This is a genomic window from Salinicoccus jeotgali, assembly GCF_055379195.1.
The window spans coordinates 173014-227172 of the sequence record NZ_AP043830.1; the positions used below are offsets into that span (position 1 = coordinate 173014).

Consider the following 54159-nt stretch of genomic DNA (forward strand, 5'->3'; position numbering starts at 1 on the left):
GCTAGGTTCCGAGCGACCTGATTATTCCAAAGTACTGGCATTTCTACAAAAAGAAGGGTTCAAAAAAGAAACTATCTTTGATGCTTTGCAGGAATATGCAAAAGAACATTTGGGTGTTGAAGACGTGTCGGCATTTGGTATGTCCGGGTCTATTTGGAGAACAGGCCAATATAAATACCAAGAGTGGTATTTGGGGAGCAGGGACGTCAAAACTTCAACTGGAATTGAAGCGGAGGAAATGGATAAAACTGGATTTATTCATGATGAAGAATGGATTGTACCACCGGAAGACCTTCGGGGTATGCTGAACAGGCTCCTGGAGGCGGGTGTTGAGATTGGAGTGGCTACAGGAAGGCCACGTCAGGAGACACTGATCCCTTTCAATCAGGAGCGCTTGATGGATATTTTCAGAAGCAACAAAATTTCTACAGCATCTGAGGTTTTGGCAGCAGAGACAGTTGAAGGTGTAGGGATATCCTTGGCAAAACCGCATCCATACAGTTACTTATGGACACTGTATGGTCATGATGAAAATCATTTTTTTGATGCAGTGAACAAAAAGAATAATGTCGATGATACCGTGATTATTGTGGGAGATTCTGTTGCGGACTATTATTGCGCCGAAGCAATTGGAGCTGAATTCATTGCGACTTTAACAGGTCTGACGGGGCGTGAAGTGATTCCGACTTTTGAGGCCTTGAATGTAGATGAGGCCCAAATGGCCGAGACAGTGCTTGATGTTGAAGAAATCATTTTAAAAAGGGGCTGGGACATAAAGGCCCCTGAACACTAAGAAAAATGGCGATCCATCCCGATAAAGCGGATGGATCGCCATTTTTTGTGTCTGCTTCCAAAGCAGTGCGCATCATTCGGTTGAACTTCCCGAGGTTCCCGGCCAATAATGCGAGGCCGATTTCGATTTTCACTTTGCGTCTCCCGCGGAGTGAAAATCGCCTGAACGCCAAATTGGCCTTCAAATTGCCGAAAACCGTCTCAACATCCACCTTGCGCTGCTGATAGATGTTGCGGTGCCCTTCAACTGAAAGCTGCTTTTTCACCTGGGCTCTGAAGTAGTCCAGGTTCATATTCTTTTGGATGCGCTTGGTGGTCTGCTTGTCGCTTTTGATGCATATGTCATGGAGGGGACATCCGGTACAGTCTGCTGATGCATACATTTTAAACGCCCGGGTGTAGCCATATTTGTCGGTCCGATCGGCATAGCGTTCAAACTGGAGGGGCCGTCCGTCCGGGCAGATGTACATATCATTCTCATCATCATACACCCAGTTGTCCGGATGCATTTCATCGGGTTGGTGCCTCTGCTTCTGTTCCTTATGGTATGTATTATAGGGGATGAGCGCGGTGCGGCCGTAGTCGTCCATGATTATCTCATAATTGGATTCACTGCCATAGCCGGCATCGGCCACAATCTTTTCAGGCAGATGCTGGAAATGTTCCAGCATCGTATGGAGAAATGGCGGCAGGGTCCGGGTATCTGTCGGGTTGGGATAGAGGTCAAAGCCTAAAACGAATTGATTGTTGGTCGCAATCTGCAGGTTGTAGCCGGCTTTCAGCTGACCATTCTGCATATGGTCCTCCTTCATGCGCATGAATGTCGCATCGGGGTCGGTCTTCGAGTAGCTGTTGCGGGCACCGAGGATCTCCAATTGTTGGGTATATTTCAATTCCCGGTCCCGCAGGTCTGCACATTTCTTTTTAGTCTTTCGGATGACGGACCGTTCAGACCGGCGGGCTTTTCTTTTTTCCACGGTTTCCGTCGCCTCGATGGTCTCCGTCAAATCCGTTTCCACCGTCTCTAGCGCCTGGTGCATCGTGTGCAGGTGATCGGCCGTCACGATGGCTTCCGATTCTTCAAGGAGGGCCGTCACGATCTGCTCTTCATACAGCGTTTCATACATCAGCTTCGATTGGGCGCGGAGTTTCTCCTGGTGTTTCTCGACACTTCTCCGGAAGACGAATGTATATTTGTTGGCATTGGCCTCGAGCTTCGTACCATCGATGAAAATCGCATCCGTATCAATCAGCGCCTGGGCTTCCAGCTGCATCCTGAACTGGATGAACGCTTCCTGGATCAGCGCATCCATGTGGGGATGCACCCGGAACCGGTTGATGGTCCGGTAGGAGGGCGTCTGGTTTTGAGCCAGCCACATCATCCGGACGCTGTCTGTCAACAGCGCTTCAATTTTGCGCCCGGACGTCACCGATTGTGTGTAGCTGCAGAGGATGATCTTCATCATCATTCTTGGATGGTACGACGTCGCACCGAAGGCATGGTCAAAGGGCGCAAATTCAGTCTCTGGGATGCTTTCCACCAATGCATTGACGGCAAGGGCGATGTCATCTTCGGGTATGATGACTGCCAAATCGAGTGGCAGTGTCAGCTGGTTCATGGTATAATCTTTATACATAAGGCACCTCTTTTTCTGTTTGTGTGGTTACTTACATTATAAAGGGTGCCTTTTGTTTTGTCTTTCATTTATATACATAGGAATCCCCCGGGTTAAAATTTTCATTTTAACCCGGGGGATTCTGCTTGGATCGGGACTTATGTCCCAGCCCCTTTCTCTTGCTATGACAAATCCACTTGCTTCAGGTTATGGAACCCTTCAATCTGCCTGAGTTCATCCATAGCCTCTTGATTGACACTCTGGTCAAGTGAAAGGGAGAGGAGTGCAGACCCTCCGGCATCAGTCCGGCCAAGTTGCATTGAGGCGATATTTACGCTGTATCTGCCTAAAGTGATCCCCATTTCACCAATGATTCCCGGACGATCCAGATGGTTTATGAATAGGAGATGATTAGTGGGTTTTATATCAACTTGGAAATCATTTATTTTGACGATGCGCTCACCATAACCGTTGAGCACGCTGGCCCCAAGGATGAGCGACTCTTCTCCATTAAGGAGTTCTACTTCAAGGTAATTACTGTACCCATGTGCCTTGCCCCGCTTCTCGACCTTGTAGGTGACGTCTTGTTCTTGAAGGAGGTAGAGTGCATTGATGATGTTGACGGTCTCCCCCAAATGAGGTTTTAACATGTTCGCGACAAATGAACGCGTCAAGAGGCTGGTGTCATCCAATGCCAATTCCCCATGGTACTTCAGCTTCACTTCTGATGGAGGGCGGTTCATCAGTTGAATGGCAACGCCGCCCATATGGGTGGCAATATTGATGTAAGGTTTAAGCTCATCATTGATGGTATCTCCCATCCTCGGTGCGTTCACAGCATGAATGACTGTATTGTTCTCTAGAATATCAATTATTTCCCGGGAAACGCTTATTGCGACTTTTTCTTGGGCTTCTATAGTCGACGCACCCAAATGAGGGGTGACTACGATGCGTGGATGTCCAAGAAGTTTTTTATTAGAGGGTGGTTCTTCTTCGAAGACATCGAGAGCCGCCCCTTCGATTTTACCCTCATCCAAGGCAGCCATCAATGCCGTTTCATCGATGATGCCTCCACGTGCCACGTTTACGATTTTAAGACCTGGTTTTGCACGGGCAAAAAAAGATTCCCCAACTATACCGGTTGTTTGAGGAGTAAGGGGGGTGTGTACAGTCAAAAAGTCGGCGTTTGAAGCGATTTCTTCAACTTCCATTTTCTCTATCTCCGCTTCTTGCGCCTTCTCATCAGAAAGGTAAGGATCGAATGCAATGACCCGCATGCCAAAGCTCTGCGCTCTTTTAGCGACACCGAAACCAATTTTCCCTACGCCGATTATTCCGAGCACTTTACCATACATTTCGGTGCCCTTGTACTTCTTACGGTCCCACTTGCCTTCAGAAAGCGCTTTGTGCGCAGCTGGAATCTGGCGTGTCAGCGCAAGCATCATGGCCATCGTATGCTCTGTCGCAGATATCGTATTGCCATCAGGGGCGTTGATGACGATGACCCCATGTTTTGTGGCGGCATCGACATCAATATTATCAACGCCAGCCCCGGCACGGGCAATCACTTTCAGATTGCGTGCGTATTGAATGATTTTTTCAGTAACCTGCGTCTGGCTGCGGACAATCAGGGCTTGGTAATCGTGGATGATATTCAAAATTTCTTTTTCATCGAGACCAATCTGGATATCGACTTCATAGTTGGGGTGGTCGACGAGTTCTTTGATACCTTCTTCATTTACCGGGTCTAGTACAAGCACTTTAAATTTATTCATGGTAGGCCTCCTGTGCGGCAGTCAATGCTGTGCCGTAGTAGTTCTTATTGTGGTATCGACTCAATATAGATTCAAGGGCTGCAAGGACGGCGAGCATATCTTTAGGGAACATATAACCCATATGGCCGATTCTGAGGATTTTCCCTTTTAATTGCTTCTGGCCACCAGCTATAGTGATGCCAAATTCTTTTTGAAGGGTGTCCTTTATATGGGACAATTCTGCTTCTTCTCCTTTAAATGCTGTAACAGTTGGAGAAGCATATGCTTCTTCGACCAGAAGTTCGAGCCCAAGGGCTGTAAGTCCGGCGCGAATCATGTTCTTCATTTTCATATGACGGTCGAAGATATTATCGATGCCTTCTTCTTTATAGATGGACAGTACCTTGTCCAGCCCCTGTATAAGAGATACAGCCGGCGTGAAGGGGGTGGAGTGCTTTTCCAAGGCAGAGAAGTATTGATTGATATCCAGATAAAATTTTGGCAGCCTGTTTTGTGACGCTCGTACTCTCGCTGCTTCGTTCATGGTGACGAAGGCGATGCCCGGCGGAAGCATCAAAGCTTTCTGGCTGCCGGTCACTAGGCAGTCTATGGATTGTGCCTCGATATCGAAGGGTGTGCCGCCTACAGCGCTCACACCATCCACTATAAAGAGGGTGGATGGATCATAATTTTTAACTGCTCTGCCAATTTCCTTGACCGGATGCAGAACTGCAGTCGAAGTTTCACATGCCTGGCTGAACACGGCTCTTATATCAGACTTATCATTTAGAAAAGCTTCAAATTCTTGAACGTTGACACCCTCCCCCCAAGGCACTTCATAGACATATACGTGGAATGGGTGGGCTTTTGCGATATTTTTGAAGCGATCACCGAATGCACCGCTGGCTATAATAATAATCGATTCATCTTTTCCGACAAGGTTGATCATGGCAGTTTCAAGCGCACTGGTTCCGCTGGAAGTAAGTACTGCGACTGGATATTTGGAACCGAAGACTTCTCCAATATTGGATTGTACATGTTGCATAAGCTCTGTAAAATCCGAAGAGCGGTGTCCGATCATTCCTTGCGACATGGCTTGTGATACTTCAGGTGGAATAGGTGTAGGTCCAGGTGTGAGAAGCAGTTTTGGTTCCATGCATTATCAGCCTCCATGGCATATAGTGAATCTATAGTATCAAATTTTTCAGTATATTACATAAACTATGAAGATATTCTTGGTTCAAATAGGTTTTATCACTAAAAGATAATGTCTTCTCAATTATCTTTACCGTCCTGCAGTAATCCATCTACGAGAGAGTGTGCTTTTTGGTATTTATCCCTGTAGGAATCGCCATCCAAAACATGAGTGATTGAAGAGAGCTCATTTTCGTTGATTTCATCCCACAGCATTGAGTGAATGCGGTTTTTAGTCGTATCGTTTGGATCTTCTGGCGGCAACAACAAGATGAGCGACCAATGTTGGAGATGGATATAATAGTCGAACACGGATTTCAATCGATTGAATTCCTCGCCGTCGGCATGCATCTTCATATTCACTTTAGTGTACATTACATCGGTATCAGCAAAGAACACTTTTCTCGTTCCCGTTGAGTGAATATGCTGTTTATTGTTTTCAAATTGGCCGATGCCGATTGAATGAAAATCTTTAACATCGAGTTCATCTTTCTGAAGGCGTTGCTCCATCAGGTAACTTTTAGCATATTCCGTTGAATGGCTGGTGGAGTATCTGCGCGCCAGATCTTGGACGAGTGAGGTTTTGCCTGTGCCCGGTGCACCAAGTATCAATACATTCTGGACAAAGAACTTTCTGAAAGGCCGTGTCACATAATCCCAATTCAAAATAGGTTCCTCGCGTATACTGGTGCCGCTGATACCTAATATTTTACGGTCTACCATAGTGATATGGATGGCTGAGTTCGGGCGTTCGGCTTCAAAAAATGATTTCAATGGTTCAAGATACTCCTGTTCACCTGCGTAAAAGGTTAAACTATCGACTTTAAATGGAAGGGTGGCCTCTTCCTGAGTGATGATATCGGACAACCGATCGAGCCAAGAGCGCCATCCGTGGGGATATCTTGGTATGTCCGTCTCATCAAGCTTAAGGATGGTTACATTATCATCCGGAGTAAGGAGTTGACGCATTGCTTTAACACGATTGTCGAGCGTCATTTCATGTTCTTGGCCCCGATCCCCTTCATATCCGCTGACGATTACAAACGCATGCCTGTTTTCACGTTTTGCACGTATGACCTGTTCGAAGTGGCCAACGTGACACGGGGCGAAAGTACCAAAATAGATGCCTAAATCTCTCATTGCACAAGCTCCTAACTGTTTCAGTGTTAAAACAGTTATATCAGTATAAAATTTGTTTATCAAATCATCAGCCGGCCGTAATCCCATTTATGTAGAATATTTATGCTACAATCAGTATGTCAAAATGAAAAGGTAGAGGGATAATGAAATGATAAGATGGATGAATATATTTAAAGGTTTCCTGATGGGTACTTGTGAGCTCATACCCGGTGTCAGCAGTGGCACCATGGCCTTGCTCCTCGGCATATATGACCAGTTTCTAGGAGCCATCTCAAGGATAGTATCAAAGGACTATAAAAAAGCAATCTTGTTTCTGGTTCCGCTTGTGATCGGCATGGGTATAGCCATTGTAACGCTGTCTTCGCTAATTGATTACTTATTAAAAGAACATACTGTACCTACCCACTGGTTTTTCATCGGTCTAGTATTGGGTGTGGTGCCGATGCTGCTGAGGATTTCAAACTATAAAGTTGAATTCCGTGCGGTTCATTATCTCATCTTCCTAGCTGCGGTTGCAGTGCTGTTCATAACGGGTATGGCTAGGGGAGAGGGTGCTCATGTTACGGAAATTGTCATCACAGGCCCCTTGCTCCTGAAAATGTTCGCAAGCGGTATACTCGCGTCCACCACTATGTTGCTGCCTGGAATTTCAGGTTCATTAGTGTTATTGATACTCGGATCTTATTCGATCGTCATATTTTCAATCAGTGAACTTCTGGACCTGAACTTCAGCGTACTGCCGGTCGTCATTGCTGTGGGTATCGGCATCGTATTGGGTCTGCTTGCAGCAAGCAGGATCATACAGTATATGCTCAGACATTATACCTATCTGACTTATGCAATGATTTTAGGACTTGTAACGGGTTCTGTATTTGCAATATATCCAGGACTGCCTGACACTATTGGAACATGGATTGTAACGATCATAACAGCATTTATCGGATTCATCATCAGCCTGTACATGGGATCAAAAAATGAAGATGGCGTTTAGGAGGTGAATAGGCGTGGAGAAAGAACATCCTTTGCTGCAGTCCTATCATGAATATATCAAAAGCACTTTAGACTATCGTATTGCGATAATTGGCCAGGTTGATGCTGGAAAAAGCGCACTCGTCAATCGCCTGACAGGAATGGATTCAGCCGTCTCTACACAGACTGATGCCACACGTGAGGTAAGTGCCTACCCCTTTGGGGAAAAAGGTGAGATATTGGACTTTCCTGGTGTCGGTACTAGAGAGTATTCCCCAAAACAGTACAAAAAACTAATTTCGAAAACAGGGATAAAACATGTACTGTATGTCTTCTCCTCCAAGATAAGGGAGGCGGATGAAGCGGTAATCCGGTACTTGGCGAAAAAAGGAGTGCGCATCACCTTCGTCTACAATAAAAGCGACACCTTGATTGATGTAAGCGGCGAGCGGCTTCAAAAAACACTGATGAATGATAAAGATACCGAGCTGCATGTCACTTTCAAGAAGCATCTCGACCAGCCGCTTCATTACCAATTTGTCAGTGTTAAGGACGATGTCGGCATTGGTGAACTGGAACAGACGATTTCCTCCGTGTTCGAAGAGAAGGATGCACTTTTTGATAAGAGGGCTAAAAGTGCAGGGTATCTGGAGAAGTTTCTGACCCGTAAGATGAATACACTGGCGAAGAAACTCCTTTCGCCAAGCTTCAAAGACATCATACTGAACCGGTCATATAAGTCGATTGAAGAGATGACCGAAGATCATTATCAAATCAGCAAGGGTGATGCAGAAGTGATTGGCCACGAAATGCCAAGAGCTGTCGATTACATCAACCGCGCAAAAGCCGAAGACACTGAAAAGAAGAGCCCAGCAGACTACATCACTCACCTTACGTCATTATTCAGCGCAGTATTCAAAATGCGTAAATTAAACGTGGTGACGTTCATTGTATCTTCATTGGGTGAAATGGGGATCAAAAATATCTATCCGGTTCTAAAAGGGACTTTCGGATACGCGGGGGACATGAATGATTTTGCGCGTGAAGTCATAAAATACCACCGCTAGATACACCGGCAAATGCCGGTGTATTTTTTGTTACGACAATCGTTTGCATAGAAACTTGGTTACACCTCCATAAAAACTATCTGTGAACGCATAATTTTAATGCAATCGTTTGCAAAAAGTGTTGACTTATCACATGAAAGCGCTTTAATATTAAATTATGAAAAGATTTACATATTAGGAGGAGGATTATGATGAAGAGCAACAAATGGTTTCTACTGATGATGTTTGCGTTGGTGCTAGTGCTGACTGCCTGTGGGCCGGACAGGCCAGAGAGTGGGGAAAAGTCTAGTGGAGAAGGGTCTACCGGTTCAAGTGAAGAAGGATCTGAACCAGAAAAACCTGAAGTGTTGAATGTTTGGCTTGATGGAGAAAATCAGGTAGAAGTATACGGTGAAATTTTTGAAAAGTATGAAGAAGAAACAGGTATTGCTGTTGAATTCACTGAAGTAGGCATGACTGACCAATTGGAACAATTATCATTAGATGCTCCGGCAGGACAAGGTCCAGATCTCTATCAACAGCCACATGACATGATTGGGAGTGCTTATCTCCAAGGCCTTGGGATGGAACTCGACCAATCTGAATTCGAGTTGGATGCATTTAACGAAAATGCACTTGAAGCATTCACTTATGAAGGGTCGCTGATGGGAGTGCCGTTTGCTGTTGAAGCAGCTGCTCTTTATTATAATAAGGATCTTATTGATGAAGCCCCTCAAACAGTTGAAGAACTCGAATCAATCATGGAGGAGTATACAGATGAAAGTAATAATGAATATGGATTACTGATGGAAGCCACAAACTTCTATTTCTCATATCCATTGTTGTTCTCTGGAGATGAGCAGATATTTGGCCAAGAAGAGGATGGAAGTTACAATTCTGAAGACCTCCGAGTCGCTACAGATGGTGTAATTGATCAAGCAACGCGTATGCAAGAGTGGTTCCAGGCCGGATACCTTAGTGAGAACGTAACAGGCGACGTGCTTGATGGATTGTTTACAGATGGAAAGGCACCAATTGCAATGACAGGTCCATGGAAGCTCTCGGATTATTCAGAGGCACTTGGAGATTCGCTGGGTACAGCAACACTGCCCAAACTTCATGGGGAAACTATGACACCATTCATGGGAGTCAAAGGATGGATGATCTCAGAATACACTGAGAATGAATATTGGTCTAAAGACCTTTTGAAGTTTATGACCAATGCTGAGAGCAGTAAACTGGTTACTGAAGGGCTTATGGAGACTGTGCCACGCTCAGATGTGGAAAACTCGAATGAATTGTTAAGGGTGTTTAATGAGCAGGCTGAGAACGCAAACCCAATGCCTAATATTCCTGAAATGGCACAGGTTTGGGAGCCTATGGGAGATGCGCTGATTTTCATATCGAATGGGGATGATCCTCGCGAAGTATTGGAAGAAGCAAAATCCCAAATACAAACTGACATAGACTCAGCTTCAGGAGGGCAAGATTCTGAAGAGTAGTATCGAAGATTAGGAGGAAAAGACTATGAAGCAAAATCCGAAATTAGCCGCAGCCTTGTCTATCCTTCCTGGGCTGGGCCAATTATACAATAAGAGGTACGCCAAAGCAGGTGGCCTCTTTATCCTTTTTATATCATTCTTTGCGGTTTTCTATAATTTCTTGAATATTGGATTCTGGGGACTCTTTACTCTTGGTGAGATACCTCGTGTGGATGATTCGCGAATTTTACTGGCACAAGGAATTATATCTCTTCTTGTAGTAGTAATAGCAATTACTTTCTATATTGCAAATATAATAGATGCCTACAAGGATGCTAAACTAATCAATAACGGCGACTTTAGAACAATGCTACAGCAATTCAGGGATGCATGGGATAAGAGCTTCCCTTATGCAATTGTTGCCCCTGGGCTTTTTTTACTCATTTTTCTAGTCGTATTTCCATTGCTATATATGTTCTTCCTGGCATTCACCAACTATAATCTCTACAATGCACCTCCTAGGAACGTTCTAGACTATGTTGGTTTTGAGAACTTCAAAGCTTTGATTGAAGTGGACATCTGGAGAAACACTTTCTTTAGTGTCTTTACATGGACTATTGTATGGACACTAGTAGCAACAACATTACAGATTGCCCTAGCGCTCCTTCTTGCAATCATTGTTAACCATCCTTTGATAAAGTTCAAAAGGTTAATCCGTACCATGCTTATCTTGCCATGGGCAGTGCCAGCATTTGTTACGATTCTTATTTTTTCTGCATTATTCAATAATCAGTTTGGAGCGATTAACAATGATATTCTGCAGCCATTGTTCGGTCTTTCGATTCCATGGCTCTCAGATCCATTCTGGGCAAAAGTGGCTCTGATAATGATTCAGACATGGTCAGGGTTCCCATTTGTCTTTGCTTTGTTTACGGGTGTCTTACAAAGTATATCCGATGACTGGTATGAAGCAGCTGATATGGATGGTGCATCAGGATGGCAAAAGTTCACAGAAATAACATTCCCGCATATCATGTTTGCCACGGCACCGTTACTTATAATGCAATATGCAGGGAATTTTAACAACTTCAATATCATCTACCTATTCAACGCTGGTGGGCCTGCTATAAGGGGACAAAATGCTGGTGGCACAGACATTCTGATTTCATGGGTCTACAAACTAACTTTTGAGACCCAGAATTATAACATGGCCGCTGCAATTTCCATCATTATTGGTCTTATTGTAGCATCGGTTGCCGCATTCCAGTTCAGTCGTACTAGAGCAGTTCAAGAGGAGGGTGAGATATAATGACTAAAAAAAGAAAAAATCTTTTGAAACAGATTGTCATGTATACAATATTGTTTATTATGACGATAGTAATATTCTACCCTCTTCTTTGGACCTTTGGCATTTCATTAAATCCGGGGAACAACTTATATGGAGCCAATATGATTCCTGAAAATTGGTCATTTACCCATTATAAATGGCTGTTTACAGATTCTCAGAGTATGTATCTGACATGGTACAAGAACACATTGATTGTAGCGGCACTTTCTTCTTTCTTTTCAGTGGTTTTCGTGACTTTAACTGCATATGCGTTCTCAAGGTATCGGTTTATTGGACGAAAATACGGCTTATATGCTTTTCTTATCCTACAAATGTTTCCAGTATTAATGGCTATGGTCGCCATTTATATCTTGCTTAATACAATAGGATTGCTGGATTCTCTCTGGGGGCTTGTTCTAGTATATGTAGGTGGATCGATTCCGATGAACGCGTTCTTGGTAAAAGGTTATTTTGATACTATCCCAAGAGAATTGGATGAGTCTGCAAAAATGGACGGTGCCGGACATTTCCGTATATTCTTTACAATAATGATTCCATTGGCTAAACCGATTATTGCAGTAGTTGCATTATTCAATTTTATGGCGCCATTTATGGATTTTATATTGCCGCGTATTGTTTTGAGAAGTCCAGAAAACTTCACTTTAGCACTGGGGCTTTACAATATGGTCAACGATCAATTTGCGAATACTTTCACAAGATTTGCCGCGGGATCCATTTTGATTGCAGTACCTATAGCAATCGTGTTTCTTTTCCTACAAAGGTATTTGATTTCCGGCTTGATGTCCGGGTCAACTAAAGGCTAGATGAGGTGGTCTAATGGTTACAATTAAAGATGTGGCAAAAGCTGCTGGAGTATCTCCTTCGACAGTTTCAAGGGTTGTAAAAAATCATCCAGGAATTAGTTCAGATACCAAGAGGAAGATACGCAAAATAATGGAGCAGATGGGGTATACACCTCATGTTGCAGCAAGGAATCTTGTTACAAAAAGATCATATACTATTGGACTTGTAGTAAAAAGTGCAGTGCATGAAGCTGTATTAAATCCATTTTTTACAGAAGTTAATTTCGGAGTGTCAGAAGCGTGCAGAACTAAAGGCTTTTCGACTATTATGACTGCAGCAGAGGATGATGACAGCCTTTTTCTTGAAGTTAAAAATCTTATAAATTCAAAAAGAGTGGATGGTTTTATATTACTTTACTCAAAAGAAAATGACCCAGTGACAAAATATTTGACCAGTATGGCTTTCCCGTTCGTAGTCATCGGAAAAGATGTAATGAACAGCGGTGATGCCATCCATGTCGACAATGACAATGTGCAGGCTGCAAAAGAGATGACGGACCTGTTGATTGATGAAGGTTATGAAGATATCGTCATGGTGGTCGATAATGAGGTTTTCGCTGTTTCCCAAGATAGGATAGCCGGTTTTGAACAGGCGATGGCATCTAACGGGCTAAGCAGTAAATGCAAAGTCGTGCAATGCGACAAGGATGAGTCTTCCATTGAAAGGATGCTGGTTGATCTCTTTGACCACACACCACCGCAAGCACTTCTTACACTCGATGGGGTATTGAATGCACGGATCATATCCCGGCTGTATCAAATGCAAATTCGGATACCAGAGGATGTGGCGACAGCGACTTTCAGTGAATCACCTCTAACCAAGTTTGCAGCACCTCCCCAGACAGTCGTGGACATATATCCCAAGGAATTGGGGAAAGAGGCAAGTAATGAAGTGATCATGCTGATAAAGGATGACAACAGACTAAAGCGCAATATTACTGTACCGACACGTATCATAGAACGCCAATCGACGAAAAAGGAGGAAAGAGGATGAAGGTAACAGTTTGGAATGAATACCGTCATGAAAGGGAGTCGGAAGTTGTAGAACGTGTCTACCCGGAAGGGATCCATAACCAGATAGCCAGTTTTCTAGGAGACCACGAAGTGAAGACTGCTACACTGGACGAGCCTGAAAACGGATTGACCGATGAAGTGCTGGACAACACTGATGTCCTTATATGGTGGGGGCACAAAGCCCATGACGAAGTGTCCGACGAAGTGGCTGATAAAGTACGCCAGCGCGTCTGGGATGGCATGGGTCTGGTGGTGCTTCACTCTGCCCATTTCTCAAAACCCTTCAAGCTTTTAATGGGGACATCATGCGATTTGAAGTGGCGTGAAGCTGGAGAGAAGGAGCGTCTTTGGGTAGTGGATCCGGCCCATCCGATTGTGGAGGGTCTGGGGGAGTATTTCGAACTGCCCGAAGAAGAGATGTACGGTGAGCACTTCGATATTCCAACTCCCGAAGAATTGATAATGCTCAGCTGGTTCGAAGGTGGAGAAGTCTTTAGAAGCGCATGCACGTTTAAAAGAGGGAACGGCAAAATATTCTACTTCCGCCCAGGTCATGAAACACATCCGACGTACTACAATGAAAACGTTCAGACAGTCATCAAAAATGGTGTCGTTTGGGCAGGAAGCGGTCATGGCAGGAAACATCATTACGGAAACTCCGAACCACTGGAAGAGATAAAGGAGAATGAACATGATTAATGTTGGCATAATCGGTTGCGGCAGTATCGGTGTAAAGCGGCATATCGCTGAATATGAAGAGAACGATAACGTAAAGCTGACAGCCTTTTGCGACCGTGTAGTCTCGCGTGCGGAGGCGCAGCAAAAGATATATGGAGGAAAAGCCTACGAAAAGTATCAGGATCTTTTAGAAGATGAATCGGTCGATGCTGTAAGTGTCACGGTGCCTAATCATCTGCATGCCGAAATCTCCATTGCTGCCTTGAAAGCAGGTAAGCACGTCCTATGCGAAAAACCTATGGGACTATCTACTGGAGAGATGGACCGTATGATCGCAGCAGAAAAAGAGTCAGGCAGACAATTGATGATTGGCCATAACCAAAGGTTGATAAAAGAGCATCAGGTGGCACGGGATTATGTGACTTCAGGAAAACTTGGGAAAGTCTATGCCTTCCGTACAACGTTCGGTCATCCAGGACCTGAAGAGTGGAGTGTCGACGGAAAGGAAAGTTGGTTTTTCAAGGAGAACGAAGCAGGTATGGGTGCTATGGGGGACCTCGGGGTGCACAAGGCGGATCTGATCCGCTATATTCTAGACGAAGAGATCGTTGAAGTAGGCGGATTGATCTCCAAGGAAGCGAAAAGTTTTTCGGATGTCGATGATAATGCAGTATGTATCCTACGGACAGCGTCCAATGCCGTCGGCACGCTTCAAGCAAGCTGGTCCTTTTATGGGTCAGAGGATAACTCCACAACAATATATGGTGAAAAAGGGGTATTGCATCTCCTTGGCGACGAGAAACATTCTTTTGTATTCACAGGACGAGATGGCACAGTTGTACAAGAAAACTACGGAGGCATCCAGACGAATGATGAGGAAGGGCAAGCAAAGAAATCATTTGTGATGGATGCATTCATCAAAGCACTCGTAACGGACGAGAGGGTACCAGTGACTGCTGATGATGCAAAGAAATCCGTAGAAATCATTTTGTCGGCTTTTGAATCGGACCGGACCAAAAAGATTGTGATGGAGAAATAGGTGCTGAACATGAATAAAATCAGATTGGGTTTCATCGGGGTAGGTGGGATAGCGACAGGGCGCCATATACCAACCTTCAGGACATTTGATGAAGTGGAGATTGCCGCTGTTCATGATGTGGATATAAAGCGGGCGGAGAAGGTAGCAGAAGAACTGGGGATCCCCGGTGTCTTCGCCGACATTGAAGATATGTATCCCCACGTTGATGCCATAGTCATTTGCACCCCGAATAAATTTCACGCCGAGCTTAGCATAAACGCGATGGATAATGGTAAACATGTGCTGTGCGAAAAACCGATGGCCATGACGACTGAGGAATGCAATGCAATGATTGAAGCGGAAAAGCGCAATGGTGTAAGGCTTCACATTGCTTACCATTACCGCTACATGAAAGAAGCCATTGCATCCAAGAAAATAATTGAACGCGGCATGATCGGGGATCCACTGGTGGTGCGGGTGCGCGGTTTAAGACGTCGGAAGGTACCAGGATGGGGGGTCTTCACCAATTATGATCTGCAAGGTGGGGGCGCTCTAATCGACTATGGATGCCATCTGCTTGATATGGCCATGTATCTTATGGGGGACGTCAAGCCAGTGGAAGTATCGAGCACCACCTATAACCATCTAAGCCGTACAAACACTGTCAATGAATGGGGGCACTTCAATCGGGATACTTTCGAAGTGGAGGACCACGTCAGTGCATTCATCCGCTTCAACAATGGTGCCACTATGCTCTTTGAAACAAGTTGGGCAGCAAATATTCCTGAAGATGAGAATCACATAAGCATCTCCGGCACAAAAGCAGGACTTGATGTATTCAACATGCAGGTCAATCAGGCTGATGAAGATCTTATGACGACCATGAGGATTGATTATATCAAAGTCGACGAAACATTCAGCCGGCTTCAAGCTGAAGATTTCATTTCGGCCATAAAATATGAGACTCCTTTGACAGTGACTTCAGAAGAGGCGAAGGAAGTATCGAAAATCATCGAAGCAATCTACTTGAGCTCGAAAGAGCAGCGCAGTATCAGACTTTAGGAGGCTAACGGATGAAACTTGGAGTATTCAATCCTCTGTTCCAGAACATGGAGCTTGAGGAAATGTTGGACTACATCGAAGCATCAGGACTTGAAGCGGTTGAAATAGGAACAGGCGGCTACCCCGGAAATGCACATTGCGACGTTGACGCATTGCTTGGATCAGAAGATTTACGGGCCGAGTATATGGAGAAGTTCACTTCGCGCAATATAATCATCAGTGCATTCAGTTGCCACGGCAATCCAATATCGCCAGACGAAGCATTCCGCAAGCAATCTGATGAGAATCTGAGAAAAAGCATACAACTCGCAGAACTTATGGGTGTGCCTGTCGTGAACACTTTCAGCGGGACGCCTGCAGGCAATGAAACAGATACGGCAGTCAATTGGCCGGTGACGCCGTGGCCGGAGGAATACTCTGCAATAAAGGAGTGGCAATGGGAGAATAGATTGATTCCCTATTGGCAGGATATCGCAGAGTTGGCAAAGTCAAAAGGTGTCAAAATCGGGCTTGAGCTTCATGGTGGTTTCTTGGTGCACTCCCCCCACACCATGCTTGAACTGAGGCGCGCAACGAATGAATATATCGGTGCGAACCTTGATCCAAGTCATATGTGGTGGCAAGGCATCGACCCAGTAGCCGCCATCAAAATTCTGGGTCGTGAGAGTGCCATTCATCATTTCCATGCGAAAGATACCTATATCGATCAGGACAACCTGAATATGTACGGCTACCTGGACATGAATCCATACAGCAGCATCAAAGATAGGAGTTGGACATTCAGGAGTGTCGGCCTCGGCCACAGTATGGATGAATGGGCGGATATGATGAGCACCCTCAGAATGTATGATTATGATTACGTCGTCTCCATTGAACATGAAGATGGATTGATGTCTATAGAGGAAGGGTTCCGAACAGCTGTCAGGAACCTGCAGAATGTCATTATAAAAGAGAAGCCGACTGACATGTGGTGGGCTTAAAGGAGTGGGAATATGGCAGAACTAAAACTCAGCAATATACAAAAGACATATGACAAAGGCCCGACAGTCGTCCATGACTTCAACCTAGATATACACGATGAGGAATTTATCGTTCTAGTCGGCCCTTCAGGATGCGGTAAATCGACGACACTGCGCATGATTGCAGGGTTGGAGGAAATCTCCGGAGGAGATTTGTATATCAACGATAAACGAATGAATGATGTCGAGCCAAAGAACAGGGATATTGCGATGGTCTTCCAGAACTATGCCCTATATCCCCACATGAGCGTCTACGACAATATGGCGTTCGGCCTCAAATTGCGCAAAACCCCGAAGGCGGAAATTAAGAAGCGGGTGGAAGAAGCAGCGGCAATTCTAGGATTGACAGATTATCTTGACCGTAAGCCGAAAGCGCTATCCGGTGGGCAGCGTCAGCGTGTGGCGCTTGGCCGTGCGATAGTCAGGGAAGCCAGTGTGTTTCTGATGGATGAACCATTATCCAACCTTGATGCAAAACTGAGGGTGCAGATGCGCGCTGAAATCATCAAGTTACATAAACGACTCAAAACTACCACCGTCTATGTGACACATGATCAGACTGAAGCACTTACCATGGCTTCTAGAATCGTCATACTCAATGAAGGGGACATCATGCAGGTGGGCTCCCCGAAAGAGGTGTACGATTATCCTGAGAACGTCTTCGTAGCACAATTCATCGGATCTCCGGCAATGAATGTATTTGATGCAGAGATGAAGGATGGTGTGCTTATGATCGGAGACACCACAATAGAAATCCCTGAAGCAAAGCGTCGCATGCTCATTAATGGTGGATACGACAATCAACCGATTAAATTCGGCATCCGCCCTGAAGATGTAAGGGAAGAGGCCGTGTTTGTGGAATCTGGTCTATCGACTGCTTTTGATGCGGAAGTGAAGGTGAGTGAACTGCTCGGATCTGAAATCATGCTGTACTCAGAACTACAAGGTCAGGAGTTCATCTCTCGAGTAGATGCGCGGAACGACCTGGCCCCGGGCGATGTCGTCAAATTTGCTTTTGATATGAACAAGGGTCATTTTTTTGATTGGGAAACTAAGCAGCGCATCGTCACAAAAGACGATCGGGCGAAAGAAAAAAAGGCTTTGGCATCCAACAATCAGACCTCGAATGTAATGGAAGCGTAGAGTTATAAAAACAGTCCACCGAATATTCGGTGGACTGTTTTTTTGATCATTCGATCTGATGCCGTGGTATTATGATATAGTTGGAGTGAGGTGAAGAAGATGATTAAATTTGATCATATCATACACTATGTAGACGACTTGGATGCTGTAAAATCTGAAGGTGTGCTGCCCATCCATTCAGGTGGTGAGCATCCTGCATTCGGTACTGAAAATGCACTGTCTTACTTTGATTTGAGGTATATAGAATATTTGACTATAAGCGATGAAAAACAGTTCAATACCCATCTTGAGGACGGAACAGAGTCCTTTGCCAGAACCATTGCGGACAAGGGTTACAAAGAAGGGTTTATCAGGTATGCGATAAACACCGATAAAATTGAACAGCTTGCAGAACGATACCGTGCCAAAGGGTTCAACATATCCGGGCCGGTTGATATGGAGCGGGAGACCGCGGGAGAAACCATCCGTTGGAAATTACTTTATATAGAGGATGATGTTGAAACCTTTCCGTTATTTATAGAATGGGAAGAAAGTGATGACATGCGGCTGTCGCGTATAGAAGCGATGGAAAAAGAGATCATCTCCCCGGAAATCGTCATCCATAACAATGTGGTGGATTTGAAGAGATGGGAAGCATTCTATGATGTGGTTGGAGTGTGGGAGGGCGAGTTGGATTCTCGGACTACAGTCTCCCTTAAGGAAACTGGAGTACCTTCAATTGCTCTACAAATAGAAATGGAAGGCACCTCAGGCCACTACAGAGGAGCGGACTATAGATTTATATAAAGGATCATGAGCAGATGGCCCAAGGCTAAAAGCGCCGTAACCACGCTCAGGATAACCAGGGACTTCGAACCACGTACAAGGATATAGGCAATGCTCAGCATAACAGTGACAACGCCAAGTATTATCCTCATGCTCATTAGCGCGATGAGGTCGCCATGTCCATATTGATTCAATTGGAACATGCTGATTGCGTTGAGAACGATAAGCAAGATTAAAATGACTTGTCTCATTTATAAAGGACCACCTTTCTTGCAATTATTATATCAGATTTTAATTGAATGGAGATTATTATGCTTAAACTAATCAATCTGACTGAAGAAGAACACAACCAATTTATAGAACACCACCCGAATGGCGATTTACTTCAACTGACTGACTGGGCACAGTCAAAGCGGCTGACAGGATGGTACTCCAGAAGATTTGCGGTCAGTGATGGTGCTCAGACCGTAGGTGCTGTGGTACTGATGTTCAAAAGACTGCCGAAAATGAAGCAGACGCTGTGTTATGCCTCAAGAGGCTTCGTCTGTGATTATGACGATGAGAGACTTGTGGAATTCATGCTCGAAGAAGCTTTGAAAATAGCAAAGGAAGAACAAGCCTACGTATTGAAGATTGACCCGGATATACCGCTTGAAACCCATAAAGGGACTATAGATTTCTTAAAAAAGATCGGGTTCAGGCATCGTGGATTAAAGGACGGCATGAGTAAGGATAATATCCAGCCGAGACAGACGATGGTAACACGAATCGATAAATCGGATGAAGATCTGCTTGGAAGCTTCGAAAGGAATAACCGGACGAGAGTGCGCAATGCGATAAGAAAAGGGACGAAGGTATATAAGGCTACGAGAGAGGAACTTCCGATTTTTGTGGAACTGATGAAAGTCACAGGGAAAAGAGATGGCTTTTTGACTCGGGATATCACTTATTTCGAATCCTTATATGATAACTTGCATGAAAACGGCCATATGGAATTGTTCCTCGTTAAACTTGTGCCAGAAGACGTATCCGCATCACTTGAGTCCGATATCAGCAAGGTGGCCAAAGAATTAGAGAAGGCCCAAAAGAGGAAAAACAGCATCAAAAAGGAAAATCAGCTTAAAGACCTTGCCAATAGAGCCGAGAAATTGGAGAAACAGAAACAGGAAATTGAAGAGATGGCTCACGATTATCCAGAGGGCGTTACTTTATCCGGCGCGCTTTTAGCACAGTCGGGACATAAATCGTACTATCTCTACGGAGCCTCTTCTGACTTGTACAGAGAATACCTACCAAACCATCATATGCAGTACGAAATGATGAAGTACGCGCGTAATGCCGGAGCACTGACTTATGATTTTGGTGGTGTCAGTGTCGATCCACCTCAAGATTCAGGACACTTTGGTTTATGGCAGTTCAAGAAAGTATGGGGTACCGAGGTAAGTGAGAAAGTCGGCGAATTCGATTATGTGATCAATAAACCGCTCTATACGTTGGCTGAAGTAGGTGTTCCACTCTTCCAGAAAGGGAAGGTTAAACTGAATCAGCAGATTAAAGCATTCAAAGAAAGAAAATAAGCTGCCCTTGAAAGGGCAGCTTTTATATTCTATAAGAAATATGGCCGAGTCGCTGCAATAAGCGCAACGAATATCAGCGACATCAGGGACATTATGAGAAGTGTGAGAGACAACGAAAGATGTATGCTTCTGTTCTCATATAAGTTTGGTTCGGCAACGACGGCCCGCCAAGATGAAATAAATGAAATTATACTGAGCAGTGCCCAAATATAGATGCTGAAAAAGATGACACCGTTGTTGACGATATAATTTATGAAGAACATTGCCTGCATGAGAATGAGAAGAATGAGGATGACACGTCTCATCAAAACACCTCTTTCCTGTTACGCTGTCAGCAACATGAGTATAAGTACTGCAGAAATCATGAGTGTGAACGCGTGAATGAGAAATAATCGGTTACGATCTCCCTTGTATTCTTTGTAGCTTGTTATCTCCACAGAGATGAAGAGGCTGAGCGCAAGCGCAAAAATCAAGTAACCATCTGGGTTGGGTACTGCTAGGGCGAGAGTGGTGGTCAGTAGAAGGAACGCCACTCCTGCAATGATGCGGAAAACATCGAATAGCCTGCTTCTTTGATATAGGATGGTCATGGCACCGACCACAAGGTATATGAGGAGCATGAGGACTGCTAAAATCATACAACTTTCCTCCTCTTTCTAAAGTATTGGAATATAAAGTATGTCGATAATACAGTAGTTATGGCGCCGAACCAGAAGGGCAGTCCAGGAGTCATAAGGAACAATATATTAAAGGCCAGAGGACCAAAAATCCTTCCAAGACTATCCAACGAATATGTGGTCGCTGTAATGCGTCCCATTTCTGCTTGACGTGCCTCCTTGGTGATCTGAGAAGTCAGGAGTGTCTTGACTAAGGCATTTCCTGTCATGAGGAGCACAATGCAGAATCCGGCAAACAGCAGGCTCGACATGAACGGCAACAATACGAAAGCGATGATGGTCATGACTTGACCAAGTAACATCATCGGGTATTCCTGGCCATCTTTCAATCGGCTGATGACACCGCCTTGGATGCCTGCGTTGAATATCCCACCGATGACAAAAAGAAGGCCCATCTCAGAAGGTGTGATATTTATGCGGTCGATACCCAATAACTGGAAAGTGCTCTCCATCCCGCTCATGGTGAACATGATGAAGAATGTAGAGATCAGAAGAATGCCGACAGGTTTCAAAAAGTACTCACTGGCAACAGTAATTTCCTCTCTTGAGTATGACCCCGGCTGATAGGTCTCTTCGATTTTGAACATACTGAAGAGCAATGCACCTATAATTACAGCGGCAGTCATGTAATAGGCAAGACTCAGGCTAATTTCCGCCAAAAGACCACCTACACCAGGACCGAAGATGAATCCGAGTCCGATTGACATCCCTATCAAGCCCATGAAGCGGGTGCGTTCTTCCCTGGTCGTCAAGTCTGCAACCATACTGGTTGTTGCAGTGTAGAGCGCACCAGAAGCGGCCCCTCCTATTACCCGGCTTATGTATAGAATCCATAATACGTCGATGAACATACCGAAAAGAAGGAAGCTGAAACTGAAGGCTAGAAGGCCATATAGCAAGATGGCACGTCGGCCATGCCTATCGCTGAGCCTCCCAAAAAAAGGGGCGGATATAAAACTGGCTATTGAATACACAGCAAGCAGTCCGCCCATATGGAGAGTAGAGACTTCAAGCGTGTCCACCAACTCAGGTATGACGGGTATGACCATACTAAAACCAAAGTAGATCAGGAATTGTATGATCATAATGAACAGAATCATTTTTTTCATAGTCTGCACTTCCTATTTATTACTTTGTTCTCTGATTTCTTTTTTCGTCTCAGCAATTTCTGTTTCTATCTGAGCAAGCCTTTCGTCCATTTTGGATGTACTGTTTCCAGTAGATTCGAGTTTTTCCAAATCACCCTGGATACGCACATATTCATTTTTCAATTCTCTCAATTTATATTCTAGATCCATTGTGCTCACCCCCTTGAAATTATAGTTGTATCTTATCATAACATATCGCATATTAGGGGAAACACTGATGACATCTGAAGGATGATTGAAGTAAAATGGGAGGGAATGGAGGGACATTGATGCATACGTTTGAAATATACGAAGAATATTATGACTGGGAACAGCTAAAAGGCAATTCTGATGCAGAAGTGCACTTGTTGAGTTATGGAGGAGAAGATCCGCCCAATATGTATCAGCCCCAAGAGCCGTTGATAGCGAAATCATATGTAAATGATATAAGAAAAACAAGGCGTGAATACAAAAGACTCCTTTGGATGGATATCAACAATATTAATGGCGTGCCAAAACCGGTTACCTTATATGAGGAAGCAGGGGCTTATATGTTTTACCTGGCCCTACCGGGCATAGATGCTCAGGCATTTCTAAAACAGCAGGATGAGAAGACGACAGCTGAGACCCTTAAGCAGATTGGAAGATATTTGAGTTTTTTCCATAAGCAAAAGATTGAAGAGTGCCCATTTGACCATAGGAATGGACAATTGGATGATGACCCCGTTTTCAGCCATGGTGATTTTACATTATCCAATGTGATCGTCAATGAGAACTATATTACCGGAAGCGTTGATATGGTCGGTATTGGTATACGTGACCGTTATTATGACATTGTGTCGATGGCTCTGGATATAGAGGAAAAGCTAGGTGAGGGTTATGTAGAAAGTTTCTACGAGGGATACCGCATAAAGGATCAGGTTGAAAAGGACAAATTTGAACAGTTTGAAAAACTAATAGCCAAAAAATAAAGATGCCTGGTATAATCCAGACATCTTTATTTTGATTAATCATCGGTTTTCAGGACTTCTCCATTTTCTGCATTAATCTTAACATCATGGCTGTTGCTGTCTTGCTTCAGTTCTACCTCGTACTCCAGCTGACCATCATCTTTATCTAGGCTCCACCCTTCCAGCTTGCCATCTTTCTCGTCCATTGCGGTCTGGATGACGTCTTCTGCTGAAACAGCATCTTGATAATTGAAGTGTTCGTCCGTGTCGAAGTCATCGTTATTTTCTGTTTCTTCATTAATGATTGAAAGATCATCGGCAGAAATGTGCGCTTCGTATTCTTCACTTTCGTTCTCAAGTTCTACTTTGTAGACCCATGAATCATTTTCTTTTTCGAACTCTAAACTTTTCAGTTCCCCTTCAAAATTATCAGATGCTGTCTGTACCGCTTCATCTGCATTATGCTTAATTTCCTCAGGAGAAATCGTCTCGCTAGTTGTGCCGGAAGATTCGTCTGTAGTTCCGCCCCCCGAACTGCTTTCAGTAGTTGCTTTATTACTGCTGGAACTTTCCTCCGTCGCTTCTTCTGTCGTAGTATCTTCTGTCGTTTCGTTTGCTGTGCTTTCTTCGGTTGTGGTTTCTGCATTCTCACTTTCCGAGTCATCACTGCATGCACCGACTGTAAGTGAGGTCGCGAGAAGTAGACTTGCTAGCTTGTATCGTCTGCTCATAAGATCACTTCGCCTCCCAATAGAGTATTTTAATATCATATTCCCGGACCCGTCGGTGTCGAAACTATTAAAAGGCGGCTATAAAGCATATTGCAATTTTCTGTGGCCGGGCGTACACTAGTTTAGATAATAATAGGTATGGAGGTGCCCTGTGAAAACCAATATAATGAAACGCTGGATATTTTATATGATGGGTCTTGTCATTTTGGCCTTAGGTGTTACGCTGACAATCAAGGGTCATCTCTTGGGGCTTGGATCATGGGATGTTTTCCATTATGGGTTGTGGCAGACATTCGGCCTCACAATCGGAAGTTGGTCCATTATAGTCGGTGCAGTAATTGTCATATTCACTGCGGTGATGACGCGTGAATGGCCTCGTCTCGGAGTCTACGTCAATATGCTCTCCATCGGCATTTTCATCGACTTCTTCAATTGGCTGCTGCCGAATTTTGAAGGTTGGACGCAGCATACAATCGTCTTTTCCATCGGTCTTTTAGTAATGTCATTTGGTGTGGCATTCTACATCACTCCAAATCTCGGTGCCGGGCCGCGTGATTCACTGATGCTTCTAATGGTCGATAAATTTGGCTTAAAAATTTCTGTTGCCCGAAATATTATGGAATTCAGTGCAGCGGTAGGGGGTTATCTATTGGGTGGCCCGGTATTCATAGGCACTCTTGTGATTGTATTTGGGCTTGGTAAATTAATAGAAGCGTGGCTACCTTTAACGCGTCGTCTAATGGTGCTGTTTTTGGGCGCTGAAGATAAGAACATCATTAAAGTGATCTAGTTTTTATAATATGACAAATGAATGGAGTAGATTATGAAAAAGTTTTTTGACTTTGAAGGGCATGGTACGACTTACCGCAGCGAAATCATCGGAGGATTGACCACATTCCTTTCGATGGCATACATACTAGCCGTCAACCCATCTGTATTGTCACTTCAGGGGATAGAGGGGATACCTGATTCCATGGGCATGGACATGAATGCAGTATTTGTGGCCACTGCACTTGCAGCTTTCATAGGCTGTCTCATCATGGGATTATATGCAAGGTATCCGATTGCATTAGCACCCGGCATGGGGCTTAATGCATTCTTCGCATTTACGGTTGTTTTGACGATGGGGATACCATGGCAGACCGCACTGACAGGTGTCCTGTTCTCAGGTATGATTTTTGCCCTGCTGACGATCAGCGGACTGAGGGAATATGTCATCAACTCAATCCCTATGGAGATGAAGATGGCGGTCAGTGCAGGCATAGGCTTCTTCATTACCTTTGTGGGACTTCAAGGTGCGGGTATTATAGTAATGAATGAAGCGACACTTGTAGGATTGGGTGCATTGCATGACCCTAAAGTACTTTTGGCGGTAGGAGGCCTCCTACTTACAGCAGTGCTCATGGCAAAACGCGTACCGGGTGCAATATTCTTCGGCATGATACTGACTGCCGTGGCAGGACTGGTCCTTGGGCTTGTACCGAGACCTGAAAGTTTCTTTGGACCTGTGCCAAGTATGGCCCCGACATTCGGTGCGGCATTTGAAGCATTTTCGAACCCGGCGGATATTTTCAATGTACAGTTTCTGATTGTGGTTCTGACATTCCTATTTGTAGACTTTTTTGATACGGCAGGCACGTTGGTAGGTGTAGCAAGTCAAGCGAATATGATCAAGGACAATAAATTGCCGCGTGGAGGACGTGCACTGCTTTCCGATTCGATTGCTACAATAGCAGGTGCCATCTTCGGTACTTCTACTACGACTTCATACGTCGAGTCGACAGCTGGGGTGGCAGCAGGTGCAAGAACAGGCTTTGCGAGTGTCGTAACTGGTTTTCTTTTCTTATCTGCGATTTTCCTATCGCCCCTTATAGTGACATTCACTTCAGAAGTGACAGCTCCTGCCCTGATAATCGTAGGAGCACTCATGGTCTCCAACCTGTCGAAGGTGAGATGGGATCAGTTTGAAGTCGCGGTACCTGCTTTCCTGACTATGTTCATGATGCCATTGACCTATAGTATTGCAACAGGTATCGCAATCGGCTTTGTATTCTACCCGATCACGATGATTATGGCGGGACGAAGAAAAGAAATTCATCCTATAATGTATGGTTTGTTTGTGGTGTTCATTCTATACTTCATATTCATGACGGAATAGGCATTGAAAACCATGGGATAATGATGTAATATTATACATCTTGATCATAATCAAGTAAAAAAAGTGGAAGAATCTCGAGTTATCCCTTGATTTTTTCACTTTTTTCGTGTAATATATCTAGCGTTGGACTGAAATGGGTGACATTAACCCATGCTGAAAGACAAACGCCACAATTATGGTAGGCGCGCGTTTTTTGAATCGATGAAGCGAGAGGTTACTGACACGCCAGGCCGCATTGCCATGGCTGCGTGTAAGAGAATTTTCGTGGAGAAGTCTATCACACAATGATGACGACCAAAAGGAGGTTAAATAATGGCAAAGCAAAAAATTCGTATTCGTTTGAAAGCTTACGATCACAGAGTATTGGATCAGTCAGCAGAGAAGATTGTAGAAACAGCAAAACGTTCTGGTGCGGACGTATCGGGTCCTATCCCACTCCCTACAGAAAAGGCTGTTTACACGGTTATCCGTGCGGTGCACAAGTACAAGGATTCCCGTGAGCAATTCGAGCAGCGTACACATAAGCGTCTTATAGACATCGTCAACCCTACACCAAAAACAGTAGATGCCCTCATGGGACTGAATCTGCCATCAGGTGTAGACATCGAAATTAAATTATAAATTATAGTAGGAGGTGCGACTTTCGATGACCAAAGGAATCTTAGGTAAAAAAGTGGGAATGACTCAAGTTTTCGGAGAAAACGGAGAGTTGATCCCTGTAACAGTAGTTGAAGCAGCAGGAAACGTAGTACTGCAGAAGAAAACAGAAGAAACTGATGGGTACAACTCTGTACAAATCGGTTTTGACGACAAGCGTGAATATTTTGAAGGTGCAAGAACTAAAAAATATGCAAACAAAGCAGAAACCGGCCATGCTAAAGCATCCGGCAAAGCTCCTAAGCGCTTCGTACGCGAATTCAAAAATCTCGCAGCAGATGAATTCGAAGTAGGTCAAGAAGTCACTGTAGATACATTTGAAGCAGGAGACGTAGTGGACGTGACAGCAACATCCAAAGGTAAAGGTTTCCAAGGCTCAATCAAACGCCATAACCAAAGCCGCGGACCAATGTCACACGGTTCCCGTTTCCACAGAAGCTCTGGTTCAATGGGACAAGCCTCTGACCCATCCCGCGTATTTAAAGGTAAAGAATTGCCTGGACGCATGGGCGGCGAAACTGTCACCCTACAGAATCTTGAAATCGTGAAAGTGGACGCAGAACGTAATGTTCTATTGATAAAAGGTAATGTACCTGGTCCACGTAAAGGCTATGTAAAAGTCGTAACAGCAATCAAAAAAGGTGTTAAATAAATAGTAATTCAGGAAGGGAGGATTTAACACATGGCAAACATAGATGTATTGACTAAAGAAGGAACGAAAGTTAACTCTATAGAACTCAACCAGGACATCTTCGGCATAGAACCGAACCAGCATGTGCTGTTTGAAGCTGTAAACCTGCAACGTGCATCATTGAGACGTGGCACGCATTCCGTCAAGAACCGTGCAGCAGTACGTGGTGGCGGCAAGAAACCATTCAGGCAAAAAGGTACTGGTAACGCCAGGCAAGGTACGATACGTGCGCCGCACTATCGTGGAGGCGGAGTCGTCTTCGGACCGACGCCAAGAAGCTATTCCTACAAAATACCGAAGAAGATGCGTCGTCTTGCATTGCGCTCTGCCCTCTCGGCAAAAGCGAATGAAGAGGCAGTCACAGTAGTCGATAATTTGACTATTGATACACCTAAAACAAAAGATTTCCTTGCAATCCTCGGCAATCTTAAAGCGGATAGGAAAGCACTTCTCGTTCTTGAAGCAGAAGATGCCAACATCGAACTTTCAACCCGCAATCTGCAAGGCGTCACACTGTTGACACCGGAAGAACTCAATGTACTTGACATTCTTTCTGCAGATCGTGTCATCTTCACAGAAGGTGCTATCAAAAAAGCAGAGGAGGTGCTTCTGTAATGGATGCACGCGATATCATTAAACGCCCGGTCATCACTGAGCGTTCTGCTGACTTGATGTCATTTGACAAATACACTTTTGATGTAGATGTGAAAGCTAACAAGACACAAGTTAAACATGCAGTAGAAAACATTTTTGATGTAAAAGTCAGTAAAGTCAACATAATGAACTATAAGCCGAAGAAGAAACGCATGGGGCGTTACAGTGGCTATACTAAGAAAAGAAGAAAAGCGATCGTAACACTAAAAGAAGGCTCTATTGATATATTCTAAGAGCTGTTACCAATAAGGAGGTAAAACGAGATGGCGATTAAAAAATATAAGCCGACCACTAATGCTCGTCGTAATATGACTGGTTCCGACTTCGCAGAAATCACATCAACGACACCGGAACGGTCATTGTTACAGCCGCTTCCGAAAAAAGCGGGACGTAATAACCAAGGTAAGATCACAGTACGTCACAGAGGTGGCGGACACAAGCGTCAATATAGAGTGATCGACTTCAAACGCATCAAAGATGGCGTACCTGCCCGCATCACTCAAATAGAGTATGACCCGAACCGTTCAGCCAACATAGCGCTTGTCATCTATGCTGATGGCGTGAAAAGCTATATCCTGGCCCCTAAAGGTGTGCAAGTTGGCCAAGAAGTAATGAGCGGACCAGAAGCCGACATCAAAGTAGGCAACGCAATGGCGCTTACAGACATCCCAGTTGGTACTACAATCCATAACATTGAACTCAAACCAGGCAGAGGCGGCCAGTTGGTCAGATCTGCAGGCGCAAGAGCTCAAGTACTTGGTAAAGAAGGTAAGTATGTACTGGTTAAACTGCGTTCTGGTGAAGTACGTATGATTCTTTCAACTTGCCGTGCAACAATCGGTGCTGTCGGAAACGAGCAGCACGAATTGATCAATATCGGTAAAGCAGGTCGTTCCAGATGGAAGAAGAAACGCCCTACAGTTCGTGGTTCTGTTATGAACCCTAACGATCACCCACACGGTGGTGGTGAAGGACGTGCCCCAATCGGTATGCCGTCACCTATGTCTCCTTGGGGTAAACCTACCCTCGGCAAGAAGACGCGTAGAGGTAAAAACCGTTCTGACAAGCTAATCGTAAGAGGACGCAAGAAGAAATAAATGAAACCATAGTGTGCGGATAAAATATCCGCACGCATTATTGGAAGGAGGCGCCAAAATGGCACGTAGTCTTAAAAAAGGACCTTTTGTTGATGATCACCTCATGAAAAAGGTGGAAACACTCAACGAAAGCAACAAAAAAAGCGTAATTAAAACTTGGTCACGCCGTTCCACGGTATTCCCTAACTTCATCGGACATACTATTGCTGTATACGACGGCCGTAAGCATGTACCGGTTTATGTCACAGAGGATATGGTCGGTCACAAACTTGGAGAATTCGCTCCAACAAGAACTTTCAAAGGCCATGGAACTGACGATAAGAAAACAAGAAGATAAAAGTGATAAGACGGAATAAAGGAGGAACGAAAGATGCAAGCGAAAGCAGTTGCTAAAACTATAAGAATTGCTCCTCGTAAGGCGAGAATGGTCCTAGACCTGATTCGCGGCAAGGAAGTTGGAGAAGCCATCGCAATTCTTAAACTCACAAACAAAAGAACATCGCCGGTAGTTGAAAAACTGGTTCATTCAGCTGTAGCCAATGCTGAGCACAACTATGACATGGACGTCGAAAATCTGTTCATCTCAGAAGCTTATGCCGATGAGGGGCCGACATTGAAACGATTCCGTCCACGTGCACAAGGCCGTGCGACTAAAATCAACAAGCACACGAGCCACATCACTATAGTTGTTTCAGAAGTTGCAGAAGAAGCAGTACAGGAAACGACTGAAGAAGCTGAAACAGAAGAAAACGCATAAAACCACAAGGAGGGAATTAATTTGGGTCAGAAGATAAATCCTATTGGACTTCGTACAGGAGTCATCCGTGATTGGGAAGCGAAGTGGTACGCAGAGAAAGATTTCGCAGACCTTTTGCATGAAGATCTTAAAATTCGTGAATATATCGAAAAAAACCTTAAAGACGCAGCCATTTCCAAAGTGGAAATCGAACGAGCGGCTAACCGTGTGAACATCGCACTGCATACCGGCAAGCCAGGTATGGTCATCGGTAAAGGCGGTAGTGAAATAGATAAGCTCCGTACAGCGTTGACAAACCTCACAGGCAAGAAAATCCACATCAATGTTGTAGAAATCAAGAAAATTGATATGGATGCAAAACTTGTTGCAGAAAACATCGCACGTCAGCTTGAAAACCGTGTATCTTTCCGTAGAGCACAAAAACAAGTGCTTCAAAGAGCGATAAGAGCTGGAGCTAAAGGTATTAAAACGCAAGTTTCAGGGCGTCTTGGTGGCGCTGATATTGCACGTTCGGAAGGCTACAGCGAAGGAACAGTTCCACTTCACACTCTCCGTGCAGATATAGATTATGCACATGAAGAGGCTGATACAACATACGGTAAACTCGGTGTTAAAGTATGGATCTACCGTGGAGAAGTTCTTCCTGTCAAGAATGACAAAAAGTAAGGGAGGAAAATAACAATGCTATTACCTAAAAAAGTGAAATACCGTCGTCAACATCGTCCGGACACAAAAGGACGTGCTAAAGGCGGAACAGAAGTAAGTTTTGGTGAATATGGCCTACAGGCAACAACAACAGCATGGGTAACTTCCAGACAGATTGAAGCTTCCCGTATCGCCATGACACGCTATATGAAACGTGGCGGTAAAGTATGGATCAATATTTTCCCGCATACACCATATACAAAGAAGCCATTGGAAGTACGTATGGGTTCAGGTAAAGGTGCTGTCGAAGGATGGATGGCAGTCGTTAAACCTGGCCGTGTAATGTTTGAAGTTTCAGGTGTGCCAGAAGAAGTAGCGAGAGAAGCACTTCGCCTTGCAAGCCACAAACTTCCTGTAAAGACTAAAATCGTTAAACGTGAAGAATTAGGTGGTGATACGAATGAAAGCTAATGAAATCCGCGAACTGACAACTTCAGAAATTGAAAATAACGTCAAAGACCTTAAGGAAGAACTCTTCAACCTACGCTTTCAACTAGCTACTGGTCAGCTAGAGAACACTGCTCGTATCAAAGAGGTTAGAAAAGCTATCGCAAGAATGAAAACAACTATCCGCGAGAGAGAGCTCAGCGAAGCTAAAGCGAACCAATAATAATAGAGGGAGGCTCACATAGTGGAAAGTAAAACAGAACGTAAAGTTTACCAGGGCCGCGTCGTATCCGACAAAATGGATAAGACCATCACTGTAGTCGTAGAAACTCAGAAAAGACACCCGATCATTGGTAAACGTGTCAAATATTCCAAAAAACATAAAGCTCATGATGAAAATAATACTGCTAAGACTGGCGATATCGTAAGAATCGAAGAAACTCGCCCATTGTCTGCGACTAAGCGTTTCCGTCTAGTGGAAATCGTAGAAGAAGCAGTTATCGTCTAAACAATCGAAGATAAAGGAGGTCTATTCGCATGATCCAACAGGAATCCCGCTTGAAAGTGGCAGATAACTCAGGCGCACGTGAAGTGCTGACTATCAAAGTCTTAGGTGGAACAGGCCGTAAGACAGCAAACATTGGCGATGTCATCGTTGCAACTGTAAAAAATGCAACACCTGGTGGCGTTGTTAAAAAAGGTGAAGTAGTAAGGGCTGTAATCGTTAGAACCAAATCCGGTGTACGTCGTGAAGATGGTTCCTATATCAAATTTGATGAGAACGCATGCGTAATCATCCGTGATGATAAAGGTCCAAGAGGTACGCGTATCTTCGGTCCCGTTGCTCGTGAACTGCGTGAAGGCAACTTCATGAAGATAATCTCACTGGCACCAGAAGTACTTTAATCTACATTTAAATTAAGGAGGTGCGATCCCCATGCACGTAAGATCTGGAGATAAAGTCGTTGTAATCAGCGGTAAAGATAAAGGTAAAGAAGGCACGGTCCTAAAAGCGATCCCTGCAAAAAACCGTGTAATCGTCGAAGGTGTCAATATGATGAAGAAACATCAGAAGCCTTCCCAAATGAACCCTGAAGGCGGCATCCTTGAAACTGAGGCGGCCATCCATGTTTCCAACGTCATGCACGTTGACCCTGAATCAGGAGAACGCACTCGTGTCCGTCAAGAAGTAAAAGAGGACGGTTCTAAAGTCAGAGTAGCAATCAAATCAGGTAAAGAAATCCCTAAAGTAGCATACGAAAAAAATAACTAAGTAGTGGAAGGAGGTCCATATTAATGATACGCCTTAAAGAAAGATACAATGATCAAATCAAAAACGAACTAGTGAATAAATTCAACTACACATCTGTTATGCAAGCTCCGAGAATTGAAAAGATCGTAGTCAACATGGGAGTTGGTGATGCTGTTCAAAACGCTAAAGTACTCGATACGGCAGTAGAAGAATTGACGGCGATTACAGGACAGAAGCCAGTAATTACAAAAGCTAAAAAATCCATCGCAACATTTAGGCTTCGTGAAGGTATGCCTATCGGTGCCAAAGTCACTCTCCGTGGCGAAAGGATGTACGACTTCCTGGACAAGCTGATTTCAGTATCTCTACCACGTGTCAGGGACTTCAGAGGTATTTCCAAGAAAGCATTCGATGGCCGTGGCAACTATACGCTCGGTATAAAAGAACAGTTGATCTTCCCTGAAATCGACTATGACAAAGTCTCCAAAGTAAGAGGTATGGATATTGTTGTTGTTACGACAGCGAACACAGACGAAGAAGCCCGTGAGCTGCTCACTCAGTTCGGAATGCCATTTCAAAAGTAAGCTATAAGGAGGCAAAATTGTGGCTAAAAAATCAATGATAGCTAAACAGAAAAAAGAACAGAAATTTAAAGTACGCGAATATACACGCTGCGAGCGTTGCGGACGTCCACACTCAGTCTACCGCAAGTTCAAGCTCTGCCGTATATGTTTCCGTGAACTTGCTTACAAAGGTCAGATCCCTGGCGTTAAAAAAGCAAGTTGGTAAGCGTTATAAATTGAAAGGAGGCAACTAGTAATGACACTCTCAGATCCAATTGCAGACATGCTAACTCGCATCAGAAATGCGAACATGGTGAGACACGATTCACTAGAAATCCCTGCATCCAACATCAAAAAGGAAATTGCAGAGATTCTGAAAACAGAAGGTTTTGTTAAAAATGTTGAATACATTGAAGATGACAAACAAGGCGTCATCCGTGTATTCCTCAAGTACGGCAGCAAAAATGAAAAAGTCATCACTGGTTTGAAACGTATTTCCAAACCAGGACTCAGAGTATATGCAAGAAGAGAAGAGCTTCCGAAAGTTCTTAATGGACTTGGAATCGCGCTTATCTCTACTTCAGAAGGCGTACTTACTGATAAAGAAGCACGCAAAAGAAATATCGGCGGGGAAGTACTCGCATACGTTTGGTAATGAATTAACAGGAGGTGCAAAGAAATGAGCCGTGTAGGTAAACGTATTATTGAAATTCCTAGCGACGTAACAGTCGAAATCAATGACAATACAGTCAGTGTAAAGGGCCCTAAAGGGGAACTTGTCAATACTTTCAATGAAAAAATGACTTATGAACTTGAAGATAATACACTTCAGGTCGTCAGACCAAATGATTCTAAAGAAAACCGTACGAATCATGGTACAACGCGTGCGCTTATCAACAATATGATTGTTGGCGTATCGCAAGGATTTGCTAAGGAACTCGAACTTGTAGGTGTTGGTTACCGTGCGCAGATGCAAGGTAGCAAACTCGTACTGAGTGTTGGGCTTTCTCACCCGGTTGAATTCGAACCTTCTGAGGACCTTACCATTATAGTGGAAGGCAACACGAATGTTAAAGTTGAAGGCATCAACAAAGAATCTGTTGGGGCACTTGCTTCTAAAATCCGTGCTGTACGTCCACCGGAGCCGTATAAAGGCAAAGGTATCCGTTATAAAGGCGAACTGGTTCGTCAAAAAGAAGGAAAAACTGGTAAATAATTAAGTGGGGAGTGAACATTAATGATCGCAAGGATCGATAAAAATAAAGTCCGTCAAAAAAGACACGAACGCGTGCGTAGCAGACTTTCCGGCACTGCGGAAAGACCGCGTCTGAACGTCTACCGCTCAAACAAGCATATCTATGCTCAGTTGATTGACGACAATCAGCAGACTACTCTTGCAAGTGCTTCCACACAAGATCCAGATTTCAAAGGTGAAGTTGGATCCAACAAGGATGCCGCAGCAGAAGTGGGCGCATTGATTGCGAACCGTGCTAAAGACAAAGATATTAAAAGCGTAGTATTTGACCGTGGAGGCTATCTGTATCACGGACGTGTGCAAGCACTAGCAGAAGCAGCCCGCGAAAATGGTCTACAATTCTAATCGAAGGAGGGAATCACACTTATGGCTCGTAGAGAAGAAAAAGTACAAGAGTTCGAAGAACGTGTTGTTACAATCAACCGTATCGCTAAAGTCGTAAAAGGTGGACGTCGTTTCCGTTTCTCTGCACTTGTTGTTGTAGGGGACAAAAAGGGACGTGTTGGCTTTGGTACAGGCAAAGCACAAGAGGTGCCTGAAGCTATCAAAAAAGCGATCGAAGCAGCGAAGAAAGATCTCATCGAAGTACCACTCGTAGATGGTACGTTGCCTCATGAAGTGATCGGCAGGTTCAGTTCAGGTAATGTATTGATGAAGCCAGCTGCGCCAGGTACAGGAGTTATCGCCGGTGGTCCGGTTCGTGCCGTATTGGAACTTGCAGGTGTAACTGATATACTAAGTAAATCGCTTGGTGCGAATACTCCAATTAACGTCGTCCGCGCGACTATGACTGGGCTTTCTGAACTTAAGAGTGCAGAAGAAGTTGCTAAATTGCGTGGTAAATCTGTAGAAGAGTTACAAAATTAAGGAGGGATTTACAGACATGGCAAAAATTAAAATCACCCTCAAAAAAAGCTTGATCGGAAAGACTGAAACACAAAGGCAGACAGTTGCTTCACTAGGACTTAAAAAGCTGCATCATTCCGTCGAGTTGGAAGATACACCTCAACTCAGGGGCCAAGTCGCAAAGGTTAATCATTTGGTCTCAGTTGAAGAGAAATAATTATATTATATAGGAGGTGCGGAGATGAAACTACATGAAATGAAGCCGGTTGAAGGCGCACGCAAAAGTCGTCATCGCGTCGGTCGCGGTATGTCTTCAGGTAATGGACAAACAGCTGGACGTGGTCATGATGGTCAGAACTCCCGTTCAGGCGGTGGAGTGAATCCGACGTTTGAAGGTGGACAGCTACCACTTTTCCGTCGTATACCTAAACGTGGATTTACGAATATCAACCGTAAGGAATATGCAGTGCTTAATTTGAGCGACTTGAATCGCTTTGATGATGGTACTGAAGTAACACCTGAAATGCTGAAAGAAAATGGTATTGTTAAGGATGCTAAATCTGGTATCAAAGTGCTTGGCAATGGCACTCTTGAGAAAAAGTTAACAATTAAAGCTCATAAGTTTTCTGGTTCAGCTGCTAAAGCAATAGAGGAACAGGGCGGAAGCTACGAGGTGATCTAATGATCAGCACGATCTCCAATTTCTTTAGGATTAAAGAAATCCGAAGTAAGATCCTCTTTACTTTGGCAATGCTCGTAATCTTCAAAATCGGCACTTATATACCGGTTCCAGGTGTGGATCCGAGTGTATTTGATGCCGGAGCAGGACAACAGGGCGTGCTTGATCTAATGAACACCTTCGGTGGGGGCGCGCTTATGAACTTCTCGATCTTGGCAATGGGGATCATGCCTTATATTACGGCATCGATCGTCGTCCAGCTTCTACAGATGGATGTAGTCCCAAAATTTGCCGAGTGGGCCAGTCAAGGTGAAGTAGGAAGACGTAAACTGAGTCAGTTTACTCGTTATTTCACAATAATACTTGCGTTCATTCAATCACTGGGAATGTCCTTTGCCTTTAATCGGATGTTTGAAGGTATGCTTCTTGATAACAACAACGTTGCATCGTATCTTCTGATTGCGCTCGTCCTTACTACGGGAACTGCGTTCCTCATGTGGTTAGGGGAACAGATTACGACCCATGGGGTCGGCAATGGCATCTCAATCATCATATTTGCAGGTATTCTCGGAATACTGCCAAGTTCAATCATACAGCTGTACCAACAGAAGTTTGTAGGTGCAGATGACACCACAGTGGCTGTACTACAGATGGTCGGTCTGTTCATACTGTTGGTTCTTATTACAGCATTCGCAGTCTTTATACTGCAGGCTGTGCGTAAAATCCCAGTACAATATGCCAAGCGTCAGAGGACTTCGACCCAACTTGGGCCGCAATCAACGTTCCTGCCGCTCAAAGTCAACCCTGCAGGGGTTATACCAGTTATCTTTGCTATGGCGTTCTTCATGATGCCACAGACTTTGACACTGTTCTTCCCTGATGCAGGTTGGGCACAGACTGTGGCAAGACTCGCCGATCCCACTGATTGGATAGGCATGATATTCTATGTCGCACTGATTATCGCATTCACTTACTTCTATTCATTCGTTCAGGTCAACCCTGAAAAAATGGCCGATAATCTCAAGAAGCAAGGGAGCTATGTCCCAGGTATACGCCCAGGTAAAAACACTCAGGAGTACATCACTTCGGTTCTTTACAGGCTCGTATTCGTAGGTTCTCTCTTCCTTGCAGGAATTTCGATCCTTCCACTGCTCATCACCAAATTCATGGACCTGCCTCAGGCAATCCAGATTGGCGGAACGAGCTTGCTGATCGTGATTGGTGTGGCACTTGAGACTATGAAGCAACTGGAAGCACAGGCGAACCAAAGAGAATATCGTGGCTTCAGAAAGCGCAGGTAGGAGGAAATCGTATGAATATCATTTTGATGGGATTACCTGGTGCCGGAAAAGGCACTCAGGCTTCCAAAATTATAAAAAAATACCCGATCCCTCACATCTCGACTGGGGATATGTTCCGTCTTGCTATCAAAAATGGAACAGAACTCGGTAAAAAAGCAAAGTCATTTATGGATGCGGGTGAACTGGTGCCTGATGAAGTTACAATAGGCATTGTAAAAGAACGTCTGGCCCAAAGCGATGCGAAGGAAGGTTTCCTACTGGATGGCTTCCCCCGTACCGTTGAACAGGCTGAAGCGTTGAACAGCATCATGGAGGAGCTTGGAACAAAGATCGATAGGACGATTTTTGTGGAAGTGACCGAAGAAGAATTGATGAATCGTTTGACTGGGCGCCGCATCTGCGAGATTTGCGGCACGACTTATCACCTGGTGTTCAATCCACCTAAGCAAGAAGGCGTATGCGATCTTGACGGTGGTAAGTTGTATCAGAGAGAAGACGATAATCCTGAAACAGTTGCGAATCGTCTGGAAGTGAACATCAACCAAACAACACCGATGCTTGATTTCTATGAAAATCAAGGTGTTCTTGTTAAAGTGGATGGATCACAAGATATCGATGAAGTCTTTGATGATGTCGATGAGATTCTGCAGAGTATATAGGGATATTCACCTCTACAGACGCTTTGGGTGAATATTACTTGTATGATAACGGAAAATATCCTAGTTCATATTTTGGCGTTAAGTGTAGATCAATCTTCACCTGAAGTGAATTTCTAAAAGAGTTTAGGAAGCTGTAAAGGGGGAATTTGCAATGAGTAAACAAGATGTTATCGAACTGGAAGGAACAGTGTTGGATACACTGCCGAACGCCATGTTCAAAGTGGAACTGGAAAATGGGCATGAGATTCTCGCACATGTTTCCGGCAAAATCCGCATGAACTATATACGTATCCTTCCTGGCGATAAAGTAACAGTAGAAATGTCACCGTACGACTTGACACGTGGCAGGATCACTTATCGTTTTAAATAATGGACTCCACATTCTAAGGAGGTAAAACACATGAAAGTAAGACCATCAGTCAAACCTATCTGTGAGAAATGCAAAGTCATTCGCAGAAATGGCAAAGTTATGGTAATCTGTGAGAACCCTAAGCATAAACAGAAGCAAGGCTAATATATAATAACGGAGGTGTAACATATGGCTCGTATTGCAGGAGTAGACGTACCGCGTGAAAAACGCATCGTAATCTCACTCACTTATATTTACGGTATCGGTAAATCAACAGCGCAGGAAATCCTTGGTAAAGCAGGTGTGTCCGAAGACACGCGTGTAAGGGATTTGACTGATGACGAACTGAATAAAGTCCGTGAAGTCATCGACACGTACAAAATTGAAGGTGACCTTCGCCGTGAGCAAAGCCTCAACATAAAACGTTTGATGGAAATTGCCTCATACAGGGGAATCAGACACCGTCGCGGACTGCCAGTGCGCGGACAGCATACAAAAAACAATGCCCGTACACGTAAAGGTCCAGTTAAAACAGTAGCTAACAAGAAGAAATAATTAGGGAAAAGGAGGAGAAAAAATGGCTCGTAGACAACAAACACGTAAACGTAGAGTGAAAAAGAATATTGAATCAGGCGTAGCGCATATCCGTTCAACATTCAACAATACGATTGTGACGATTACTGATGATTTCGGTAACGCACTGTCATGGTCTTCAGCTGGTGCACTTGGCTTCAAAGGATCCAAGAAATCTACACCATTTGCTGCACAAATGGCTTCTGAAACAGCTTCTAAAGCTGCTATGGAGCATGGCCTCAAAACTGTTGAAGTTACAGTAAAAGGTCCTGGTGCAGGCCGTGAATCTGCAATCCGTGCACTGCAATCAGCAGGGCTTGAAATCACAGCAATCAGAGATGTCACTCCTGTACCACACAATGGCTGCCGTCCACCTAAACGTCGCCGTGTATAATTACTGGTCACAGGAAAAATCCGAGTGTAATGTAATATACGTGGCTGCATAATATTTTCGACGTTTAAAGGGAGGATAAGTAGACAAATGATAGAAATCGAAAAACCTAGAATTGAAACAGTTGAAATGTCGGATGATTCTAAGTTTGGTAAGTTTGTTGTCGAACCTCTGGAAAGAGGCTATGGGACAACACTTGGAAACTCCTTACGTCGCATTCTGTTATCTTCATTACCTGGTGCGGCAGTCAAAACGATAGAAATCGAAAATGTGCTGCATGAATTCTCGACTGTAGATAACGTCGTAGAAGATGTTACAACCATCGTCACAAACATCAAGAAGCTTGCACTTAAAATCTATTCTGATGAAGAAAAAACACTTGAGATTGATTTTAGTGGTGAAGGCATTGTTACAGCAGGTGACATCACACATGATAGTGACGTTGAGATTTTGAACCGCGATATGAAAATCGCGACAGTCTCAAACGGAGGCCAGTTGAAGATCCGCATGATAGCGAATCGTGGAAGAGGCTATACTCTTGCTGAAGTCAATAACAAGAGCGAAATGTCCATCGGCGTCATCCCTATCGACTCAATCTATACACCTGTCGAACGTGTCAACTACACTGTTGAAAATACACGCGTAGGCCAAATGACGAACTTCGACAAACTGACTCTCGATATCTGGACTGATGGATCAATAACACCTCAGGAGGCTGTGTCCCTTGCAGCTAAAATCATGACGGAACATCTGAACATCTTCGTCGGACTTACTGATGAAGCTCAGAATGCAGAAATCATGATTGAAAAAGAAGAAGATCAGAAAGAGAAAGTTCTGGAAATGTCAATTGAAGAACTGGATCTGTCAGTACGTTCCTACAACTGTTTGAAACGTGCAGGCATCAACTCTGTCCAAGAACTGACCGACAAGAGTGAAGCTGATATGATGAAAGTAAGAAACTTGGGACGAAAGTCTCTTGAAGAAGTCAAGTTCAAACTCGAGGATCTCGGTTTAGGGCTCCGCGACGAAGACTGATAAAAGACTGATAAAGGAGGTAAATTTCAATGGGCTACAGAAAATTAGGACGTACGTCTGACCAGAGAAAAGCAATGCTTCGTGACTTGGCGACATCTCTTATCGTCAACGAGCGCATCACTACTACTGAGCAGAGAGCCAAAGAACTCCGCAGAATCGTGGACAAACTTGTTACTCTCGGTAAACGTGGGGACTTGGCGGCAAAACGCCGTGCAGGCCAAACAGTGCGTAATGTAGAGATTGCAAAAGAAGATGGCACAAGCCAGCATGCGCTTCAAAAACTTTTTGAAGATATCGCACCACGTTTTGAAGACCGTCAAGGCGGATACACAAGCATCAAGAAACTTGGTGAACGTCGTGGTGACGGTGCAGAACTGGTAGTTATCGAGTTCGTACAAGGCGCGGTTGAAGCTGAAGAAGCATAAACTATAAAAGCAGAATGAGTGTTACGATAATGTGATTTGCATCATATTGTCTAGCTCAACGTACCCTGCAGGCAATACACAAGATATGCGCGACTCCTATGCAGGGTACGCGCTTTTTTATTACATAAATATGGCGGTGGAGATATGATCAGGCTGGAAAATGTAGCTTACGGCTACAAGACAAGTGAACATAAGGCATTGGATTATGTCTCCATATCCTTTCGTCAAGGAGATTGGGTATCCGTCATAGGGCACAACGGTTCAGGGAAGAGCACGCTCGTTAAAATCCTCATGGGCATTATAAATGAATATGAGGGGACCATTACAGTTGACGGCACAGTGCTTGACGATACGAATGCATCGGTACTCCGTAAGCGTTTTGCCATAGTCTTTCAAAACCCAGACAACCAATTTGTGGGGGCGACCGTTGAGGACGATGTGGCCTTTGGTCTCGAGAATGATGGGGTGCCGCGTGAAGAAATGATCACCCGGACTGAGGCAGCTTTGAAAGCAGTCAATATGCTTGATTTCAGGAACCATGAACCCAGTCGTCTATCAGGGGGCCAAAAACAGCGGGTCGCCATAGCAAGTGCGCTTGCCATGGCCCCGGATGTCCTTATCCTGGATGAAGCAACTTCGATGATCGACCCTGAAGGGCGCCGGGAAGTGATGAAGATCTTGAGGACTATCCATGAGGAGCGCCAGACGACCCTTATCTTCATCACTCATGATCTGGCAGAAATCGAGCACAGTGATCATGCCATAGTTATGGGTGACGGCAAAGTAGTCAGTGAGGGGACCGTAGAAGAAATATATCGAGACATTGATACATTGGTGGCAAGTCGACTTGAACTCCCTTTTAATATGAAGTTATCCCATGCTCTTTTGGATGGCTCATTCATGTCATATGAAGAGTTGGTGGCACGCCTATGAAGCTTCATATAGAAGATTTGACAGTCGTCTACCATCAGAATACTCCGTTTGAACATTTGGCGTTGAACAATATTACAACGACATTTGAAGAAGGCATATATTATGGAGTTGTTGGGCATACCGGGAGTGGCAAGTCGACCCTTATCCAAACTTTAAACGGTCTGTTGTTGCCGAGTAGCGGCACGGTATATGCAGGTGACCTTGCGTTAAGGAAAAAAACGAAATATAAATATGTGCATGAAGTAAAAAAACACGTAGGGATGGTCTTCCAGTTTCCCGAACACCAGCTGTTTGAAGAGACTGTTTTGAAAGACGTGATGTTCGGGCCTAAGAATATGGGGCTGGACGAAGAAGATGCAAGATCAAAGGCGCAATATTATTTGGAATTGATGAACGTAGACAATTCACTTTTTAAGGAGTCGCCTTTTGAACTCTCCGGCGGTCAGATGAGGAAGGTCGCGATAGCCGGTATACTGGCAATGGAGCCTGAAATCCTTATCCTGGATGAGCCGACGGCGGGGCTCGATCCAAAGAGCCATAGTGAGACGATGCGCCTTTTTCAGCAGATCCATAGGGATATGGGTATTACCATCATTCTCGTCACACATGATATGAATGACGTCTTCGAGTATACCGACCAAGTTAAATTGTTAAGCGGTGGCAACCTTGTCCGCGAGGGACGCACAGAGGATCTGCTGATGGACCCTAGGATGCTTGAGAATAATGCACTTGAACCACCTGATATTGTCAGACTGATGAAAGATCTGGAAAGGAAGGGTCGTGCTTTCAGAAGTATTCCACGTAATATAGAAGAATTCATTGCACTCTACAAAGAACGGAGGAGTGCGGATGCTGAGTAAAATGCTGCTGGGAAGATATATCCCTGGCTCCAGTATGATACACAAAATGGACCCCCGGGCAAAAATATTGGCAGTAGTACTGTTCATGATCATTGTGTTCTTCGCCAACCATTGGACAGGCTATGCATTGCTAATCACTTTTGTAGCGTTCACAACCAAACTTGCCGGGCTTTCTTTCCGCTTTCTCTTCAACGGATTGAAACTCATATTCCTGATACTTCTATTTACCTTCTCGATGCACCTTTTCCTGACTAAAGGCGGTGTGGTACTGATAGATGGCGGCTTCTTTACAGTAGAGTCAGAAGGCGTCATCAGAGGTATATATATCACCATCCGTCTAGCACTTCTTGTGCTGATCACGACGATACTGACCCTCACCACACGTCCTTTGGAGCTTACAGATGCTATAGAGCGGTTGTGCAAGCCCTTAAAAAAGATTAGGGTGCCTGTACATGAAATTGCATTGATGATGTCAATCAGCCTCCGATTCATTCCGACACTAATGGATGAAACGGAGAAGATAATCAAAGCCCAGAGTGCCCGGGGGTCTACATTTATGACAGGCGGGCTGAGGTCAAGACTAGAAGCTCTGCTCCCGATTTTCATACCCTTGTTCATCTCTGCCTTCAAACGTGCAGAAGAGATGGCCATAGCGATGGAAGTAAGGGGGTACCAGGGGGAAGAAGGACGCACCCACTACCGTATCCTCGATTGGCAGTTCAAAGACACAGCAGCACTCATATGCATCGTTCTGTTCGGCATCGTACTATGGCTGGTCAGACAGTAAGGAGTAAAGAATGCGATATTTGGTAAAAATCAGTTATAATGGCTCACAGTTCAATGGTTTCCAATACCAGTTGGAAGGACGTACGGTACAAGGAGAAGTGGAGAAGATTCTTGGACGCATGCATAAAAAGCCTGTCAGGATTCATGCAGCCGGCCGTACAGATAGCGGTGTACATGCACGAGAACAGTTCTTCCACTTCGACTCAGATCTGAAAATCCCTGAAACAAAGTGGCAGCATGCATTGAATAGCGCCATGCCTGATGATATTGCGATTCACGAAGTGCAAGGGATCAATTCCGCTTATCATGTAAGATACCACTCACACGGCAAGATTTATCGCTACCGCATCTACCAGGGTGCAGTACGTGACCCTTTCGAAAAAGGATTGAAGACGTATTATCCTTATGCGGTGTCGGAAAGTAAGATGAGACAAGCGATGTCGCATTTCGTCGGTACACATGATTTCACAAGCTTCTCAAGCGCCAAGTCACCCATAGAAAACAAAGTCAGACATATCTACGGTTTTGAATTGATAAAGACCGATAATGGCTACGATTTTCTTATAATCGGCTCCGGATTCCTCTATAACATGGTTCGCATCCTTGTCGCCTATGTGCTTGAAGTCGGCCAGGGGAGATGGGAAGCTGAAAAAACTCCAGCCATAATTGCGGCAAAAGACCGCACGCTGGTGCCGAAGACTGCTCCAGCAGAAGGATTGTATCTGGAAAGGGTATTTTTAGATGAAAAAACACGTAATGAAGCATTGGAAAATTTAAAAATACCCCGGTGATACATTGACAAAATGAGCTATTAGGGTTATCATAGACAACGGTATAATTTTATATCACCCACGATAAGCCCCGGAAACTTATTGTGCATGCAGATATAAAGCAAACGAAGCTTTTTTAAAATTTTAAGAGCAAATAACGCGCACTACTGATATATTTAGGAGGACTGGAAATGCGTCAAACATTCATGGCTAATGAAGCTAACATTGAACGTAAATGGTATGTTGTCGATGCAGAAGGACAGACGCTCGGCCGTCTCTCTTCTGAAGTGGCAGCAATACTACGCGGCAAGAACAAAGCCACATATACACCACACGTTGATACAGGTGACAACGTCATCATCATCAATGCAGAAAAAATCGAAATGACGGGTAATAAAGCCCAGGATAAAATGTACTACAGACACACAGGTCACCCAGGTGGAATCAGATCCATCTCTGCAGGAGAACTTAGGGAAAAGAACCCGGTACGCCTTTTGGAAAATTCCATCAAAGGTATGCTGCCTAAGAACAGACTTGGACGTGCACAAGGCAAGAAACTTCATGTATACGCTGGAAGCGAGCACAAGCATGAAGCACAAAAACCAGAAAACTACGAACTTCGCGGTTAAGGATAGGAGGTTAATTCATTGGCTAAAGTAGAATATACAGGAACAGGTCGTCGTAAAAATGCAGTAGCGCGTGTACGTCTCGTACCAGGTGAAGGCAATGTCACAGTTAACGGTCGTGACATGAGGGATTATCTCCCGTTCGAAAGTCTCATCTTGGACTTGAACCAGCCATTCGCGGTTACTGAAACACAAGGTAACTACGATGTATTGGTAAACGTTAAAGGTGGCGGCTTCACAGGACAAGCACAGGCAATCCGTCACGGTATCGCCAGAGCACTTCTAGAAGCAGACCCGGAAAACCGCGGTCCACTTAAGAGGGCAGGTCTCCTTACACGTGACCCACGTATGAAAGAGCGTTACAAATACGGCTTCAAGAAAGCCCGTCGCTCACCACAGTTCTCAAAACGTTAATAAATCAACACTTGCAAATCCCTCAACCACCTATGGTTGGGGGATTTTACTGTATATGCGGTGCTTTAAAAACAGGGGGAAATTCACACGTAGCATACACGTAACATACAAGTAGCAGACAAATAATTTAGAGAAAAAGAAACTGTGGTTTTGAAATTAGGTTTGATACAATTACATTGATAAGATGGATTGGGATAGTGCAACAAACGGAGCCAGTTTGTTTAGCAACGCTCGTAAAGCAAATGGATTTTTTATGTTAGGATAAATGGTGATTGTGAAGAAATGTACTTAAAGTAACGGGCAGGTTAGTTCAGATTCTGTTTTATTTAAATAAAAGACGGTGAAAAAAGCACCGTCTATAATTCGCTATTTATTTTGTGTTAATTCTTTGTAATAAAGGTAATTGACTTTATGCTTGGTAGCCATTAACTGCGAAGCCAAAACCGCCGTATAAACAGTGGTTAGTACAATTGCTCCAATACCAAGACCTGAAAGGTTTATCTTATTAGATGTACTCATTCCATTATTACTTGTGCTCATAGCATTATTACTTGTGGGTGCTTCTGCCATTTTATTAACCCCCTAATTTGTTATAGGGGTATTATTTGTAAAGGCATTTAAACTTATACTCTAAAAAATAACTGAGAGAAAGAAAAGAGGCAGGTCTTAAAACCTTTAAGTTTGTGAACAAATATACTTAAACAAACGGGCGCCATTCTTGAATAAGGATTAGCGTGAGCATCATATATAAGGGTCATTTTATTGAATAAAATAATCCATATACGATGAAAATAAAAAGAGATTCAGATGAGGGGGAATTCTTCTTATGAATATTTGTACGGTTAAATAAAAGTTCACTGAATAAACTGGATAAGTAAAAAGGTAAATATCGAGGAATGGTAAAATTATATGAACAAAGACCCGAGAATAAACCATGCAACCGAATTAAAATAAACAATCGCAAAACTGTTAATGAGATATGTGTATTTGGTTAGAAATTAAAGTCTATTTAATAGAAAGTTGGAAAAATCAATAGTATAATAAAATCATAGGAATTAATATTGATTATTCCTTCAATATAGTATTCTTATAACTATTTTCTACTAATTAAGCAGGAGGTAATATCCAATGAAAGCTGCAGTCTGGTATGGAAAAAAAGACTTACGGGTAGAGGAAATAGAACTAAAACAAACGAAAGATACCGATGTTAAAGTAAGGGTAGCTTGGGCAGGTATTTGTGGCAGTGATTTACATGAGTATGAAGAGGGACCGGTGTTTGTACCAAATGAAAAAGAGGATCCGTTAACTGGAGAAATCGCTCCGCTAACCATGGGGCATGAATTTGCGGGTGTTATTGAAGAAGTAGGTCCAAAGGTGACAAAATATAAAGTTGGCGATAGAGTAGTAATTAATCCAACAATCACTTATGGAAATAAGTCGGAAGACCTTGATCCTTATGATGGTTTCAGCTTTATCGGCCTTCACGGTGACGGTGGTTTTACTAAATATGCAAATGTACCAGAAGATAACGTTTATCTACTTCCAGAATCTTTAACACTACAGGATGGAGCTTTAGTAGAACCAACTGCGGTTGCCGTACAAGCTGTAAAAGAAGGGAAACTGCAGTTTGGTGATACGGTAGCTGTATTTGGTGCAGGTCCAATTGGTTTAGTGACAATTATTGCAGCTAAAGCTGCTGGTGCCAGCAAGATTATTGCTTTAGATTTGTCGGAAACTAGAATTGAAAAAGCAAAAGAATTAGGAGCAACCCATGTCGTTAACTCTAGCGAACAAGATGCTGTTACAGCAATCAAGGAAATTGTTCCAGATGGAGTAGATGTTTCCTTTGAAGTTGCCGGAGTAGCACCAACATTTAAACAAGCAATTGATGCAACAAGGGCACGTGGAACAATGGTTATTGTTTCTATATTTGCTAGGGAGATTGAATGGAATCCAATACAGCTTACAAATACAGGTGTAAAAGTTACATCAACAATCGCATATACACCTACTACATTCCAACAAACTGTAGATTTAATGGGAACAGGACAATTAAAACCACAGGGAATTATTACAGACCAAATTCAATTGGATGATATTGTTGAAAATGGATTCGAAGCATTGACAAACGATAAATCACAAGCAAAAATATTAGTGGAATTAAGTGGTGAGAAATAAAATGTATTATTTAACCCTGAGTAGCAGCTGTTACTTGGGGTTTTGTTATGACTGTCAGCTAGGTCCAGGTAGATAAATTAGCGAAGTGATATTGAACTCTTCTTTAAGAAGAATATTGACGATATTCTGCAATACCAGCTAATAGTAGAAGTGGATAATTCCATTAACGGGCGCGTTTGTTTAACACCAAAAGGAGGAAAATGGTCAAACCTTTTTATAAAAAATGTATATCATTTCACAAAGAGAGAATCCATTTTGAACAATTGTAAATGGCAGTATTAAAATGTAGGAAATCGGCAATTGAAAATTGTTGGTTTACCTACATTTTTTTGTATGCTTTTCTTATGACATCGAAGGAGGATATTCATGAGAAAAGACGTACGCGAAGGAGTCAGGAAATTTATGAACGATGGTATCAAACCCAACTTTGCCGCATTGGCCCGGCAGTATGGCTGCGATTACCGGACGGTGAAAGCGGCCTATGAAGCAGAGACACAGTACCCAGAGAAGAAAAAACGGGTGAAGAGAAAAAGTAAGCTGGATGAATTTAAACCAATCATCCATGACAAACTGGAAATCCAGTGCAGCGCGTATAGTATATTTAAATTCATTGAAAAAAAGGGATATGACGGGAGTTACAGTCTGGTGAAGCAGTACTGTCGAAAAGAGAGGAAAACCCGTCAGAAGCAGGCAACCATGCGCGTGACCCACACCCCCGGTTTAGCCGGGCAAGTGGACTGGAAAGAAGACATGACTTTAATCAGCCGGCACGGCGAGATCTTCCGTTTCAACATATTCTTATACGTCCTGTCGTTTTCCCGCAAGAAATACATCACATTGACCTTTGATCGCCATCAGGACACCTTGTTTGAATGTCTGGACGATGCCTTTCACCACACTGGCGGCGTACCGGGGGAGATCTGGTTTGATAATATGCGGACTGTGGTGGATCAATCCAGCACCCAATATAATAAGGTCGTGTTTAATCAACGGTTCTACGCATTTAGTAAGGATGCCGCCTTTCAGCCCATTGCCTGCCGGCCATACCGTCCCCAGACCAAAGGGATGGTCGAGGCACTGGCACGGACGATGGACCGGTTGCGGGTCTATAACCATGAGTTCGATGACAGTGTGGATTTGATCCATATCGTCCATGATTTGTGTCATGAACTCAATACGGAAGTCTCCCAGGCGACCGACGCCATCCCCGACGCACTGTGGCTGGATAAAGAAAAAGAGCACCTACATCCACTCCCTGAAGACCTGTTGAAGCCGTACTTTGAAGACCAATTGACGAGAGTGGTCTCTAAAGAGGCGATGGTTCAGTTCCGTAAATGTAAGTACTCTGTAGATCCCCAGTATATTGGAAAGACGGTTGAGATTGAACTGTCGGATACTGAGGACAACATACACATTTATTATAACGGAGAAACGGTGCGTTCACACCCGTTAACCACCCAAAGATTCAATTATAATCAGGCAGATATGTTCAACATATTGAAGTCGGATCTGCTGGCTGGTCGGCCGGACGATGATATCCATGCGTATATCCATGAATCCCTGCAGTTATATGATGCGGTGGGAGATGGTGTCCATGAGTGATTATCAAACGCTTCTGTCCAATTTTGAAGCCCTCGGTTTAAATAATATGCGTGAATATTATCCGGTGTTGTTGGATAAGGTTCATACAGAAGACATGTCGCTGACGAGTGCGTTTCTGGAAATCACAGACAAAGAAATGAAGTTTCAAAAAGAAAAGAAGATGGCGCGTGCGATTCACCGCGCACGCTTTCCTAAAGTGAAGACATTCGATACGTTCGATTTTGATTTTCAACCCAGCCTGAACCGCACGGCCGTCCTTGAATTGAAACATCTGGGGTTCATGGAATCTAAAGAGAACATTGTCTTCATCGGCAGCCCTGGTGTCGGTAAAACCCACCTGGCGATTGCTCTGGGGGTCGAAGCCTGCCGTCAGGAGAAACGCACGCTGTTCATCAACTGCCATGAGTTGTTGATCCGACTTCGGGCCGCTTATGAAAAAGGGACCGTTGAGCGTGTGCTCAGACGGTATGCCAGATACGAGCTGTTGATTATTGATGAAATCGGCTACCTCCCCATTCAGAAGCATGAAGCCGACTTGATCTTCCAGTTATTGAACATGCGCTATGAAACCCATTCAACGATATTCACCACCAATATCGCACTCTCTGGATGGGGTGAACTATTCAAAAGTCCGGAAACGGCCGCAGCGATACTGGACCGCATGGTCCACCATGTAAAGATTTATAAAATTAAAGGTAAGTCATACCGGATGAAACACACTTAGGCTTTCCTCCACAAATTACATTGTCAAAAACCTACATTTTTAGATTGCCGAAAACCTACAATTTTAAGTTGCCCTTGACAACAATCCTTTTTTCAAAATGGATTCGTCTTGATTAGGGTATTATCCAGGCTTGTCATGCCTTTCTGATCAAACTTTGTTTCAAAGCTACAAAAAGCAGCTTTCTTATAGCCTGTCAATTGCCATAAGAAGCTGCTTGATATCTTTATGCGTATAAACTTTATCAGTGATATCTTTAGCTGCGTGACCCATGATCCGTTTGATTGATAGTTTATTTGCATCAGCATTATCCATAAGGGTTGCGAAGGTATGTCTGCAATCGTGTGGTCTATGATTTAATTCTAGTTGCTGCATAATCTTTTTAAACTTCTCGTGATAATAAACATAATAACTCAACTTACTACCCTCAAAGTTTGTAATCAGATATTCATTATTAGGATCCATACGATTTTCAATTAATTTATGGATTTTTTTATGAATTGGTATGACCCTATTCGTCCCAGCTTCCGTTTTGAAGCCACCCCGAAAATACCTTTCATCTAATTGAATCCTTTTATTTTAAGATATTTAATATGGAATGTTTCGCTGACTATCTAAAGGATAACAATCTTAAAAGTTATTTTAATTTAAGTGATCCTAAGACGATTAAATCAACAGAACCGGTTTATTTCAGTATTCCAAAAAACCAAGATTCGAGAAGACAATATAAAATGCCGAATTTGTATAGCTATATGGCGTTAAATTATTTCATTTGTGATAATAAACAAGAGTTCGTTGATATCTTTTCAAATAATAAATTCTCGACTTCAAAATTTTTTAATCAACTTAATTTTGATTATAGAACTACTCAAGAGATAAAGGAAACTCTTTTGTATGGAGGGACTAAAAAGCTTAACCTTGACCTGTCAAATTTTTATCATACATTATACACACACAGTATCCCGTGGATGATAGTCGGGAAAGAACAAGCAAAGAAAAACAGAAAATCTGGTTTTGCCAATCATTTAGATAAATTTACTACGTTATGCCAATATGATGAAACTCATGGTATTCCAACAGGTAATTTATTGTCCAGAATTATTGCTGAACTTTATATGTGCTACTTTGATAAACGTATGGAAAAGAAAAATTTTATTTATTCCCGATATGTAGATGATTTCATTTTTCCGTTCTCATTAGAAACCACAAAAGAGGAATTTTTAAAGGAATTTAATGCTATTTGTCGAGAGCATAATTTAATAGTTAACGATACTAAAACTAGTGTTGATATCTTTCCTTTTAGAGATGGCGCTAATAAATCAGATTTATTTGCATATCTGGAAAATCTTAATTCCAAAACTACAGTTAATAGGTGGATTAGAGAGATAAATGGATTCATAGATTACTGTATTGATCAAGAATCATCTGGTAATAAAGGTGCAATTAAGGCCCTTTTTACAGTTATGAGAAACGCTCTGAAAAATAAAAAGATCAAAAAAAGAACTATTAACGAAATATTTACTCAGAGGAATCCAATAACTAGATTTAATTTGTTTGAAAGGATTTTGGATGTATCTTTAATGGAGAGACCGTCAATAATTATGTGTAAATAGATAAAATCTTTTCTCGTATGTAATCACCGTGCGACTATTCTTTGAACATCGCCGTCAGTTCTGCCCGTGCCTGGTCGAATCCCAAATGACAACGGGTGGAGAAGCTCTGATTATAGATTTCGAACTGTGAGACCAGGAAACGGTCCAATGAATCTTCGTTCGGGAACTGCTCCTTGCGCTTACTGTATTTCTTCACCTTCTTATTGAATGATTCGATGAGGTTCGTTGAATAGATGCTTCTCCAAATGGATTTTGGGAAGTCATAGAAGGTGAAGATATAGGGATTGGATGCCAGTGATTGTGTCACTTTCGGGTAAGTCTTTTTCCATTTGTCGACAAAAGCTTGTAGCGCTTTCTCGCCCGATGCCCGGCTCTCTGCCCGGTATACTGACTTGAAGTCGTCACAGATTTCAGCCCGATCAGCGACACGCACTTTATGGGAGATGCCACGGGACAGGTGTACACAGCACGCTTGGTACCGGGCGTCTGGAAAGACCGCAAAGATCCGGTCGGTGATGCCTTTCAAACCGTCAGAGATGAATAGAAGGACATCTTCGACCCCACGCGCTTTGACATCCTGGAGGACCTCCTCCCAGACAAATGCAGATTCTGTCGGGGCAACGGTATAGGCCAGCACTTCTTTCGATCCATCCTCCCGGATGCCCACGGCGATATAGACGGCTTCTTTGGAGACCGTGTCGCGTTTGAGAGCGATGTAGGTCGCATCCAGATAGATACAGGCATAGCGTGCAGCCAGCGGACGGTGCTTGAACGCATCCACCTGTTCACTCATCGCTTTCGTCATATTGGAAACGGTCTGAGGCGTGTAGTGATGACCATACATCTTCTCAATCAGATCCGAAATCTCCGACATCGTGACGCCTTTTTGAAACATATGGATGACAAAGGATTCCAGCGTATCGTTCGCACGCTTATACGGAGCGACCGTCTGCTGATTGAATTCTCCATTACGATCCCGGGGCATCGACAGCTCCAGGTTCCCATATTCCGTATGGAGGGTCCGGGTGTAGGTGCCGTTCCGTGAGTTCCCGGAGTTGAAACCGATACGGTCATATTTTTCGTAATCCAGGAAAGCAGAGAGTTCTGTCTGAAGGAGCGTATTGACCGCCGTCTCCAGATGCGTACGGAAAACTTCGGAGATGTCTTCTTTTTTTACTAGAGCCTGCATGATATCTGTTGTAAACTGAGTCATAGGGGAGGCCTCTTTTCTATGAATTGGTTGTGGTGACTTAATTCTACAAGAAAAGGGCTTCCTTTTTCTATTTATTCATTTACACAAGATATTTTACGCTCTCTTAATGGATTCAAAATTAACAAATAGATTCTTAGACTTTTTTGAAGGTATTAATAAGTTAGGATTCTTAAGTTCTAATGCTTCTGAAATTGTAAAGGAGTATTTTAGAAATAACAAAAACAAATACATAAATAAAATCAACTATTATGCAGATAATCATTTTAATCAAGAGCTATATCAAATATTATTGTATGTAGTCGAGTTTGATGTCAAAAGGCTATTGGTAAAAAAAGACTTATTAAGCCTAATAAGCGAAAACATAGATGATTATTCATTAATATTGATTACGATGATATATTTAAAGAAAAAGAACTGTAGCATGAACGACTTAATCGCATCCATAGATAGATTATTAACTCAAACACATGAATATTATCCGGCAGGTAATATCAGAATGGCTGAGAGGTTTTGGCTATTTAGGTATTTCTTTTACTATTTACAAGTTAGAGGAATTATTGCTAAAAAAGATATTAATTCGTATTGCAAAAAAATGAAATATAAATCTGGTAAAAAAGGTTATGAAACCGAATTAAATTGGAAGTATATAAGAAATAATCCGAAACAAAACAATATAGATGGCTTTTTTAATGAACTGCTGGAAAATGAAATATGGTTGGTGTATTGTGGAGAAAATGATGATTTCTCACATTTACCAATGAAATAATATGTCTTGTGGTTTTATGATCATATGGCGCAAAATTTACAGAAGCCAAACTGCTTAATGCAACAACCTTGTTGACAAATGCCGCTGGAAAAGAGCATAAAATGAAGTGAGGTGATGATTTGGTTAAGGGCAAAACGATAAATGGACTAATGCGTACATTAAGGGATAAACACAATATTGAAGTAGGCGGCAGCAAACATAAAAAAGAATTACTTAATATGGGGTACTTCCATGGCTATAAGGGCTACAGGTTTATAAAGAAATCTTCAAATAAAATTCCATATACCCATTTTGATGAAGTGATTGCAATTTATGAATTTGATATGAAACTAAAATCTCTCTTTTACCCCTATATAATGCAAATAGAGACGGCTTTTAAAAACTATACTTTAAATAAAATTATTGACTACGGCTCTGCTGACTTTGACTATATATTCTCAAATTTATTAAATGATTATAAGAAACATTCGGTTGGCGGGAAAGATTATAAAAAGAAAATGAAGAGCAGATTAGACCTTAAGAGTAAGGTACATAATGCCATTAGCTATAACTATAATAGCAACAAGCCTGTGATTCAACATTATTTTCATAATAACAACTCTGTTCCGTTATGGGCGATTTTTGAAGTAATTAATTTGGGGGAATTTGGCTTTTTTATTCATTGCCTTAATCAAGGTGTAAGGATTGAAGTTGCAAAGGAATTAGATGTACATAGCACATCACATAATCAAAACGGCAGAATTGTAGAAGATATAATTTTTTTGGTGAAGGATCTTAGAAATGCAGTAGCACATAATGCTGTTATATTTGATTGCAGATACAAAAACAGTAATCCTCCATCAAGATTGATTCAATTTATCCAAAATGAAACAAATATAACGGGCATTACTTTTGAGCATATTATCGATTATTTGATTATTCATGTGTATTTATTGAAGAAAATAGGTATTCAAAAGACAGAATTAAAACGATTGGTGCGTTCATTCACACTTGTTTCAGAAAGGCTACGTGAAAATATTCCAATACCTGTATACACATCGATAATGGGATCCGATCTACGGAAAAAGGTCGTGGAGCTAAAAAAGTTTATTTAAAATAGAATCCTTTACGTATATTTTTGAATATGGTATCATATAACTATAGTTAATCGCGGTGTACAGCTTCGGCTTACACTTAAGGGAATCGGATGCGTCCGGTTCCCTTTTATTATTGATACATATTTATTTTTAACTGCTTTATAAAACCTGTGGATAAATACACGTATCATACAAGTAGCACACAAAGGTGCCTGCAAGCCTTG

At 43.3% G+C, this 54159-nt stretch carries 71 protein-coding genes (1 of these 71 only partly in view); 58 read left to right on the plus strand and 13 right to left on the minus strand.

Going from position 1 to position 54159, the window contains the following annotated elements:
- Positions 1-793: the 3' portion of an HAD family hydrolase gene (locus ACZ43I_RS00790; protein WP_344703157.1), read on the plus strand. It extends 341 nt beyond the left edge of the window; 793 of the gene's 1134 nt are visible here — the last part of the coding sequence; its start codon lies off the left edge, out of view; it ends in the stop codon at positions 791-793.
- Here ACZ43I_RS00790 and ACZ43I_RS00795 read toward each other — a convergent pair.
- The 4 genes from ACZ43I_RS00795 to ACZ43I_RS00810 form a co-directional block, all read right to left on the minus strand.
- Positions 750-2429: an IS1182 family transposase gene (locus tag ACZ43I_RS00795; RefSeq protein ID WP_464761654.1), complete on the minus strand. Its 1680-nt coding sequence runs from the start codon at positions 2427-2429 to the stop codon at positions 750-752. The two genes, ACZ43I_RS00790 and ACZ43I_RS00795, sit on opposite strands and share 44 nt — an antisense overlap.
- A 161-nt stretch (positions 2430-2590) precedes the next feature.
- Positions 2591-4183, minus strand: coding sequence for a phosphoglycerate dehydrogenase (gene serA / locus ACZ43I_RS00800; RefSeq protein ID WP_344701645.1), 1593 nt, complete (start codon positions 4181-4183; stop codon positions 2591-2593).
- Entirely contained in the window at positions 4176-5318 is a 1143-nt protein-coding gene (locus ACZ43I_RS00805; RefSeq protein WP_344701643.1) for a pyridoxal-phosphate-dependent aminotransferase family protein, read from the minus strand. Before ACZ43I_RS00805 ends, serA begins: the two co-directional genes overlap by 8 nt.
- A 119-nt stretch (positions 5319-5437) precedes the next feature.
- Complete coding sequence (locus ACZ43I_RS00810) at positions 5438-6496, minus strand: AAA family ATPase (RefSeq protein WP_344701641.1); 1059 nt, start codon at positions 6494-6496, stop codon at positions 5438-5440.
- 148 nt (positions 6497-6644) lie between these two features.
- Between ACZ43I_RS00810 and ACZ43I_RS00815 the strand changes: the two genes are divergently transcribed.
- From ACZ43I_RS00815 to ACZ43I_RS00870, 12 genes are all read left to right on the plus strand, one after another.
- Entirely contained in the window at positions 6645-7487 is an 843-nt protein-coding gene (locus ACZ43I_RS00815) for a DUF368 domain-containing protein (protein WP_344701639.1), read from the plus strand.
- Between the two features lie 13 nt (positions 7488-7500).
- Positions 7501-8532 (plus strand): GTPase domain-containing protein, encoded by a 1032-nt coding sequence (locus ACZ43I_RS00820; protein ID WP_344701637.1) that lies wholly within the window; start codon positions 7501-7503, stop codon positions 8530-8532.
- Between the two features lie 188 nt (positions 8533-8720).
- The gene (locus ACZ43I_RS00825; protein WP_344701635.1) at positions 8721-10013 is read left to right on the plus strand and encodes an extracellular solute-binding protein; all 1293 of its coding nucleotides are present in this window, start codon (positions 8721-8723) and stop codon (positions 10011-10013) included.
- Between the two features lie 25 nt (positions 10014-10038).
- The gene (locus tag ACZ43I_RS00830) at positions 10039-11301 is read left to right on the plus strand and encodes a sugar ABC transporter permease (protein ID WP_344701634.1); all 1263 of its coding nucleotides are present in this window, start codon (positions 10039-10041) and stop codon (positions 11299-11301) included.
- Positions 11301-12143 (plus strand): sugar ABC transporter permease, encoded by an 843-nt coding sequence (locus ACZ43I_RS00835; RefSeq protein WP_344701632.1) that lies wholly within the window; start codon positions 11301-11303, stop codon positions 12141-12143. The genes ACZ43I_RS00830 and ACZ43I_RS00835 overlap by 1 nt, the downstream gene beginning before the upstream one ends.
- A 13-nt stretch (positions 12144-12156) precedes the next feature.
- On the plus strand, positions 12157-13176 hold the full coding sequence (locus ACZ43I_RS00840; RefSeq protein ID WP_344701630.1) for a LacI family DNA-binding transcriptional regulator: 1020 nt from the start codon (positions 12157-12159) through the stop codon (positions 13174-13176).
- Positions 13173-13895 (plus strand): ThuA domain-containing protein, encoded by a 723-nt coding sequence (locus ACZ43I_RS00845; protein ID WP_344701628.1) that lies wholly within the window; start codon positions 13173-13175, stop codon positions 13893-13895. The genes ACZ43I_RS00840 and ACZ43I_RS00845 overlap by 4 nt, the downstream gene beginning before the upstream one ends.
- Positions 13888-14913: a Gfo/Idh/MocA family protein gene (locus ACZ43I_RS00850; protein ID WP_344701626.1), complete on the plus strand. Its 1026-nt coding sequence runs from the start codon at positions 13888-13890 to the stop codon at positions 14911-14913. Before ACZ43I_RS00845 ends, ACZ43I_RS00850 begins: the two co-directional genes overlap by 8 nt.
- 9 nt (positions 14914-14922) lie before the next feature.
- Positions 14923-15954, plus strand: a complete 1032-nt coding sequence (locus tag ACZ43I_RS00855; protein ID WP_344701624.1) for a Gfo/Idh/MocA family protein — start codon at positions 14923-14925, stop codon at positions 15952-15954.
- Between the two features lie 11 nt (positions 15955-15965).
- Positions 15966-16934: a sugar phosphate isomerase/epimerase family protein gene (locus ACZ43I_RS00860; protein WP_344701622.1), complete on the plus strand. Its 969-nt coding sequence runs from the start codon at positions 15966-15968 to the stop codon at positions 16932-16934.
- 12 nt (positions 16935-16946) lie between these two features.
- The gene (locus tag ACZ43I_RS00865; RefSeq protein ID WP_344701620.1) at positions 16947-18116 is read left to right on the plus strand and encodes an ABC transporter ATP-binding protein; all 1170 of its coding nucleotides are present in this window, start codon (positions 16947-16949) and stop codon (positions 18114-18116) included.
- Positions 18117-18215: 99 nt separating this feature from the next.
- The gene (locus tag ACZ43I_RS00870; protein WP_344701618.1) at positions 18216-18902 is read left to right on the plus strand and encodes a VOC family protein; all 687 of its coding nucleotides are present in this window, start codon (positions 18216-18218) and stop codon (positions 18900-18902) included.
- On the opposite strand, the gene ACZ43I_RS00875 is transcribed toward ACZ43I_RS00870, so the two are convergent.
- Positions 18887-19132: a hypothetical protein gene (locus ACZ43I_RS00875; protein WP_344701616.1), complete on the minus strand. Its 246-nt coding sequence runs from the start codon at positions 19130-19132 to the stop codon at positions 18887-18889. The two genes, ACZ43I_RS00870 and ACZ43I_RS00875, sit on opposite strands and share 16 nt — an antisense overlap.
- Before the next feature lie 60 nt (positions 19133-19192).
- On the opposite strand from ACZ43I_RS00875, the gene ACZ43I_RS00880 reads away from it, so the two are divergent.
- Positions 19193-20458, plus strand: a complete 1266-nt coding sequence (locus ACZ43I_RS00880; RefSeq protein WP_344701614.1) for a lipid II:glycine glycyltransferase FemX — start codon at positions 19193-19195, stop codon at positions 20456-20458.
- Between the two features lie 29 nt (positions 20459-20487).
- Here the strand turns inward: ACZ43I_RS00880 and ACZ43I_RS00885 are convergent, their stop codons facing one another.
- Genes ACZ43I_RS00885 through ACZ43I_RS00900 form a run of 4 tightly spaced genes read right to left on the minus strand, consistent with a single transcriptional unit; the run spans position 20488 to position 22433 of the window.
- Positions 20488-20763: a hypothetical protein gene (locus tag ACZ43I_RS00885; protein ID WP_344701612.1), complete on the minus strand. Its 276-nt coding sequence runs from the start codon at positions 20761-20763 to the stop codon at positions 20488-20490.
- Between the two features lie 18 nt (positions 20764-20781).
- Positions 20782-21096, minus strand: a complete 315-nt coding sequence (gene mspA / locus ACZ43I_RS00890) for a membrane stabilizing protein MspA (protein ID WP_344701610.1) — start codon at positions 21094-21096, stop codon at positions 20782-20784.
- The gene (locus ACZ43I_RS00895) at positions 21093-22244 is read right to left on the minus strand and encodes an MFS transporter (protein ID WP_344701608.1); all 1152 of its coding nucleotides are present in this window, start codon (positions 22242-22244) and stop codon (positions 21093-21095) included. Before ACZ43I_RS00895 ends, mspA begins: the two co-directional genes overlap by 4 nt.
- A gap of 12 nt (positions 22245-22256) precedes the next feature.
- Positions 22257-22433, minus strand: coding sequence for an SE1832 family protein (locus ACZ43I_RS00900; RefSeq protein WP_344701607.1), 177 nt, complete (start codon positions 22431-22433; stop codon positions 22257-22259).
- A gap of 119 nt (positions 22434-22552) precedes the next feature.
- Here ACZ43I_RS00900 and ACZ43I_RS00905 point away from each other — a divergent pair, with 119 nt between their 5' ends.
- A complete protein-coding gene (locus tag ACZ43I_RS00905) occupies positions 22553-23233 on the plus strand; it encodes a phosphotransferase (protein ID WP_344701605.1) in 681 nt (226 codons plus the stop codon).
- Between the two features lie 35 nt (positions 23234-23268).
- On the opposite strand, the gene ACZ43I_RS00910 is transcribed toward ACZ43I_RS00905, so the two are convergent.
- Positions 23269-23943 carry a PepSY domain-containing protein gene (locus ACZ43I_RS00910; RefSeq protein WP_344701603.1) on the minus strand — a complete coding sequence of 225 codons (675 nt, stop codon included), beginning with the start codon at positions 23941-23943 and terminating at the stop codon, positions 23269-23271.
- A 151-nt stretch (positions 23944-24094) separates the two neighbouring features.
- On the opposite strand from ACZ43I_RS00910, the gene ACZ43I_RS00915 reads away from it, so the two are divergent.
- The 37 genes from ACZ43I_RS00915 to rpsI all read left to right on the plus strand — a co-directional run bounded on the left by ACZ43I_RS00915 (position 24095) and on the right by rpsI (position 44766).
- Positions 24095-24733, plus strand: coding sequence for a YczE/YyaS/YitT family protein (locus ACZ43I_RS00915; protein WP_344701601.1), 639 nt, complete (start codon positions 24095-24097; stop codon positions 24731-24733).
- 33 nt (positions 24734-24766) lie between these two features.
- Complete coding sequence (locus tag ACZ43I_RS00920) at positions 24767-26101, plus strand: NCS2 family permease (RefSeq protein ID WP_344701599.1); 1335 nt, start codon at positions 24767-24769, stop codon at positions 26099-26101.
- Between the two features lie 312 nt (positions 26102-26413).
- Entirely contained in the window at positions 26414-26722 is a 309-nt protein-coding gene (gene rpsJ / locus ACZ43I_RS00925; RefSeq protein WP_344701597.1) for a 30S ribosomal protein S10, read from the plus strand.
- 25 nt (positions 26723-26747) lie between these two features.
- Positions 26748-27410, plus strand: a complete 663-nt coding sequence (gene rplC / locus ACZ43I_RS00930) for a 50S ribosomal protein L3 (RefSeq protein ID WP_344701595.1) — start codon at positions 26748-26750, stop codon at positions 27408-27410.
- A 30-nt stretch (positions 27411-27440) separates the two neighbouring features.
- The gene (rplD, locus tag ACZ43I_RS00935) at positions 27441-28064 is read left to right on the plus strand and encodes a 50S ribosomal protein L4 (RefSeq protein WP_344701593.1); all 624 of its coding nucleotides are present in this window, start codon (positions 27441-27443) and stop codon (positions 28062-28064) included.
- On the plus strand, positions 28064-28336 hold the full coding sequence (rplW, locus tag ACZ43I_RS00940) for a 50S ribosomal protein L23 (RefSeq protein WP_344701591.1): 273 nt from the start codon (positions 28064-28066) through the stop codon (positions 28334-28336). Before rplD ends, rplW begins: the two co-directional genes overlap by 1 nt.
- Before the next feature lie 30 nt (positions 28337-28366).
- Positions 28367-29200, plus strand: a complete 834-nt coding sequence (gene rplB, locus ACZ43I_RS00945; protein WP_344701589.1) for a 50S ribosomal protein L2 — start codon at positions 28367-28369, stop codon at positions 29198-29200.
- Positions 29201-29258: 58 nt separating this feature from the next.
- Positions 29259-29537, plus strand: a complete 279-nt coding sequence (rpsS, locus tag ACZ43I_RS00950; protein WP_344701587.1) for a 30S ribosomal protein S19 — start codon at positions 29259-29261, stop codon at positions 29535-29537.
- Positions 29538-29570: 33 nt separating this feature from the next.
- Positions 29571-29957 carry a 50S ribosomal protein L22 gene (rplV, locus tag ACZ43I_RS00955; RefSeq protein WP_344701585.1) on the plus strand — a complete coding sequence of 129 codons (387 nt, stop codon included), beginning with the start codon at positions 29571-29573 and terminating at the stop codon, positions 29955-29957.
- Between the two features lie 21 nt (positions 29958-29978).
- Positions 29979-30623 (plus strand): 30S ribosomal protein S3, encoded by a 645-nt coding sequence (gene rpsC, locus ACZ43I_RS00960; RefSeq protein WP_344701583.1) that lies wholly within the window; start codon positions 29979-29981, stop codon positions 30621-30623.
- 15 nt (positions 30624-30638) lie between these two features.
- Positions 30639-31073, plus strand: coding sequence for a 50S ribosomal protein L16 (gene rplP / locus ACZ43I_RS00965; protein ID WP_344701581.1), 435 nt, complete (start codon positions 30639-30641; stop codon positions 31071-31073).
- The gene (gene rpmC, locus ACZ43I_RS00970; protein ID WP_344701579.1) at positions 31063-31272 is read left to right on the plus strand and encodes a 50S ribosomal protein L29; all 210 of its coding nucleotides are present in this window, start codon (positions 31063-31065) and stop codon (positions 31270-31272) included. Before rplP ends, rpmC begins: the two co-directional genes overlap by 11 nt.
- A gap of 21 nt (positions 31273-31293) precedes the next feature.
- Positions 31294-31557: a 30S ribosomal protein S17 gene (rpsQ, locus tag ACZ43I_RS00975; protein ID WP_344701577.1), complete on the plus strand. Its 264-nt coding sequence runs from the start codon at positions 31294-31296 to the stop codon at positions 31555-31557.
- Positions 31558-31586: 29 nt separating this feature from the next.
- Positions 31587-31955, plus strand: coding sequence for a 50S ribosomal protein L14 (rplN, locus tag ACZ43I_RS00980; RefSeq protein ID WP_344701575.1), 369 nt, complete (start codon positions 31587-31589; stop codon positions 31953-31955).
- Between the two features lie 31 nt (positions 31956-31986).
- Entirely contained in the window at positions 31987-32322 is a 336-nt protein-coding gene (rplX, locus tag ACZ43I_RS00985; RefSeq protein ID WP_344701573.1) for a 50S ribosomal protein L24, read from the plus strand.
- 23 nt (positions 32323-32345) lie between these two features.
- Entirely contained in the window at positions 32346-32885 is a 540-nt protein-coding gene (rplE, locus tag ACZ43I_RS00990) for a 50S ribosomal protein L5 (protein WP_344701571.1), read from the plus strand.
- Positions 32886-32904: 19 nt separating this feature from the next.
- Entirely contained in the window at positions 32905-33090 is a 186-nt protein-coding gene (locus tag ACZ43I_RS00995; protein ID WP_344701569.1) for a type Z 30S ribosomal protein S14, read from the plus strand.
- Between the two features lie 30 nt (positions 33091-33120).
- Positions 33121-33519, plus strand: a complete 399-nt coding sequence (gene rpsH, locus ACZ43I_RS01000; RefSeq protein WP_344701567.1) for a 30S ribosomal protein S8 — start codon at positions 33121-33123, stop codon at positions 33517-33519.
- A 24-nt stretch (positions 33520-33543) separates the two neighbouring features.
- Positions 33544-34080, plus strand: a complete 537-nt coding sequence (rplF, locus tag ACZ43I_RS01005) for a 50S ribosomal protein L6 (RefSeq protein WP_344701565.1) — start codon at positions 33544-33546, stop codon at positions 34078-34080.
- A 21-nt stretch (positions 34081-34101) separates the two neighbouring features.
- Positions 34102-34464: a 50S ribosomal protein L18 gene (rplR, locus tag ACZ43I_RS01010; protein ID WP_344701564.1), complete on the plus strand. Its 363-nt coding sequence runs from the start codon at positions 34102-34104 to the stop codon at positions 34462-34464.
- A 21-nt stretch (positions 34465-34485) separates the two neighbouring features.
- Positions 34486-34986, plus strand: coding sequence for a 30S ribosomal protein S5 (rpsE, locus tag ACZ43I_RS01015; protein ID WP_344701562.1), 501 nt, complete (start codon positions 34486-34488; stop codon positions 34984-34986).
- 16 nt (positions 34987-35002) lie between these two features.
- A complete protein-coding gene (rpmD, locus tag ACZ43I_RS01020) occupies positions 35003-35182 on the plus strand; it encodes a 50S ribosomal protein L30 (protein WP_344701560.1) in 180 nt (59 codons plus the stop codon).
- A 24-nt stretch (positions 35183-35206) separates the two neighbouring features.
- On the plus strand, positions 35207-35647 hold the full coding sequence (gene rplO / locus ACZ43I_RS01025; RefSeq protein WP_344701558.1) for a 50S ribosomal protein L15: 441 nt from the start codon (positions 35207-35209) through the stop codon (positions 35645-35647).
- The gene (secY, locus tag ACZ43I_RS01030) at positions 35647-36945 is read left to right on the plus strand and encodes a preprotein translocase subunit SecY (RefSeq protein ID WP_344701556.1); all 1299 of its coding nucleotides are present in this window, start codon (positions 35647-35649) and stop codon (positions 36943-36945) included. The genes rplO and secY overlap by 1 nt, the downstream gene beginning before the upstream one ends.
- 11 nt (positions 36946-36956) lie before the next feature.
- Complete coding sequence (locus tag ACZ43I_RS01035) at positions 36957-37604, plus strand: adenylate kinase (RefSeq protein WP_344701554.1); 648 nt, start codon at positions 36957-36959, stop codon at positions 37602-37604.
- A 151-nt stretch (positions 37605-37755) separates the two neighbouring features.
- Positions 37756-37974, plus strand: coding sequence for a translation initiation factor IF-1 (gene infA / locus ACZ43I_RS01040; RefSeq protein WP_017547668.1), 219 nt, complete (start codon positions 37756-37758; stop codon positions 37972-37974).
- A gap of 30 nt (positions 37975-38004) precedes the next feature.
- Positions 38005-38118 (plus strand): 50S ribosomal protein L36, encoded by a 114-nt coding sequence (rpmJ, locus tag ACZ43I_RS01045; protein WP_017473641.1) that lies wholly within the window; start codon positions 38005-38007, stop codon positions 38116-38118.
- A 24-nt stretch (positions 38119-38142) separates the two neighbouring features.
- Complete coding sequence (gene rpsM, locus ACZ43I_RS01050) at positions 38143-38508, plus strand: 30S ribosomal protein S13 (RefSeq protein WP_344701551.1); 366 nt, start codon at positions 38143-38145, stop codon at positions 38506-38508.
- Positions 38509-38530: 22 nt separating this feature from the next.
- The gene (gene rpsK / locus ACZ43I_RS01055) at positions 38531-38920 is read left to right on the plus strand and encodes a 30S ribosomal protein S11 (RefSeq protein WP_344701549.1); all 390 of its coding nucleotides are present in this window, start codon (positions 38531-38533) and stop codon (positions 38918-38920) included.
- An 87-nt stretch (positions 38921-39007) separates the two neighbouring features.
- On the plus strand, positions 39008-39952 hold the full coding sequence (locus ACZ43I_RS01060) for a DNA-directed RNA polymerase subunit alpha (RefSeq protein WP_344701547.1): 945 nt from the start codon (positions 39008-39010) through the stop codon (positions 39950-39952).
- Between the two features lie 29 nt (positions 39953-39981).
- Positions 39982-40377 (plus strand): 50S ribosomal protein L17, encoded by a 396-nt coding sequence (gene rplQ, locus ACZ43I_RS01065; protein WP_344701545.1) that lies wholly within the window; start codon positions 39982-39984, stop codon positions 40375-40377.
- Positions 40378-40521: 144 nt separating this feature from the next.
- Positions 40522-41310 carry an energy-coupling factor transporter ATPase gene (locus tag ACZ43I_RS01070; RefSeq protein ID WP_344701542.1) on the plus strand — a complete coding sequence of 263 codons (789 nt, stop codon included), beginning with the start codon at positions 40522-40524 and terminating at the stop codon, positions 41308-41310.
- Positions 41307-42170 (plus strand): energy-coupling factor transporter ATPase, encoded by an 864-nt coding sequence (locus tag ACZ43I_RS01075; protein ID WP_344701540.1) that lies wholly within the window; start codon positions 41307-41309, stop codon positions 42168-42170. The genes ACZ43I_RS01070 and ACZ43I_RS01075 overlap by 4 nt, the downstream gene beginning before the upstream one ends.
- Complete coding sequence (locus ACZ43I_RS01080; RefSeq protein ID WP_344701538.1) at positions 42160-42957, plus strand: energy-coupling factor transporter transmembrane component T family protein; 798 nt, start codon at positions 42160-42162, stop codon at positions 42955-42957. Before ACZ43I_RS01075 ends, ACZ43I_RS01080 begins: the two co-directional genes overlap by 11 nt.
- A 10-nt stretch (positions 42958-42967) precedes the next feature.
- A complete protein-coding gene (truA, locus tag ACZ43I_RS01085) occupies positions 42968-43747 on the plus strand; it encodes a tRNA pseudouridine(38-40) synthase TruA (protein WP_344701536.1) in 780 nt (259 codons plus the stop codon).
- A gap of 170 nt (positions 43748-43917) precedes the next feature.
- Complete coding sequence (gene rplM, locus ACZ43I_RS01090) at positions 43918-44355, plus strand: 50S ribosomal protein L13 (RefSeq protein ID WP_344701534.1); 438 nt, start codon at positions 43918-43920, stop codon at positions 44353-44355.
- An 18-nt stretch (positions 44356-44373) separates the two neighbouring features.
- Positions 44374-44766 carry a 30S ribosomal protein S9 gene (gene rpsI, locus ACZ43I_RS01095; RefSeq protein WP_344701532.1) on the plus strand — a complete coding sequence of 131 codons (393 nt, stop codon included), beginning with the start codon at positions 44374-44376 and terminating at the stop codon, positions 44764-44766.
- 366 nt (positions 44767-45132) lie between these two features.
- On the opposite strand, the gene ACZ43I_RS01100 is transcribed toward rpsI, so the two are convergent.
- On the minus strand, positions 45133-45336 hold the full coding sequence (locus ACZ43I_RS01100) for a hypothetical protein (RefSeq protein WP_085520978.1): 204 nt from the start codon (positions 45334-45336) through the stop codon (positions 45133-45135).
- A 558-nt stretch (positions 45337-45894) separates the two neighbouring features.
- Between ACZ43I_RS01100 and ACZ43I_RS01105 the strand changes: the two genes are divergently transcribed.
- The 3 genes from ACZ43I_RS01105 (at position 45895) to istB (ending at position 49270) form a co-directional block, all read left to right on the plus strand.
- Positions 45895-46944, plus strand: a complete 1050-nt coding sequence (locus ACZ43I_RS01105) for a 2,3-butanediol dehydrogenase (protein ID WP_076572473.1) — start codon at positions 45895-45897, stop codon at positions 46942-46944.
- 366 nt (positions 46945-47310) lie between these two features.
- Positions 47311-48546, plus strand: coding sequence for an IS21 family transposase (istA, locus tag ACZ43I_RS01110; RefSeq protein ID WP_344703131.1), 1236 nt, complete (start codon positions 47311-47313; stop codon positions 48544-48546).
- Positions 48539-49270, plus strand: coding sequence for an IS21-like element helper ATPase IstB (gene istB, locus ACZ43I_RS01115; protein ID WP_239416364.1), 732 nt, complete (start codon positions 48539-48541; stop codon positions 49268-49270). Before istA ends, istB begins: the two co-directional genes overlap by 8 nt.
- Positions 49271-49453: 183 nt before the next feature.
- Here the strand turns inward: istB and ACZ43I_RS01120 are convergent, their stop codons facing one another.
- On the minus strand, positions 49454-49732 hold the full coding sequence (locus ACZ43I_RS01120; protein ID WP_073991992.1) for a tyrosine-type recombinase/integrase: 279 nt from the start codon (positions 49730-49732) through the stop codon (positions 49454-49456).
- Positions 49733-49860: 128 nt separating this feature from the next.
- Here ACZ43I_RS01120 and ACZ43I_RS01125 point away from each other — a divergent pair, with 128 nt between their 5' ends.
- The gene (locus ACZ43I_RS01125) at positions 49861-50880 is read left to right on the plus strand and encodes an RNA-directed DNA polymerase (protein WP_344703126.1); all 1020 of its coding nucleotides are present in this window, start codon (positions 49861-49863) and stop codon (positions 50878-50880) included.
- A 34-nt stretch (positions 50881-50914) separates the two neighbouring features.
- Here the strand turns inward: ACZ43I_RS01125 and ACZ43I_RS01130 are convergent, their stop codons facing one another.
- Positions 50915-52093, minus strand: a complete 1179-nt coding sequence (locus ACZ43I_RS01130) for an IS256 family transposase (RefSeq protein WP_372909181.1) — start codon at positions 52091-52093, stop codon at positions 50915-50917.
- Between the two features lie 106 nt (positions 52094-52199).
- Between ACZ43I_RS01130 and ACZ43I_RS01135 the strand changes: the two genes are divergently transcribed.
- Together ACZ43I_RS01135 and ACZ43I_RS01140 are read left to right on the plus strand one after the other, a co-directional pair.
- Positions 52200-52859 carry a hypothetical protein gene (locus ACZ43I_RS01135; protein WP_344703422.1) on the plus strand — a complete coding sequence of 220 codons (660 nt, stop codon included), beginning with the start codon at positions 52200-52202 and terminating at the stop codon, positions 52857-52859.
- Positions 52860-52978: 119 nt separating this feature from the next.
- Positions 52979-53953: an Abi family protein gene (locus tag ACZ43I_RS01140; protein ID WP_344703424.1), complete on the plus strand. Its 975-nt coding sequence runs from the start codon at positions 52979-52981 to the stop codon at positions 53951-53953.
- Positions 53954-54159 lie beyond the last annotated feature (206 nt).

What these genes read in the sequence shown, in the direction of transcription:
- ACZ43I_RS00795 (WP_464761654.1), bottom strand. Translation starts at nt 2,429, where the DNA reads ATGTATAAAGATTATACCATGAACCAGCTGACACTGCCACTCGATTTG.
- serA (WP_344701645.1), bottom strand. Translation starts at nt 4,183, where the DNA reads ATGAATAAATTTAAAGTGCTTGTACTAGACCCGGTAAATGAAGAAGGT.
- ACZ43I_RS00805 (WP_344701643.1), bottom strand. Translation starts at nt 5,318, where the DNA reads ATGGAACCAAAACTGCTTCTCACACCTGGACCTACACCTATTCCACCT.
- ACZ43I_RS00810 (WP_344701641.1), bottom strand. Translation starts at nt 6,496, where the DNA reads ATGAGAGATTTAGGCATCTATTTTGGTACTTTCGCCCCGTGTCACGTT.
- ACZ43I_RS00815 (WP_344701639.1), top strand. Translation starts at nt 6,645, where the DNA reads ATGATAAGATGGATGAATATATTTAAAGGTTTCCTGATGGGTACTTGT.
- ACZ43I_RS00825 (WP_344701635.1), top strand. Translation starts at nt 8,721, where the DNA reads ATGATGAAGAGCAACAAATGGTTTCTACTGATGATGTTTGCGTTGGTG.
- ACZ43I_RS00830 (WP_344701634.1), top strand. Translation starts at nt 10,039, where the DNA reads ATGAAGCAAAATCCGAAATTAGCCGCAGCCTTGTCTATCCTTCCTGGG.
- ACZ43I_RS00835 (WP_344701632.1), top strand. Translation starts at nt 11,301, where the DNA reads ATGACTAAAAAAAGAAAAAATCTTTTGAAACAGATTGTCATGTATACA.
- ACZ43I_RS00840 (WP_344701630.1), top strand. Translation starts at nt 12,157, where the DNA reads ATGGTTACAATTAAAGATGTGGCAAAAGCTGCTGGAGTATCTCCTTCG.
- ACZ43I_RS00845 (WP_344701628.1), top strand. Translation starts at nt 13,173, where the DNA reads ATGAAGGTAACAGTTTGGAATGAATACCGTCATGAAAGGGAGTCGGAA.
- ACZ43I_RS00850 (WP_344701626.1), top strand. Translation starts at nt 13,888, where the DNA reads ATGATTAATGTTGGCATAATCGGTTGCGGCAGTATCGGTGTAAAGCGG.
- ACZ43I_RS00855 (WP_344701624.1), top strand. Translation starts at nt 14,923, where the DNA reads ATGAATAAAATCAGATTGGGTTTCATCGGGGTAGGTGGGATAGCGACA.
- ACZ43I_RS00860 (WP_344701622.1), top strand. Translation starts at nt 15,966, where the DNA reads ATGAAACTTGGAGTATTCAATCCTCTGTTCCAGAACATGGAGCTTGAG.
- ACZ43I_RS00865 (WP_344701620.1), top strand. Translation starts at nt 16,947, where the DNA reads ATGGCAGAACTAAAACTCAGCAATATACAAAAGACATATGACAAAGGC.
- ACZ43I_RS00870 (WP_344701618.1), top strand. Translation starts at nt 18,216, where the DNA reads ATGATTAAATTTGATCATATCATACACTATGTAGACGACTTGGATGCT.
- ACZ43I_RS00875 (WP_344701616.1), bottom strand. Translation starts at nt 19,132, where the DNA reads ATGAGACAAGTCATTTTAATCTTGCTTATCGTTCTCAACGCAATCAGC.
- ACZ43I_RS00880 (WP_344701614.1), top strand. Translation starts at nt 19,193, where the DNA reads ATGCTTAAACTAATCAATCTGACTGAAGAAGAACACAACCAATTTATA.
- ACZ43I_RS00885 (WP_344701612.1), bottom strand. Translation starts at nt 20,763, where the DNA reads ATGAGACGTGTCATCCTCATTCTTCTCATTCTCATGCAGGCAATGTTC.
- mspA (WP_344701610.1), bottom strand. Translation starts at nt 21,096, where the DNA reads ATGATTTTAGCAGTCCTCATGCTCCTCATATACCTTGTGGTCGGTGCC.
- ACZ43I_RS00895 (WP_344701608.1), bottom strand. Translation starts at nt 22,244, where the DNA reads ATGAAAAAAATGATTCTGTTCATTATGATCATACAATTCCTGATCTAC.
- ACZ43I_RS00900 (WP_344701607.1), bottom strand. Translation starts at nt 22,433, where the DNA reads ATGGATCTAGAATATAAATTGAGAGAATTGAAAAATGAATATGTGCGT.
- ACZ43I_RS00905 (WP_344701605.1), top strand. Translation starts at nt 22,553, where the DNA reads ATGCATACGTTTGAAATATACGAAGAATATTATGACTGGGAACAGCTA.
- ACZ43I_RS00910 (WP_344701603.1), bottom strand. Translation starts at nt 23,943, where the DNA reads ATGAGCAGACGATACAAGCTAGCAAGTCTACTTCTCGCGACCTCACTT.
- ACZ43I_RS00920 (WP_344701599.1), top strand. Translation starts at nt 24,767, where the DNA reads ATGAAAAAGTTTTTTGACTTTGAAGGGCATGGTACGACTTACCGCAGC.
- rpsJ (WP_344701597.1), top strand. Translation starts at nt 26,414, where the DNA reads ATGGCAAAGCAAAAAATTCGTATTCGTTTGAAAGCTTACGATCACAGA.
- rplC (WP_344701595.1), top strand. Translation starts at nt 26,748, where the DNA reads ATGACCAAAGGAATCTTAGGTAAAAAAGTGGGAATGACTCAAGTTTTC.
- rplD (WP_344701593.1), top strand. Translation starts at nt 27,441, where the DNA reads ATGGCAAACATAGATGTATTGACTAAAGAAGGAACGAAAGTTAACTCT.
- rplW (WP_344701591.1), top strand. Translation starts at nt 28,064, where the DNA reads ATGGATGCACGCGATATCATTAAACGCCCGGTCATCACTGAGCGTTCT.
- rplB (WP_344701589.1), top strand. Translation starts at nt 28,367, where the DNA reads ATGGCGATTAAAAAATATAAGCCGACCACTAATGCTCGTCGTAATATG.
- rpsS (WP_344701587.1), top strand. Translation starts at nt 29,259, where the DNA reads ATGGCACGTAGTCTTAAAAAAGGACCTTTTGTTGATGATCACCTCATG.
- rplV (WP_344701585.1), top strand. Translation starts at nt 29,571, where the DNA reads ATGCAAGCGAAAGCAGTTGCTAAAACTATAAGAATTGCTCCTCGTAAG.
- rplP (WP_344701581.1), top strand. Translation starts at nt 30,639, where the DNA reads ATGCTATTACCTAAAAAAGTGAAATACCGTCGTCAACATCGTCCGGAC.
- rpmC (WP_344701579.1), top strand. Translation starts at nt 31,063, where the DNA reads ATGAAAGCTAATGAAATCCGCGAACTGACAACTTCAGAAATTGAAAAT.
- rplN (WP_344701575.1), top strand. Translation starts at nt 31,587, where the DNA reads ATGATCCAACAGGAATCCCGCTTGAAAGTGGCAGATAACTCAGGCGCA.
- rplX (WP_344701573.1), top strand. Translation starts at nt 31,987, where the DNA reads ATGCACGTAAGATCTGGAGATAAAGTCGTTGTAATCAGCGGTAAAGAT.
- rplE (WP_344701571.1), top strand. Translation starts at nt 32,346, where the DNA reads ATGATACGCCTTAAAGAAAGATACAATGATCAAATCAAAAACGAACTA.
- rpsH (WP_344701567.1), top strand. Translation starts at nt 33,121, where the DNA reads ATGACACTCTCAGATCCAATTGCAGACATGCTAACTCGCATCAGAAAT.
- rplF (WP_344701565.1), top strand. Translation starts at nt 33,544, where the DNA reads ATGAGCCGTGTAGGTAAACGTATTATTGAAATTCCTAGCGACGTAACA.
- rplR (WP_344701564.1), top strand. Translation starts at nt 34,102, where the DNA reads ATGATCGCAAGGATCGATAAAAATAAAGTCCGTCAAAAAAGACACGAA.
- rpsE (WP_344701562.1), top strand. Translation starts at nt 34,486, where the DNA reads ATGGCTCGTAGAGAAGAAAAAGTACAAGAGTTCGAAGAACGTGTTGTT.
- rpmD (WP_344701560.1), top strand. Translation starts at nt 35,003, where the DNA reads ATGGCAAAAATTAAAATCACCCTCAAAAAAAGCTTGATCGGAAAGACT.
- rplO (WP_344701558.1), top strand. Translation starts at nt 35,207, where the DNA reads ATGAAACTACATGAAATGAAGCCGGTTGAAGGCGCACGCAAAAGTCGT.
- secY (WP_344701556.1), top strand. Translation starts at nt 35,647, where the DNA reads ATGATCAGCACGATCTCCAATTTCTTTAGGATTAAAGAAATCCGAAGT.
- ACZ43I_RS01035 (WP_344701554.1), top strand. Translation starts at nt 36,957, where the DNA reads ATGAATATCATTTTGATGGGATTACCTGGTGCCGGAAAAGGCACTCAG.
- infA (WP_017547668.1), top strand. Translation starts at nt 37,756, where the DNA reads ATGAGTAAACAAGATGTTATCGAACTGGAAGGAACAGTGTTGGATACA.
- rpmJ (WP_017473641.1), top strand. Translation starts at nt 38,005, where the DNA reads ATGAAAGTAAGACCATCAGTCAAACCTATCTGTGAGAAATGCAAAGTC.
- rpsM (WP_344701551.1), top strand. Translation starts at nt 38,143, where the DNA reads ATGGCTCGTATTGCAGGAGTAGACGTACCGCGTGAAAAACGCATCGTA.
- rpsK (WP_344701549.1), top strand. Translation starts at nt 38,531, where the DNA reads ATGGCTCGTAGACAACAAACACGTAAACGTAGAGTGAAAAAGAATATT.
- ACZ43I_RS01060 (WP_344701547.1), top strand. Translation starts at nt 39,008, where the DNA reads ATGATAGAAATCGAAAAACCTAGAATTGAAACAGTTGAAATGTCGGAT.
- rplQ (WP_344701545.1), top strand. Translation starts at nt 39,982, where the DNA reads ATGGGCTACAGAAAATTAGGACGTACGTCTGACCAGAGAAAAGCAATG.
- ACZ43I_RS01070 (WP_344701542.1), top strand. Translation starts at nt 40,522, where the DNA reads ATGATCAGGCTGGAAAATGTAGCTTACGGCTACAAGACAAGTGAACAT.
- ACZ43I_RS01075 (WP_344701540.1), top strand. Translation starts at nt 41,307, where the DNA reads ATGAAGCTTCATATAGAAGATTTGACAGTCGTCTACCATCAGAATACT.
- ACZ43I_RS01080 (WP_344701538.1), top strand. Translation starts at nt 42,160, where the DNA reads ATGCTGAGTAAAATGCTGCTGGGAAGATATATCCCTGGCTCCAGTATG.
- truA (WP_344701536.1), top strand. Translation starts at nt 42,968, where the DNA reads ATGCGATATTTGGTAAAAATCAGTTATAATGGCTCACAGTTCAATGGT.
- rplM (WP_344701534.1), top strand. Translation starts at nt 43,918, where the DNA reads ATGCGTCAAACATTCATGGCTAATGAAGCTAACATTGAACGTAAATGG.
- ACZ43I_RS01100 (WP_085520978.1), bottom strand. Translation starts at nt 45,336, where the DNA reads ATGGCAGAAGCACCCACAAGTAATAATGCTATGAGCACAAGTAATAAT.
- ACZ43I_RS01105 (WP_076572473.1), top strand. Translation starts at nt 45,895, where the DNA reads ATGAAAGCTGCAGTCTGGTATGGAAAAAAAGACTTACGGGTAGAGGAA.
- istA (WP_344703131.1), top strand. Translation starts at nt 47,311, where the DNA reads ATGAGAAAAGACGTACGCGAAGGAGTCAGGAAATTTATGAACGATGGT.
- istB (WP_239416364.1), top strand. Translation starts at nt 48,539, where the DNA reads ATGAGTGATTATCAAACGCTTCTGTCCAATTTTGAAGCCCTCGGTTTA.
- ACZ43I_RS01120 (WP_073991992.1), bottom strand. Translation starts at nt 49,732, where the DNA reads ATGGATCCTAATAATGAATATCTGATTACAAACTTTGAGGGTAGTAAG.
- ACZ43I_RS01125 (WP_344703126.1), top strand. Translation starts at nt 49,861, where the DNA reads ATGGAATGTTTCGCTGACTATCTAAAGGATAACAATCTTAAAAGTTAT.
- ACZ43I_RS01130 (WP_372909181.1), bottom strand. Translation starts at nt 52,093, where the DNA reads ATGACTCAGTTTACAACAGATATCATGCAGGCTCTAGTAAAAAAAGAA.
- ACZ43I_RS01135 (WP_344703422.1), top strand. Translation starts at nt 52,200, where the DNA reads ATGGATTCAAAATTAACAAATAGATTCTTAGACTTTTTTGAAGGTATT.